Annotated in this window: 42 protein-coding genes and 2 other RNA genes (1 of these 44 only partly in view); 25 read left to right on the plus strand and 19 right to left on the minus strand. The window is 61.8% G+C overall.

The window, feature by feature from the left end; all coding sequences use genetic code 11:
• The 6 genes from ASC85_RS29420 to ASC85_RS29445 all read left to right on the plus strand — a co-directional run.
• A protein-coding gene (locus tag ASC85_RS29420) for a heavy metal translocating P-type ATPase (protein ID WP_057452419.1) crosses the window boundary here: on the plus strand, positions 1-1,103 show its 3' portion. 1,348 nt of this gene lie to the left of the window's left edge; the window shows 1,103 of its 2,451 coding nt (coding positions 1,349-2,451); its start codon lies beyond the left edge, outside the window; it ends in the stop codon at positions 1,101-1,103.
• Between the two features lie 24 nt (positions 1,104-1,127).
• The gene (gene ccoS / locus ASC85_RS29425; protein WP_003183505.1) at positions 1,128-1,346 is read left to right on the plus strand and encodes a cbb3-type cytochrome oxidase assembly protein CcoS; all 219 of its coding nucleotides are present in this window, start codon (positions 1,128-1,130) and stop codon (positions 1,344-1,346) included.
• Positions 1,339-2,022 carry a sulfite exporter TauE/SafE family protein gene (locus ASC85_RS29430; protein ID WP_018608618.1) on the plus strand — a complete coding sequence of 228 codons (684 nt, stop codon included), beginning with the start codon at positions 1,339-1,341 and terminating at the stop codon, positions 2,020-2,022. The genes ccoS and ASC85_RS29430 overlap by 8 nt, the downstream gene beginning before the upstream one ends.
• A 301-nt stretch (positions 2,023-2,323) precedes the next feature.
• Entirely contained in the window at positions 2,324-3,706 is a 1,383-nt protein-coding gene (hemN, locus tag ASC85_RS29435) for an oxygen-independent coproporphyrinogen III oxidase (RefSeq protein ID WP_057452420.1), read from the plus strand.
• 94 nt (positions 3,707-3,800) lie between these two features.
• Positions 3,801-4,535 carry a fumarate/nitrate reduction transcriptional regulator Fnr gene (gene fnr, locus ASC85_RS29440; RefSeq protein ID WP_003199588.1) on the plus strand — a complete coding sequence of 245 codons (735 nt, stop codon included), beginning with the start codon at positions 3,801-3,803 and terminating at the stop codon, positions 4,533-4,535.
• A 76-nt stretch (positions 4,536-4,611) separates the two neighbouring features.
• Positions 4,612-5,160, plus strand: a complete 549-nt coding sequence (locus ASC85_RS29445) for an adenine phosphoribosyltransferase (protein ID WP_057452421.1) — start codon at positions 4,612-4,614, stop codon at positions 5,158-5,160.
• Between the two features lie 42 nt (positions 5,161-5,202).
• On the opposite strand, the gene recR is transcribed toward ASC85_RS29445, so the two are convergent.
• From recR to dnaX, 4 genes are all read right to left on the minus strand, one after another.
• Positions 5,203-5,805: a recombination mediator RecR gene (gene recR, locus ASC85_RS29450; RefSeq protein ID WP_003199585.1), complete on the minus strand. Its 603-nt coding sequence runs from the start codon at positions 5,803-5,805 to the stop codon at positions 5,203-5,205.
• Between the two features lie 66 nt (positions 5,806-5,871).
• Positions 5,872-6,906 carry an NADP-dependent oxidoreductase gene (locus tag ASC85_RS29455; protein ID WP_057452422.1) on the minus strand — a complete coding sequence of 345 codons (1,035 nt, stop codon included), beginning with the start codon at positions 6,904-6,906 and terminating at the stop codon, positions 5,872-5,874.
• A 283-nt stretch (positions 6,907-7,189) separates the two neighbouring features.
• Positions 7,190-7,528, minus strand: coding sequence for a YbaB/EbfC family nucleoid-associated protein (locus ASC85_RS29460; RefSeq protein ID WP_003183512.1), 339 nt, complete (start codon positions 7,526-7,528; stop codon positions 7,190-7,192).
• 64 nt (positions 7,529-7,592) lie between these two features.
• On the minus strand, positions 7,593-9,668 hold the full coding sequence (gene dnaX / locus ASC85_RS29465) for a DNA polymerase III subunit gamma/tau (RefSeq protein ID WP_057452423.1): 2,076 nt from the start codon (positions 9,666-9,668) through the stop codon (positions 7,593-7,595).
• Between the two features lie 142 nt (positions 9,669-9,810).
• On the opposite strand from dnaX, the gene ASC85_RS29470 reads away from it, so the two are divergent.
• Positions 9,811-10,581 (plus strand): substrate-binding periplasmic protein, encoded by a 771-nt coding sequence (locus ASC85_RS29470; protein WP_057452424.1) that lies wholly within the window; start codon positions 9,811-9,813, stop codon positions 10,579-10,581.
• Here the strand turns inward: ASC85_RS29470 and ASC85_RS29475 are convergent.
• Positions 10,527-12,275, minus strand: coding sequence for a putative bifunctional diguanylate cyclase/phosphodiesterase (locus ASC85_RS29475; RefSeq protein ID WP_057452425.1), 1,749 nt, complete (start codon positions 12,273-12,275; stop codon positions 10,527-10,529). The genes ASC85_RS29470 and ASC85_RS29475 overlap by 55 nt on opposite strands.
• Positions 12,276-12,614: 339 nt before the next feature.
• On the opposite strand from ASC85_RS29475, the gene ASC85_RS29480 reads away from it, so the two are divergent.
• Complete coding sequence (locus ASC85_RS29480) at positions 12,615-12,929, plus strand: helix-turn-helix domain-containing protein (RefSeq protein ID WP_003199578.1); 315 nt, start codon at positions 12,615-12,617, stop codon at positions 12,927-12,929.
• Between the two features lie 80 nt (positions 12,930-13,009).
• Here the strand turns inward: ASC85_RS29480 and ASC85_RS29485 are convergent, their stop codons facing one another.
• The 3 genes from ASC85_RS29485 to ASC85_RS34030 form a co-directional block, all read right to left on the minus strand.
• Positions 13,010-13,663, minus strand: coding sequence for a Pr6Pr family membrane protein (locus ASC85_RS29485; RefSeq protein WP_057452426.1), 654 nt, complete (start codon positions 13,661-13,663; stop codon positions 13,010-13,012).
• Between the two features lie 329 nt (positions 13,664-13,992).
• Positions 13,993-14,089, minus strand: an RNA gene (ffs, locus tag ASC85_RS31940) — signal recognition particle sRNA small type.
• Positions 14,090-14,173: 84 nt separating this feature from the next.
• Positions 14,174-14,413: an IS66 family transposase gene (locus tag ASC85_RS34030; RefSeq protein ID WP_442966232.1), complete on the minus strand. Its 240-nt coding sequence runs from the start codon at positions 14,411-14,413 to the stop codon at positions 14,174-14,176.
• Between the two features lie 180 nt (positions 14,414-14,593).
• Between ASC85_RS34030 and ASC85_RS32450 the strand changes: the two genes are divergently transcribed.
• Positions 14,594-15,442 (plus strand): hypothetical protein, encoded by an 849-nt coding sequence (locus tag ASC85_RS32450; protein ID WP_156395732.1) that lies wholly within the window; start codon positions 14,594-14,596, stop codon positions 15,440-15,442.
• A gap of 145 nt (positions 15,443-15,587) precedes the next feature.
• Here ASC85_RS32450 and ffs (ASC85_RS31945) read toward each other — a convergent pair.
• The 6 genes from ffs (ASC85_RS31945) to ASC85_RS29510 all read right to left on the minus strand — a co-directional run bounded on the left by ffs (ASC85_RS31945) (position 15,588) and on the right by ASC85_RS29510 (position 24,961).
• Positions 15,588-15,684: signal recognition particle sRNA small type (gene ffs, locus ASC85_RS31945), an RNA gene on the minus strand.
• Positions 15,685-15,864: 180 nt separating this feature from the next.
• Entirely contained in the window at positions 15,865-17,025 is a 1,161-nt protein-coding gene (locus tag ASC85_RS29490) for a zinc-binding metallopeptidase family protein (protein ID WP_057452427.1), read from the minus strand.
• 128 nt (positions 17,026-17,153) lie between these two features.
• Positions 17,154-19,511 (minus strand): NAD-dependent DNA ligase LigA, encoded by a 2,358-nt coding sequence (gene ligA, locus ASC85_RS29495; protein ID WP_057452428.1) that lies wholly within the window; start codon positions 19,509-19,511, stop codon positions 17,154-17,156.
• A 195-nt stretch (positions 19,512-19,706) separates the two neighbouring features.
• Positions 19,707-20,552 carry a cell division protein ZipA gene (gene zipA / locus ASC85_RS29500; protein ID WP_003199570.1) on the minus strand — a complete coding sequence of 282 codons (846 nt, stop codon included), beginning with the start codon at positions 20,550-20,552 and terminating at the stop codon, positions 19,707-19,709.
• A 258-nt stretch (positions 20,553-20,810) separates the two neighbouring features.
• Positions 20,811-24,299: a chromosome segregation protein SMC gene (smc, locus tag ASC85_RS29505; protein WP_057452429.1), complete on the minus strand. Its 3,489-nt coding sequence runs from the start codon at positions 24,297-24,299 to the stop codon at positions 20,811-20,813.
• A gap of 2 nt (positions 24,300-24,301) precedes the next feature.
• Positions 24,302-24,961 (minus strand): GntR family transcriptional regulator, encoded by a 660-nt coding sequence (locus ASC85_RS29510; RefSeq protein WP_053186814.1) that lies wholly within the window; start codon positions 24,959-24,961, stop codon positions 24,302-24,304.
• Between the two features lie 382 nt (positions 24,962-25,343).
• Between ASC85_RS29510 and xdhA the strand changes: the two genes are divergently transcribed.
• The 4 genes from xdhA (at position 25,344) to guaD (ending at position 31,481) form a co-directional block, all read left to right on the plus strand.
• The gene (gene xdhA, locus ASC85_RS29515) at positions 25,344-26,798 is read left to right on the plus strand and encodes a xanthine dehydrogenase small subunit (RefSeq protein ID WP_057452430.1); all 1,455 of its coding nucleotides are present in this window, start codon (positions 25,344-25,346) and stop codon (positions 26,796-26,798) included.
• The gene (gene xdhB, locus ASC85_RS29520; RefSeq protein WP_057452431.1) at positions 26,791-29,190 is read left to right on the plus strand and encodes a xanthine dehydrogenase molybdopterin binding subunit; all 2,400 of its coding nucleotides are present in this window, start codon (positions 26,791-26,793) and stop codon (positions 29,188-29,190) included. Before xdhA ends, xdhB begins: the two co-directional genes overlap by 8 nt.
• 124 nt (positions 29,191-29,314) lie before the next feature.
• Positions 29,315-30,157 (plus strand): xanthine dehydrogenase accessory protein XdhC, encoded by an 843-nt coding sequence (gene xdhC / locus ASC85_RS29525; protein ID WP_057452432.1) that lies wholly within the window; start codon positions 29,315-29,317, stop codon positions 30,155-30,157.
• A gap of 19 nt (positions 30,158-30,176) precedes the next feature.
• Entirely contained in the window at positions 30,177-31,481 is a 1,305-nt protein-coding gene (gene guaD / locus ASC85_RS29530) for a guanine deaminase (RefSeq protein WP_057452433.1), read from the plus strand.
• A gap of 125 nt (positions 31,482-31,606) precedes the next feature.
• On the opposite strand, the gene ASC85_RS29535 is transcribed toward guaD, so the two are convergent.
• A complete protein-coding gene (locus ASC85_RS29535) occupies positions 31,607-32,371 on the minus strand; it encodes a GntR family transcriptional regulator (protein WP_003183531.1) in 765 nt (254 codons plus the stop codon).
• Positions 32,372-32,615: 244 nt separating this feature from the next.
• Between ASC85_RS29535 and ASC85_RS29540 the strand changes: the two genes are divergently transcribed.
• The gene (locus ASC85_RS29540; protein WP_057452434.1) at positions 32,616-33,806 is read left to right on the plus strand and encodes a benzoate/H(+) symporter BenE family transporter; all 1,191 of its coding nucleotides are present in this window, start codon (positions 32,616-32,618) and stop codon (positions 33,804-33,806) included.
• 88 nt (positions 33,807-33,894) lie between these two features.
• Here ASC85_RS29540 and ASC85_RS29545 read toward each other — a convergent pair whose 3' ends face one another.
• On the minus strand, positions 33,895-34,236 hold the full coding sequence (locus tag ASC85_RS29545) for a YggL family protein (RefSeq protein ID WP_057452435.1): 342 nt from the start codon (positions 34,234-34,236) through the stop codon (positions 33,895-33,897).
• Between the two features lie 231 nt (positions 34,237-34,467).
• On the opposite strand from ASC85_RS29545, the gene dacB reads away from it, so the two are divergent.
• On the plus strand, positions 34,468-35,934 hold the full coding sequence (gene dacB / locus ASC85_RS29550) for a D-alanyl-D-alanine carboxypeptidase/D-alanyl-D-alanine endopeptidase (RefSeq protein WP_057452436.1): 1,467 nt from the start codon (positions 34,468-34,470) through the stop codon (positions 35,932-35,934).
• 94 nt (positions 35,935-36,028) lie between these two features.
• Here dacB and ASC85_RS29555 read toward each other — a convergent pair whose 3' ends face one another.
• Both ASC85_RS29555 and rlmKL read right to left on the minus strand, forming a co-directional pair.
• Positions 36,029-38,413 carry a sensor domain-containing diguanylate cyclase gene (locus tag ASC85_RS29555; RefSeq protein WP_057452437.1) on the minus strand — a complete coding sequence of 795 codons (2,385 nt, stop codon included), beginning with the start codon at positions 38,411-38,413 and terminating at the stop codon, positions 36,029-36,031.
• Between the two features lie 143 nt (positions 38,414-38,556).
• Positions 38,557-40,827 carry a bifunctional 23S rRNA (guanine(2069)-N(7))-methyltransferase RlmK/23S rRNA (guanine(2445)-N(2))-methyltransferase RlmL gene (gene rlmKL, locus ASC85_RS29560; RefSeq protein WP_057452438.1) on the minus strand — a complete coding sequence of 757 codons (2,271 nt, stop codon included), beginning with the start codon at positions 40,825-40,827 and terminating at the stop codon, positions 38,557-38,559.
• Positions 40,828-41,358: 531 nt separating this feature from the next.
• Between rlmKL and rmf the strand changes: the two genes are divergently transcribed.
• Positions 41,359-41,574: a ribosome modulation factor gene (gene rmf / locus ASC85_RS31950; protein WP_003223300.1), complete on the plus strand. Its 216-nt coding sequence runs from the start codon at positions 41,359-41,361 to the stop codon at positions 41,572-41,574.
• 256 nt (positions 41,575-41,830) lie between these two features.
• Here rmf and ASC85_RS29565 read toward each other — a convergent pair whose 3' ends face one another.
• Entirely contained in the window at positions 41,831-42,850 is a 1,020-nt protein-coding gene (locus ASC85_RS29565) for a quinone-dependent dihydroorotate dehydrogenase (protein WP_003199543.1), read from the minus strand.
• Between the two features lie 232 nt (positions 42,851-43,082).
• Between ASC85_RS29565 and ASC85_RS29570 the strand changes: the two genes are divergently transcribed.
• The 9 genes from ASC85_RS29570 to ASC85_RS29610 all read left to right on the plus strand — a co-directional run.
• Positions 43,083-44,294 (plus strand): CmpA/NrtA family ABC transporter substrate-binding protein, encoded by a 1,212-nt coding sequence (locus ASC85_RS29570; protein WP_057452439.1) that lies wholly within the window; start codon positions 43,083-43,085, stop codon positions 44,292-44,294.
• A gap of 14 nt (positions 44,295-44,308) precedes the next feature.
• A complete protein-coding gene (locus tag ASC85_RS29575; protein WP_003199539.1) occupies positions 44,309-44,884 on the plus strand; it encodes an ANTAR domain-containing response regulator in 576 nt (191 codons plus the stop codon).
• Positions 44,885-45,251: 367 nt separating this feature from the next.
• The gene (locus ASC85_RS29580; RefSeq protein WP_039589025.1) at positions 45,252-46,463 is read left to right on the plus strand and encodes a nitrate/nitrite transporter; all 1,212 of its coding nucleotides are present in this window, start codon (positions 45,252-45,254) and stop codon (positions 46,461-46,463) included.
• Between the two features lie 9 nt (positions 46,464-46,472).
• The gene (locus tag ASC85_RS29585; protein ID WP_057452440.1) at positions 46,473-48,143 is read left to right on the plus strand and encodes a bifunctional protein-serine/threonine kinase/phosphatase; all 1,671 of its coding nucleotides are present in this window, start codon (positions 46,473-46,475) and stop codon (positions 48,141-48,143) included.
• A 432-nt stretch (positions 48,144-48,575) separates the two neighbouring features.
• Entirely contained in the window at positions 48,576-51,029 is a 2,454-nt protein-coding gene (nirB, locus tag ASC85_RS29590; protein ID WP_057452441.1) for a nitrite reductase large subunit NirB, read from the plus strand.
• The gene (gene nirD, locus ASC85_RS29595; RefSeq protein ID WP_003199531.1) at positions 51,026-51,343 is read left to right on the plus strand and encodes a nitrite reductase small subunit NirD; all 318 of its coding nucleotides are present in this window, start codon (positions 51,026-51,028) and stop codon (positions 51,341-51,343) included. The genes nirB and nirD overlap by 4 nt, the downstream gene beginning before the upstream one ends.
• A complete protein-coding gene (locus ASC85_RS29600) occupies positions 51,343-54,060 on the plus strand; it encodes a nitrate reductase (protein ID WP_057452442.1) in 2,718 nt (905 codons plus the stop codon). The genes nirD and ASC85_RS29600 overlap by 1 nt, the downstream gene beginning before the upstream one ends.
• Before the next feature lie 10 nt (positions 54,061-54,070).
• Positions 54,071-54,826: a uroporphyrinogen-III C-methyltransferase gene (gene cobA / locus ASC85_RS29605; protein WP_057452443.1), complete on the plus strand. Its 756-nt coding sequence runs from the start codon at positions 54,071-54,073 to the stop codon at positions 54,824-54,826.
• Positions 54,827-55,470: 644 nt separating this feature from the next.
• On the plus strand, positions 55,471-56,879 hold a 1,409-nt coding region (locus ASC85_RS29610), incomplete at its 3' end, for an IS1182 family transposase (protein WP_082534538.1).

The following is a 56,879-nucleotide window of genomic DNA, read 5'->3' on the forward strand; positions in this document are numbered from 1 at the left end:
ACGCTTCGCGCGCGTTCTGGATCGTCCTGGCGATGCTCGTCGCCACCTGCCCTTGCGCGTTGTCTCTGGCCACGCCTACCGCCCTCACCGCCGCTACCGGCACCTTGCACAAGCTCGGCTTGCTGCTGACGCGCGGACATGTGCTGGAAGGCCTGAACCAGATCGACACGGTGATTTTCGACAAGACCGGTACCCTCACCGAAGGCCGCCTGGCGTTGCGCGCCATTCGGCCATTGGCGGCCCTCGACAGTGATCAATGCCTGGGCTTGGCCGCTGCCCTGGAAAACCGCTCGGAACACCCCATCGCCCGCGCCTTCGGCCGCGCGCCATTGGCCGCCGAGCAGGTACAAAGCACCCCGGGGCTGGGGCTGGAAGGCCTCGTGGCGGAACAGCGCCTGCGCATCGGTCAGCCGGGTTTTGTCTGCGAACTGAGTGGCGCCGTCGTACCGCAAATGCCGGACGAACCCGGGCAATGGCTGTTGCTGGGCGATGAGATCGGGCCCCTGGCCTGGTTCGTCCTCGATGACCGCTTGCGCGTCGATGCCCCGGCGCTGCTGGCGGCCTGCAAGGCACGGGGCTGGCGGACGCTGCTGTTGTCGGGTGACAGTTCACCCATGGTTGCCAGCGTCGCCGCCGAACTGGGCATCGATGAAGCCCGCGGCGGCCTGCGCCCGGACGACAAACTGGCCGTGTTGCAGCAGTTGCACCAACAGGGCCGCAAGGTGCTGATGCTCGGCGATGGGGTGAACGACGTGCCCGTGCTGGCGGCAGCGGACATCAGTGTCGCCATGGGCTCGGCCACCGACCTGGCCAAGACCAGCGCCGACGCGGTGCTGCTGTCCAACCGCCTCGACGCCCTGATCCACGCCTTCAGCCTGGCCCGACGCACCCGCCGGGTGATCATTGAGAACCTGGTGTGGGCAGGGTTGTACAATGGCCTCATGTTGCCGTTCGCCGCCCTCGGCTGGATTACCCCGGTGTGGGCAGCGGTCGGCATGTCCATCAGTTCGTTGACCGTGGTGTTGAATGCGCTGAGGCTGACGCGTCAGCCCAAGACGCAGGTTTTCGACGCCACGCCCGATACCCGCCCGCTGCCGGCCTGAGCCGCGCGGGCATGGAGTTCCGACATGCCAGCTCTCTACGTGATGATCCCGGCCGCGCTGCTGATCGTGGCCATCGCCGTGTACATTTTCTTCTGGGCCGTGGACAGCGGCCAGTACGACGACCTCGACGGTCCGGCCCACAGCATTCTGTTCGACGATCAGGACCCGAACCACAAGGCGGCGGTGGACGAAGCCAGTGGCGAGGCCCGCAAACCGGACGACAAGGCCCCGCCCCATGCTTGACCTGGCGCCACTGCTGGTTTCGGCGGTCATCCTTGGCCTGCTCGGCGGCGGCCACTGCCTGGGCATGTGCGGCGGCCTGATGGGCGCCCTGACCCTGGCGATCCCCAAGGAACAACGCAGCCGCCGCTTCCGGTTGCTGCTGGCATACAACCTGGGACGGATCCTGAGCTACGCCACCGCCGGGTTGCTGATCGGCCTGGCCGGTTGGGCCGTGTCCAACAGTCCGGCAGCGATGATCATGCGGGTGCTGGCCGGCTTGCTGTTGATTGCCATGGGCCTGTACCTGGCAGGCTGGTGGAGCGGCCTGACCCGTATCGAAAGCGTGGGGCGTGGCTTGTGGCGACACATCCAACCCGTCGCCAACCGTTTGCTGCCGGTGTCGAGCCTGCCCCGGGCCTTGCTGCTCGGCGCGCTGTGGGGCTGGCTGCCGTGCGGCCTGGTCTACAGCACCCTGCTCTGGTCCGCCAGCCAGGGCAATGCGCTGGACAGCGCGCTGCTGATGCTCGCCTTCGGCCTGGGCACCTGGCCGGTGCTGCTCGCCACGGGCCTGGCCGCCGAACGCGTCACCGCCCTGCTGCGCAAACGCAGCGTGCGTATGGCCGGTGGCTTGTTGGTGATTATTTTCGGGGTATGGACACTGCCGGGGCCGCATCAACATTGGCTCATGGGACATTGACCGAGTTGCCCCCATCGCGAGCAGGCTCGCTCCCACAGAAGACTTGTGGTGAACACCACATTTGTGAGCGCCCTAGATCAAGTGTGGGAGCCAAGCTTGCTCGCGATAGCGGTGGTTCAGCTGACATCCCTGTTGAATGTGCCGCCGTCATCGCGAGCAAGCTCGGCTCCCACAGGTCATGCGTCGTCCTCAAAAACCATGCACACCCTCCTTCGCAGCGAGCCCGTTGACGCAAATCAAAACGGCCACGCCCACGCGCCCCTAGACTCGCCCCATGCCAGTCTATCCGGGGAATGCCCGCATGCTCGACACCATTTGTTGGGACTCAAATCTTATCCGCCGTTACGACCTGGCGGGACCACGCTACACCTCGTACCCCACTGCGGCGCAGTTCGCCAGCCAGGTGGGCACCTTCGACCTGCTCCATGCCCTGCGCGACAGCCGCAAGGCCCTGCGGCCGCTGTCGCTGTACGTGCACATACCGTTCTGCGCGAACATTTGCTACTACTGCGCCTGCAACAAGGTCATCACCAAGGACCGCGGCCGCGCCCACGCCTACCTGCAACGCCTGGAACAGGAAATCCAACTGATCGGCTGCCACCTGGACCCCACCCAGCGCGTAGAACAGTTGCACTTTGGCGGCGGTACCCCGACATTCCTCAGCCACGATGAACTGCGCCAACTGATGGCCAAGCTGCGCCAGCACCTGAACCTGCTGGACGACGATTCCGGCGACTACGGCATCGAAATCGACCCCAGGGAAGCCGACTGGTCGACCATGGGCCTGTTGCGCGAACTGGGTTTCAACCGGGTCAGTATCGGCCTGCAAGACCTTGATCCAGCGGTGCAGCGGGCCGTCAATCGCCTGCAAAGCCTCGAGGAAACCCGCGCAGTGGTCGAAGCCGCCCGGACCTTGCAATTCCGTTCGATCAACATTGACCTGATCTACGGCCTGCCCAAGCAGACCCCGGAAAACTTCGCCCGCACCGTCCAGGAAGTCATCCAACTGCAACCGGACCGGCTCTCGGTGTTCAACTACGCCCACCTGCCGGAACGCTTCATGCCCCAGCGGCGCATCAACAGCCAGGACTTGCCGACCCCGGAGCAGAAACTGGCGATGCTGCAAGGCACCATCGAACAACTGACCACCGCCGGCTACCGCTACGTCGGCATGGACCACTTCGCCCTGCCCGACGACGAACTGGCGATCGCCCAGGAAGAGGCCACGTTGCAGCGCAATTTCCAGGGCTACACCACCCATGGCCATTGCGACCTGATCGGCCTTGGCGTGTCAGCCATCAGCCAGATCGGCGATTTGTACTGCCAGAACAGCAGTGACCTGAACCATTACCAGAACACCCTCGCCGACGGGCAACTGGCGACCAGTCGCGGGCTGATCTGCAATGCCGACGACCGGTTGCGGCGCGCGGTGATCCAGCAGTTGATCTGTCATTTCCACCTGCCCTTCGCCGAGATCGAGCAAACCTTCAACATCGATTTTCGTGGTTACTTCGCGCCGCAATGGCCGCAATTGCAGGCCATGGCCGCGGATGGGCTGATCGAGCTGGATGACACCCATATCCGGATATTGCCCGCCGGGCGCCTACTGGTGAGATCGGTGTGCATGGTGTTCGATGCCTACTTGGACCAGCACAACCGACAGCGCTTCTCCCGAGTCATTTGAGCGCGACAATTTGACGACGACACCGCACTGGCCGGAGTGCCATCTCTGGGGTACCCTTACGTCCTATGCGTGATTTCCCACAAGGATTTAAGAAATGTCCGAGCCAGTCAAACTGCGCGCCCACAACCAGGCCCATTGCAAGGATTGCAGCCTGGCCCCCCTCTGCCTGCCACTTTCGCTGAACCTGGAGGATATGGACGCGCTGGACGACATCGTTAAACGGGGTCGCCCGTTGAAAAAAGGTGAATTCCTGTTTCGCCAGGGCGATACCTTCGATTCGGTCTATGCGGTGCGCTCGGGCGCCTTGAAGACCTTCAACCTTAGCGATGGCGGCGAAGAACAGCTCACCGGCTTCCACCTGCCCAGCGAACTGGTGGGCCTGTCCGGCATGGACACCGAGTCCCATCCGGTCTCGGCCCAGGCGCTGGAAACCACCTCGGTGTGCGAAATTCCCTTCGATCGCCTGGACGAGCTGGCCATACAACTGCCGCAACTGCGCCGCCAGTTGATGCGGGTCATGAGCCGGGAAATCCGTGACGATCAGCAAATGATGCTGCTGCTTTCGAAAAAAACCGCCGACGAGCGTATCGCCACGTTCCTGGTCAACCTCTCGGCACGCTTCCGCGCCCGCGGGTTCTCGGCCAACCAGTTCCGCTTGAGCATGTCGCGCAACGAAATCGGCAACTACCTGGGCCTGGCGGTGGAAACCGTGTCCAGGGTCTTCACCCGCTTCCAGCAGAACGAGTTGATTGCCGCCGAAGGCAAGGAAATTCACATTCTCGACCCGATCCAGCTCTGCGCCCTGGCCGGCGGCTCGATCGAAGGCTGATGGCCGCGCGCGGCTGAGGGATGTTCCCAGCCGCGCTATACTGCCGCGTTTGCAGCCCAGCCAGGACACCTCCACGATGGTCTTCGACTCCTTCGACATCAAATCCCTGATCCGCCCCGTGATCGATTTCCCCAAGCCCGGCGTGATCTTTCGCGACATTACCCCTCTGTTCCAATCCCCAACCGCCCTGCGACTGGTCATGGACAGTTTCGCCCACCGGTATGTCGAGGCCGAGTTCACTCACATCGGCGCGATGGATGCGCGGGGTTTCCTGATTGGCTCGATCCTGGCCTACCAGCTGAACAAGCCGCTGATCTTGTTCCGCAAGCAAGGCAAGCTGCCGGCCGATGTGCTGGCCGAGGGGTACCAGACCGAATACGGCGAAGCCTTCCTTGAAGTGCACGCCGATAGCTTGTGCGAGGGTGATTCGGTGATGATGTTCGATGACCTGATCGCCACTGGCGGCACGCTGATCGCCGCCGCCAACCTGATCCGCCGCATGGGTGCCAAGGTCCACGAAGCCGCGGCGATCATCGACCTGCCGGAGCTGCTCGGCTCCCAGCGCCTGGAAGACATGGGGATTCCCACGTTCTGCCTGACGCAGTTCTCGCTCAGCGAAAAATAATCTCGCCAACGAAACACAACCCCTGTGGGGGTTGTGTTGCTGTTACAACGCGATCGGCTTGCGCCCCGCAAACGAATGCGCCAGTGTCCCGCCATCCACCAACTCAAGCTCCCCACCCAGCGGCACGCCGTGGGCGATGCGCGAGGCGATCAGGCCTTTGTTGTTGAGCAGTTGGGCGATGTAATGGGCGGTGGCTTCGCCTTCGACCGTCGGGTTGGTAGCAAGGATGACTTCCGTGAACGTACCCGCTTCTTCGATCCGCGCGATCAATTGAGGAATGCCGATGGCTTCAGGCCCCAAGCCGTCGAGCGGTGACAAATGGCCCTTGAGCACGAAATAACGGCCACGAAAACCGGTCTGCTCTACCGCATACACATCCATCGGCCCTTCCACCACGCAGAGCAGGCTGTCGTCCCGACGCGGATCTGCACATTGCGGACAGAGGTCATCTTCGGTGAGGGTGCGGCATAAACGGCAATGCCCGACGCCTTCCATGGCCTGGCTCAGGGCCTGGGCCAGGCGCGAACCGCCGCTGCGATCACGCTCGAGCAATTGCAACGCCATGCGCTGGGCAGTTTTCTGACCTACACCCGGCAACGTTCGCAGGGCATCGATCAGTTGGCGAATCAAAGGGCTGAAGCTCATGGAGGAAATGTCCGACATAACAACGAGACGCGGTTTATACCCGCGCCTCCGATTAGCGTCAAATACTCAATCCTGCGCGACCCGCACCACCAACTTGCCGAAGTTGCGCCCTTCCAACAACCCGATAAACGCCTGTGGCGCATTCTCAAGGCCATCGACCACATCCTCACGGAACTTGACCTTGCCATCGCGCACCCAAGGGGCCATGGCGCTGATGAACTCCGGCTGACGGTCACCGTAGTCATCAAACACGATAAACCCCTGGATCCGCACACGCTTGTTGAGCAACGTGCGCTGCAACTGCGGCAAGCGATCCGGGCCGCTCGGCGCTTGATGATCGTTGTAGGAAGCGATCAGGCCACAGAGCGGGATTCGCGCCTTGGCGTTGAGCAGCGGCACGACGGCATCGAAGACCTTGCCACCGACGTTTTCGTAATAGATGTCGATGCCCTTGTCGCAAGCCTGCGCCAGCTCCTCGGCAAAACGTGCGCTCTTGTGATCGACACAGGCGTCAAACCCCAGCTCGTCGACCACGTACTTGCATTTCTCGCTGCCACCCGCGACGCCGACGACACGCAGGCCCTTGATCTTCGCCACCTGGCCGACCACCGAGCCCACCGCACCCGAGGCCGCCGCGACCACCAGGGTTTCCCCGGCCTTGGGCTGGCCAATGTCCATCAGCCCCATGTAAGCGGTCATGCCCGGCATGCCCAGCACACCCAGGGCCATCGACGGGCTCGGCAGCCCCGAGGGGATGGGCATCACGTTGCGCCCGTCGCTGATGCTGTGGCTCTGCCAACCGGTGGCCCCCACCACCAGATCACCCTCTTGGAATTTCGGGTGCATCGAGCGCTCCACGCGGCTGACGGCGCCGCCGGTCATCACCTCGTCGATTTTTACCGGAGCAGCGTAGGAAGGCGCGTCACTCATTCGCCCGCGCATGTAGGGGTCCAGGGACAGGAACAGTGTCTTGAGCAGAATTTGCCCCTGCGCCAGGTCCGGCAGCGTCACGTGCTCCAGGCGGAAGTTTTCCGGGGTCGGGGCGCCTTGGGGGCGGGAGGCAAGGACGATGCGCTGGTTGGAGGTCGATACTTGTGACATGGAAGCGTCTCCTTGATCGTTGAGTGGCACGTATAGGGAGCAGACCATTGCCGAGGGGGCGGCGTTCGATGTTTGTTCAGCGGGTACTTGTGGGAGCAAGGCTTGCCCGCGATGAACGATGGCGCGCAGTTCCGACAAACCGAGGCGCCTGCATCGCGGGCAAGCCTTGCTCCCACAGAGCCTTGCTCCCACAGGCAAGGTTTCGCTCGCCCCTAGACAGAAACAAAAATGCCAGGCGCGATGCCTGGCATTGTGTGTAGCCCATCCCGACCGGGATGGCGAATCAGAACGGCAGTTTCATGCCCGGCGGCAGTTGCATGCCGGCCGTCATGCCAGACATCTTGTCCTGGCTGTTGGCTTCGATCTTGCGCACCGCGTCATTGACGGCGGCGGCGAACAGGGCTTCGAGCATTTCCTTGTCGTCTTCACTCAGGCCTTCGACCACGCTTGGGTCGATGCTGACGCGCTTGATGTCGTGGCGACCGGTCATGACCACGGTCACCATGTCGCCGCCGGACTTGCCGGTGACTTCGGCGTTGGCCAGTTCTTCCTGCATCTTGGCCATTTTTTCCTGCATCTGCTGCGCCTGCTTCATCAGGCCGGCCATGCCACCTTTCATCATGGGAATCACCTCGAAAGTACTTGGATAAACAACGCGCCCGGCCCGTTCGGCCCGGCGCCTTCAGTTATGAGCCCTGGGTGACCGGGGCCTCGACAGGTTCGATAGTATCGTGACGGACCACGGCGCCGAACTGTTGCATCATCTGCTGGATGAATGGATCACCGTGGATCGACTCCTCGGCTTCGCGCTGACGGTCTGCACGGCGCCGGGACGCGGCCTGGGCCGGGGTCTCCTGCTCGGGCTTGATCAGCTCGATGGTCAGCGTCAGGGTGCGCTGGTGATACTGGTTCAGCGCATCGTTGAGGCGTCGTTGCTGGGTCGCGTTGAACAGTGCGCTGTGGGCCGGGTCCAGGTGCAGCAGCCAGTGATCGCCTTCCACGGCCATCAGCGTGCAGTTGGCAGCAATGCTGCCGGTCATGCCGCTGATCGGCAGTTTAGGAAACAGTTCCAGCCATTGCAGGGCCAGCCCGGTGGCCGGCATCGCCGCGGGTTCCGGTTCGGGCTCCGGGGCCGGCTCAGCGGCGTGCTCGCTGGCCAGGTCGTCCAGGTAGCTGTAGGCCGAATCCAGGTCCGGCTCGATGTAATCCTCGTCCAGCGGCGGTTCGTCGTCCTGGTCGAGGCCCGGCGTGGCGACATCGACGTCGGCCACTGTCGGTTCGGGCACCGGCGCGGCGACCCACTCCGGCGCATCGGGCACCACGCTGTCGGGCGTCGGCAAAGGCATCGGCGGCAACTCGGGCTGCTCGGCGATGGTCTCCAGGACCGGCTCCACGGCAGGTTGCTGGACAACCTCGGGCTCGATCGGATCGTTCCAGGGCAGATCGACAACGGCTTCGGCGACCGGCTCGGGCAGCGCCTCGACGACCGGTTCAGGTTCTGGCTCAGGGGCCGCGACAACGGGTGTCGGAGCCGGTGGTGCCACGGGTGCCGGCGCTACCGGAGCCGAAGCCACTGCCGGCGCAACGACGGGCGCGGCAGCCACTGGCTTGGCGGAATCAGCTGTGGCCTGGCTGATCCCCACTGGCTTTAGCGCTTGCCTCGGGGCGTCCGCCGTGTCGGCTGGCCGGAACGCCAGCATTCGCAGCAGGACCATTTCGAAGCCGCCGCGCGGATCCGGTGCCAGGGGCAGGTCGCGACGGCCGATCAGGCCCATCTGGTAATAGAACTGCACGTCTTCGGCCGGCAATGCCTGGGCCAGGGCCAGTACGCGATCACGGTCGCCGTGGCCGTTGTCGACGCCCTCAGGCAAGGCCTGGGCGATGGCGACCCGGTGCAGCACGTTGAGGATTTCCGAGAGCACGCCATTCCAGTCCGGGCCCTGCTCGGCCAGGTGACGCACCGCTTCGAGCAACGCCTTCGCGTCGCCTTCGATCAGCGCATGCAAAACGTCATAGACCTGGCCGTGATCGAGGGTGCCGAGCATGGCCCGGACATCCGCGGCCATGACCTTGCCTTCACCGAAAGCGATGGCCTGGTCGGTCAGGCTCATGGCGTCGCGCATCGAACCATCGGCGGCGCGGCCCAGCAGCCACAGCGCATCGTCCTCGAAGGGCACGTTCTCGACGCCCAGTACATGCGTGAGGTGCTCGACGACCCGTTCCGGCGTCATGTTCTTGAGGGAGAACTGCAGGCACCGCGACAAAATCGTTGCAGGAAGTTTCTGCGGGTCGGTGGTCGCCAGGATGAACTTGACGTAGGGCGGCGGCTCCTCAAGGGTCTTGAGCAGCGCATTGAAGGAATGGCTGGAGAGCATGTGCACTTCGTCGATCAGGTAGACCTTGAAGCGCCCACGGCTCGGCGCGTACTGCACGTTGTCGAGCAGCTCGCGGGTGTCTTCGACCTTGGTACGGCTGGCGGCGTCGATCTCGATCAAGTCGACGAAACGGCCCTCGTCGATTTCCCGGCAGACCGAGCACTCGCCGCAAGGCGTGGAGGTGATGCCGGTTTCACAATTCAGGCACTTGGCAATGATCCGCGCGATGGTGGTCTTGCCCACGCCGCGGGTGCCAGTGAACAGATAGGCATGGTGCAGCCGCTGACTGTCCAAGGCATTGATCAGGGCCTTGAGCACATGGGTCTGGCCGACCATTTCGCGGAACGAGCGCGGACGCCATTTACGTGCAAGAACCTGATAACTCATCGAAAACCGTCGCATCGAAGGAACATAAGCGGCTAATGCTAGCGGAGCAGGGGCGAAATTGCATCCGGTGTGCTCGTCTAATCTGACTAAGATGGATCAGGGACTCGGTTGTCGACGCGGTTTTGCACAGTCAGGAGAGTTTATGCGCTCAGCCATGGGGGCTTTGCTGTTGTTGGGTACAGGTTGTTTCGCTGATGAAGTACCTTTGCGTTTTGCCGTTACCGACGGCTGGGCGATGCCCATGGTGCAGATCGAACGGGGTCGCCCGACCCAGGGCATCCTTCCCGACATAATGACCAGCCTGGCGACCCGGATGGGACTGCCGGCGCAATTCCATGTACTGTCCCGCGCCCGGCTGGACGGCGCCATGAAACACGGCGAGATCGACATGCGTTGCTACGTCAGCCCCGACTGGGTAAAGGACAGTGGCGATTACCTCTGGAGCATCCCGTTGTTTTTCCAGCGCGACCTGCTCGTCGCCACGGCAAGCGCCCCTGCGGCGATCACAATAGCCACGTTGCCGGAACAGCCCATCGGCACGGTACTCGGCTATAGCTACCCGACCTTGCAACCCTTGTTCGACCGCAGCCAACTGCACCGCGACGATGCTCGCAGCCAGGAGCAAGTGCTGGCGAAACTGCTGGCAGGCCGCTATAGCTATGCGGTCAGCAACCAATGGGCACTGGACTGGTTCAATCAACGCCACACTGCGGATCGACAACTCCATGCAGTGGCTGTGCTTCAGGAACAGCAGTTGAGCTGTTACGTGCGCAACGATCCGAACATTCCAGTGCAACGCATCCTGAGAACCTTGCTGAACATGAAGACGTCCGGGGAAATCGACGCGATCGTCCAGCTTTACACTGGCCGCAGTGACGCATCGCAGGCCAGGAGCGAGGCACCCTCCCCCTGATCGCCTGGCCGCTGCTGCCATTGCGACGGCGGGATGAACCGCTGCACCCAACCGGGTATCTGTTCGGGCGGCATGGGCCGGGCGATGAAATAACCTTGTGCAACCTCACAACCCAGCTTCAGCAACAGTTGGCCATGCTCAAGGCTGTCCAGCCCTTCGGCGACCACCTCACGGCCAAACGCCCGTGCCAGGCCGATCACCGCTTCGGTCAGTGCCAGGTCGTCGCGGTCATGGAGAATGTCGCGGACAAAGGTCTTGTCGATCTTGATGGTTTGCGTGCGCAAGTGCTTGAGATCGTTGAGCGAGCAGTAGCCCGTGCCGAAACCACCCAGCGAAAACCCCACGCCCAAGGCATGGCAGGCCTGGAGGCAGGCGCTGACGTGGGCGAGGTTTTCCACCGCGACCGATTCGACAATCTGCAGATCCAACAGGCGCGGCGGTACCGCCGGATGCCGTTCCAACACCTGTCTCAGCCGCTCGACAAAATCCGCCCGCTGGAAATGCCGCGCCGAGATATTGATGCTCACCGGCCAGCCCTGTCCCGCTTGCAGCCATTGCTGCAACTGGGTCAGTACCTGCTCCATGACCCACTCGCCGATCTCGACGATCAGGTCGGTCTCTTCCACCAGTGGCAGGAACTCCCGAGGCGGCACCAGGCCACGTTGCGGATGCTTCCAGCGCAGCAGCGCCTCCAGGCCGACCACGGTGCCATGACGCATGTTGACCTTGGGCTGGAAATGCAGCCGCAACTCGTTACCGGCCAGTGCCTGGCGGACCCGCTCGACGGTCTGGTAAGTGGCTCGCACTTCCTTGTCCCGGGACACATCGAACAAGTGGAAACGATTGCGACCGCTTTGCTTGGCCACGTACATCGCCTGGTCGGCGTGGCGTAACAAGGTCTCGGCGTCTTCGTTATCCCACGGGAACAATGTGACGCCAATGCTGGCGAAGACCTTGATGTCCTTACCGTCAATGCCATACGGCATGGAAACGGCGATCAACACCCGGTTCAACGCCGCATGCAATTCATCCATCCCACGCACATGGCGCAGCACCAGTACGAACTCGTCCCCACCCAGCCGCGCCACCACGTCCTCGCCACGCACGATACTGCGCAGGCGCCTGGCGACCTCCACCAGCAGCCGATCACCACTGGCGTGACCATAACCGTCATTGACCGCCTTGAAGCCATCGAGGTCGAGCATGCACACCGCCAGGGGCAAGTTTTCCGCACGGGAAAACGCCAGGGCCTGGTCCAGCAGATCGGACAGATAAGTGCGGTTGGGCAACCCGGTCAACACATCGTGACCGACCCGCCATTGCAGGGAATGCAGCAGGCGACGCTTTTCGCTGACATCGAAGCGAATTGCCAGGTAGCGTTCGATTTGTCCTGTATCGTCATCGATTACTGGCACCAGGGTCGTGTCGACCCAGTGCAGCGTACCGTCCTTGGCCCGGTTGCAGATTTCCCCTTTCCAGACCTGGCCCAGGGCAATGGTGCGCCACATGGCGCCGAAGAACTCCTCAGGGTGCTCGCCGGAATTGAGCAGGCGATGGTTCACACCCAACAACTCATCGCGCCGGTAACCAAAAAGGCTGCAAAATTGATCGTTGACGTAGGTGATGCGCCCGCTCAGATCGGTTTCGGAAAAAATCGCGGCGGCGTCAACGGCTCTGCGGTACTTCTTATCCATCGAAGCAGTCATCCATGAGTCAGGCTCATTTTGTCGCGCGCGGTTGCACCGCCTTCAAGACAGGCGAAAATCAACTAGGCTCAAACACTTTGAGGGAAGCTGGAGCGCGGGCCCTGGCGGTGCTAAGGGAGAGCTTCAGCCCTTGCCATGTATCGCAGCAAGAAACGCAAGGCCCGGTCTCTGCACACTCCCCGGCTTCTGAAGCAAGTCACCAAATACCCGTGCCAAAGGCCGATTCTACGAAACACATCACACTTTGCAAAGCAAGGTGATGGATCACGCGGTTGCCTAATGCGAAAATCTATCGTTAAGTTCTTGATTCTAAATGGGAATTAAGCGATGCAAATTTCAAGTTTGGGTCCAGCCATCAGACGCTACCGCAAAGTAGCGGGGCTTACTCAGGCTGAACTTGGCGAAAAAACCGGTTTTGACCCCAAAACCATCAGCCGCTTCGAAACCGGCACCTACACCCCCAGCGTCGAAGCCTTGTTCCTGCTTGCCAATGTGCTGGATGTACAACTCAAAGCCTTTTTTGCCGACATGGGCGATGAGGACGAACAGCGGGCGTATCTGTTCGGTGTCATACACAAAGCCACCTCCAAGGACCTGGGCAAGCTGATCGCGGCGGTCGACCAGGCCTTGTCCAAGCCTTGATGCAATATGAAAAGAGGCGTTCCGACCTGTCGATGCCTGACAGATCGGAGCGCCTGATGCTCGACTGGCAATCCAACCGGTTAACCCTTGCCTTTCGCCCGATCCACAGCCACTACCACCAGTGACACCACCATGAACCCCAGCAGCACCATCAACGCATTGCCAAGCGTCTGCGGGTAACCCAACCGATCAGCCTCGAGGAATGGGTAAGGATAGGAGCCGACCCATCGGCCGCGTATCAGGACATAAATGAAGTAGACCAGTGGATAGATCATCCACGGCCATACATTGCTCCAGTGCAAAGTCCCCTTGGGCACGCAGAACCACCAATAAATCACAAACACGACCGGCATCACGTCATGCAACAACTCATCGGCCACCCACTGCAGGCCCTGGGGATTCCACGTGTGACGCAACAGCAGGTTGTACGCCAGACCGACCAATACAATGGCAGCGGCCACACCCCCCTGTACGGACGGTCGGAGGAAAAAGCGCCGCAACGGCCAATCCCCTGTCGATGCCGCGTAGGTCAGCACCACCGCCACCAGGATATTGGTCAGCACCGTGAAATAACTGAAAAAGATATCTACCCCACCTATCAGGCTCTTCCCGCTCTGCCAGCGCGAAATCAGGATCAGATAAAGCTGGAGGAACAATGCCAACCAAGCCAGCATTGCCGCCAGCTTCACCACGGTGCCGCTTGCGCCTTGCGTTAATACCCTGTCGTCGCTCATGAGTGTGCTCCTGGCTGAGCGCCCCTGCGACTGCGAAGCCCCATAATTGGGACTCATGAAGCAGGTTGCCTGTCAGACAAGACCGTAGAAGAGCACAGCATTAGACTCTACTGTCAGATTTGACAGTCCTGATCAACGGTAGGGATTACCCCAGACGAGTGGACTAAAAAAGGCTTGGCCTCACTGTTCGGGAGCACGCCTTTAATTCAATCGCTCTGCTTGAGCCGAAATCCAGGCAACAGGAAACATCGACCGAACCAGGCCTAAAAGAAAAAATCTTGGGAATTTGGCAAACCTTGCGAACGAAGGCTTGGAGGTTATGGAGGCAACCCCACCAGCCACACCCCGGCACACAATGTTCCCGCTGTGGCTGCTTCCTTCCGGACCTGATCAGGTTCACGGGTAATCGTTGGAGGGGAACCGATGGGGTCATACACAAAGCCATTTCGGCACGTCCCGCCCTACCTTTAGGCTGAACCCTTTGCGCTTCGACAAGCGCGTCGGCATCTGCTACGTACGACTGATGAAGTAGCCGAAAAGGACCACCGGCTTATTGGGCAGACTGCCGGTCTGCCCCCATACCCGAGAGCGGCTGTTCGCCCCCAACCAGATCCTTTTTTCCCCCTGCACACAGATTTCATCGCAGTGAACGGCGCGGCTTCCCAACAGCTGGTCGCGTAGCAGATTCAATAGTGGCTGAAAAAGCGTATGGCGTATGGCGTATGGCGTATGGCTATAGAGACAGCAAATTCCATCTCAAATAAAGAACGACTCTCCCGGCACGCCATGAAACACCTAACTACCACTCATCCGAACTGTCAGAACTGACAGTAGATAAAAAAATACGCAAACAAAAAAATCACATAGCAAGAAACCGCTATTTGCTTGCAGCACCGTACCAACTCAAGCCAAATTTTCAGGATATCCAAGATGAAAACCAAATCAGTAACCATATCAAATAAGATGCCAATGACAATCATAGCCTCAAAGGCGCTTTTATTATCTAAGAGCCTGTATACCCGGACCAGCCTTACAGATCCAGAATGGAGACTAGTTGAAACATGGCAAGTTGAGCCAATCCGCTTCCCGACAACAACGGACATACGCCCCAACCATTACGGATTAGTAGTCGCTTACATCCCAAACTCAATCACTTTAAAAATGAGCGACCCCGAAACAGAGGCCATATTCAAAATAGAAAAAACTGGTAACGAAGTTACGTACACGTCAATGAATTCACAGGGATCGGTCGCTGCTTCCTATGCCTGGGGCATCACCACATCCGCAGTCCTTACCATCGATGGGCAAAGCCATTCATCTCACGGCAAGAAAAAAAAGTTTCATGAAGAAAATGGCATCCAGCACCTTATAGCAATTGGCGAAGAACAAGCCCGCCCTCTCAGCAATGGAAAAGAATCCGTTGTACTTCCAGACACGACATATTTTTCTTTTACAACAAATACCAGCTTGTACTTCTCAGCAGGAGAAAACCAACCCAGCTCCATCCATCAAATGATAAGTGAAAAACTAGTAAAAGTAGAGAGTCGTATCCTCCAAGGCTATGCTTCTTCGGGAGGAAGATATGCCCTGACCGGAAACAAGGACAAGCTTTACCCTGACGGCATATCAATCTTGAATATAGATGATGGATTTTCGGAGAGTGTTGCTACAATCGAATTCAACCATAACGCCACAGATAGAACCGTTAAAATATCGGTTCTATCGAGTACAGTTAGAGTTTGCGAACTAATAGATTCAATGATTATCTTTGCACTATAACTTCGCGAATGGAACGCTTCGCCAAAGCACGGAGTGTTTCGCCAGCAATAAGCTGCGCTATTGAAAAAGGATCATTCCGCTTCAGACTGACCTAAAGGCACCTCATAAACCTTACGAACGAAGGCTTGGAGCGTTATGGAGGCAACCCCACCAGCCACACCCCGGCACACAATGTTCCCGCTGTGGCTGCTTCCTTCCGGATCTGACCAGGTTCACGGGTAATCGTTGCGGGGGGACCGATGGGGTCACCATAACGACGCCCGCCTGACGGCGAGCCGCGCCATTGTACCTATCTGGCAAGAAGTTACAACCGTTCGTGCCGGATTAAAAAACTGAAGATGTTCAAGCACTTGCTGTGGGAGCAAAGCTTGCTCGCGATGATGTCGGCACATCAGGCATGGATGCAGGCTGCTCTCACAGAACTACAACAACACCTCATCCGCCCGACCACCCTCTTCCTGGATCACCAGGTGGATGAAATGCAGCTTGGTGATGACGGCGGCCGGTACGACGAACGGGTAGAAATCCGGCTGGCCCATGCTGCGGGACAACTCATTGAGCATGCCGGCCAGTTCGATCCAGGCGTTGACGAACGAAAGAAAAGCCGCGCCGCCTGCATGTTCGGCGTCGTATAAGGTCTCGGGCGGGAACGGCTGGTAGTCGAAATCCATTTCCCGAGCGCTCATGCCGAAACCCAGGGCGGTGTCCACCGCGTCCATCATGTGCAGGTAATGGGCCCAAGTTTCCGCCCAGTCCTCCCACGGGTGCATGGTGGCATAGGCGCTGACGTAGCGGGTTTGCCAGTCCAGCGGCGCGCCTTGCTGGTAGTGCTGCTCCAGGGCGTCGGCGTAGCTGGCGCGCTCATCGCCGAACAGCTCGCGAAAAGCCTCGAGCCAATGACTGTTGGCGACCAGTCGGTCCCAGTAGTAGTGCCCCACCTCATGCCGAAAATGCCCGAGCAAGGTGCGATACGGCTCGCGCATCTGCTGGCGCACGTATTCGCGATGGACATCGTCAGCTTCCTTGATGTCGAGGGTGACCAATCCACTGGCGTGACCGGTGGTGGGTGGCGTGCCATCGGGATCGACACCGATGAAATCAAAAGCCAAGCCGATATTTTCGTCGACGGTTTTCGGGATGACCGGCAAGCCGAAAGTAATCAACTGCGCGACCAGACGACGCTTGGCGGTCTCGACCTTGCGCCAGCGTTCGGGGTTTTCCGGGATCGACAGGTCGGGAATGGTGCGGTTCAGGCTACAGGCGATGCACAGGGTATCGCGCCCATTGTCCGGCAGCAGCCAATTGCAGGCCGCCGCGGTGTCAAGGTTGGCGCAACGGCGGAACAGCCCGGCTTGGGGATCGGCGTCCAGCGTCCAGGTCCCGGCTTGCTCGCCGGGCTGCAAGGACGTCAGGCGACTCTGCTCAGGTTGATAACCCAGCGCCGCCAGACAGGCCAGGCATTGGCTATTGCGAAAAAACAACGACTGGCCACAGCGGCACGGCCAGACTTTGCTGCTGCGTGACCGTTCGCCCAGGAACGGCGCGGCGATGCGTGAGCTCAGTTGTTCGAAGAAGCGGTACATGGCGATCTCTCCCTGGAGCCTGCAAGACTAGATCATCGCCAAGTGCCGATCGTTCCCACGCCCTGCGCCATAGTGCCCGATAAACCGTGGCGAGGGAGCAAGCTCTCTCGCCACAAGAGCCAACCCGGCTAAACCGTGATGCCATGCTGACTCAGAAAGACGACAAACGCCTCTTCATCCAGCACCTTGAGCCCCAGTTCATTGGCCTTGGTCAATTTCGAACCGGCGCCCGGCCCCGCCACCACGCAGTGGGTTTTCGCCGACACGGAACCGGCGACCTTGGCCCCCAGGCTCTCCAGCTTGTCCTTGGCGACGTCGCGACTCATCAACTCCAGCGAACCGGTCAGCACCCAGGTGTGACCTGCCTCGGGCAAGCCTTCGACGACCTTTTTCTCGCTCTGCCAATGCATGCCAAAGTCGCTCAGCTGTTGCTCCGCTGCTTCGGCCAGCTGACGGTTGGCGGCAACGGCGAAGAACTCGCGCACGGCGTTGGCCTGTTTTTCCGGCAACGCCTGGCGCATGTCCAGCCAGTCAGCGTTCATCACTGCCTCGAGTGAACCGAACTTGTCTGCCAGTTTCTGCGCCCCGCCCGGCCCAACCGAGGGGATATTCAGCTTGTCGAGAAAACCACCCAGGGTCGTGCTGGCGGAGAACTCGGCGCCCAACTCGCCTTGGTCCTGGATCTCGAGACCGTGGCGCAGCAGGTCCTTGATCACCTGGCGGTTGTGTGGGTCTTCGAAGAAGCTGTGGATCTCGTGGGCCACTTCCAGGCCGACATCGGGCAGGTAGGTGAGCACCTGGGGCAAAGCCGCTTGTACACGCTCCAGCGAACCAAGAGAGCGAGCCAGGACCTTGGCGGTCTCCTCGCCCACATCCGGGATACCGAGGGCGTAGATGAAACGCGCCAGGCTCGGCGTCTTGCTGTCGACGATGGCCGCCAGCAAGTTCTTGCTCGACAGTTCGGCGAAGCCTTCCAGGTCGACCACCTGCTCGAAGGTCAGGGCATACAGATCGGCGGGCGAACCCACCAGCCCCTCATCCACCAGTTGCTCGACGCTCTTCTCGCCCAGGCCCTCGATGTCCATGGCCCGACGCGAGACGAAGTGAATGATCGCCTGCTTGAGTTGCGCGCCACAGGCCAGGCGACCGACGCAACGGTACACCGCGCCTTCGCTGATGGTTTCACGGCCCTTGCTGCGTTTGATCAGTTGCGTGCGCTCGACATGGGAACCACACACCGGGCACTGCTGGGGGATCTCCACGGGGCGGGCATCATCCGGGCGGCGCTCGGTGATAACTTGCACCACTTGCGGGATCACGTCGCCGGCACGGCGGATAATCACGGTGTCGCCGATCATCAGGCCCAGGCGCGCCACTTCGTCCATGTTGTGCAAGGTGGCGTTGGCCACGGTCACGCCAGCGACCTTGACCGGTTTGAGACGCGCCACGGGCGTGACAGCGCCGGTGCGGCCGACCTGGAACTCGACGTCCAGCAACTCGGTGAGTTCTTCAGAGGCCGGGAATTTATGCGCGATGGCCCAGCGTGGTTCCCGAGCGCGGAAACCCAGCTCGCGCTGAGAAGCGATGCTGTTGACCTTGAACACCACACCATCGATTTCATAAGGCAACGCGTTGCGCCGCTCGCCGATGTCACGGTAGTAATCCAGGCACTCGTCAATACCGTGGGCCAGCTTCAATTCACGGCTGATGGGCAGGCCCCAGGCCTTGAGCTGCTTGAGATTGCCGATGTGGGTATCGGCAATGTCCGCGGTCACCTGACCGATACCGTAGCAGCAGAATTCCAACGGGCGGTTGGCGGTGATCTTGGAGTCCAGCTGGCGCAGGCTCCCCGCCGCCGCGTTGCGCGGGTTGGCGAAGGTCTTGCCACCCGCCTCCAGCTGCGTAGCGTTGAGGCGCTCGAAGCCGGCCTTGGACATGTACACCTCGCCGCGCACTTCCAGCAATGGCGGCCAGCCGCTGCCCTGCAACTTGAGGGGGATATTGCGCACGGTACGCACGTTGACGCTGATGTCCTCGCCCGTGGTGCCATCACCGCGCGTGGCTCCGCGCACCAGCATGCCGTCCTGATACAACAGGCTGACCGCCAGGCCGTCGAGCTTCGGCTCGCAGCTGTATTCAACCGCCGCGCCAGCGCCCAGCAAATCGCCCATGGGCAGATCGAGGCCTTCGGTCACCCGCCGGTCGAATTCGCGCATGGTGGTTTCGTCGAAGGCGTTGCCCAGGCTGAGCATCGGGATCTCGTGACGCACCTGGCTGAACGCCGACAGCGCCACGCTGCCGACCCGCTGGGTCGGGGAATCACTGGTCACCAGCTCTGGGTGTTGCTCTTCCAGGGCCTTGAGCTCGTGGAACAAGCGATCGTACTCGGCGTCCGGGATGCTCGGTTCGTCGAGGACGTGGTAGCGGTAGTTGTGCTGATCCAGCTCGGTGCGCAGCTGTTGGATGCGGGTTTCAACGGCGTTCATGGGTGTTCTCTCATAAAGCAAAAGAGCAGCCTAGGCTGCTCATTCTCAATACTTCGATCGCGTGCAGGAGCTGTAGGAGCTGACGAGTGCAACGAGGCTGCGATCTTTCCACTGACGATTGGGTCGTGAGCGAAAGATCAAAAGATCGCAGCCTCGTTGCACTCGTCAGCTCCTACAGGCCAGCGATCTTTGGCCTCAGCGCTTCTGGGTCAATGCCCGGCGCTCGAATTCGACGATGCGCTGGCGGTAGTGCTCGATGGTCTGGGCGGTCAGCACGCTGCGCTGGTCATCCTTGAGTTCGCCATTGAGCTCCTGGGACAGCTTGCGAGCCGCGGCCACCATCACGTCGAAGGCCTGCTTGGGATGACGCGGGCCCGGCAGGCCGAGAAAGAAACTCACCGCCGGCGTGCTGAAATGATCGATGTCGTCCAGGTCGAACACGCCAGGCTTGACGGCGTTGGCCATGGAGAACAGCACCTCGCCGTTGCCGGCCATGCTCTCGTGACGGTGGAAAATGTCCATCTCGCCGAAACGCAGGCCGCTTTCCAGGATGTTCTGCAGCAGCGCCGGGCCCTTGAAGCCGGCCGGGTCGCGGCAGATCACGCTGATCACCAGCACTTCTTCAGCCTGGGCCTGGTCTTTGTCGGCGCTCGAGGTTTTGTTCTCGTCCGGGAAATCGCTGTCGCGACTGCTGAAGCTCGGGCCACCATCCAGGTCGAGGTTCAGGTTCAAATCACCCTGGGACGGCTCGCTGTTGCGTTTGCCGCGCTTGGAACTCGACTCCCGTGGCTCACGGGCAGGCGCGCTCATCGACGGCAAGTCGTGTTCGTCCAGCTGCGGCTCCTTGTGGGTGTCCAGCACCCGGGGCGGGCCCAGCAATTCGGCGCTGTCATCCTCATCGGGCAGGTTCGACAGACTGCGGTCCAGGCGAAACTTCAGTTTCCCCTTGCCGCCGCGCATGCGGCGCCAGCCGTCGAAAAGAATACCGGCAATGACTATGATGCCGATGACGATCAGCCACTCGCGCAGACCGATTTCCATGTAATCCCGTGCCTCTATAAAAATGCTGAAAAATAAGGGGCTTAGCTATTTGCAAACCGCTTTAAAACGTGGCGCCAACTCTATGTTCTGAATGGCATTTTGCCCACGCATACGAAAAATTGACATTAAACTAGCACGACCAAAGATAACTTTACACCGTCTGTCGCACAGGCTTGTGCCCAATCTGTGATTTGAACAACAGGCCCTAGGGTAAAAAATACCTACAGCGTTCCAAGTAGAAGCCCTACAAACCGTTCTTCAGGCATCCACCATTGCCATGGCCTCCTCCACATCCACCGCCACCAGCCGCGAACAGCCCGGCTCATGCATGGTCACCCCCATCAACTGATCGGCCATTTCCATGGCGATCTTGTTGTGGGTGATGTAGATGAACTGCACCGTTTCAGACATCTCCTTCACCAGCCGTGCGTAACGGCCTACGTTGGCGTCGTCCAATGGTGCGTCGACTTCGTCGAGCATGCAGAACGGCGCCGGGTTCAATTTGAAGATGGCAAAGACCAGGGCCAGCGCGGTCAGCGCTTTTTCGCCACCGGAGAGTAAATGGATGGTGCTGTTCTTCTTGCCAGGAGGACGCGCCATGATTGTCACCCCTGTATCGAGTAAATCTTCGCCCGTCAGTTCCAAGTAAGCGCTGCCGCCACCGAAAACTTTTGGGAAAAGTGCCTGCAAACCGCCGTTGATCTGATCAAAGGTATCCTTGAAGCGGTTGCGGGTTTCCTTGTCGATCTTGCGGATGACGTTTTCCAGGGTCTCCAGCGCTTCCACCAGATCGTCGTTCTGGGCGTCCAGGTAACGCTTGCGCTCGGACTGCTGCTGGTACTCGTCGATGGCCGCCAGGTTGATTGCCCCCAGGCGCTGGATGCGCTGGGCAATGCGTTCCAATTCCTCCTCGGCTTCCTTCTCGTTCGCCCCGGCCACCAGGGTGGCGAGCACGCCGTCGAGGTCGTAGCCGTCTTCCAGCAATTGGTCCTGCAAGGCTTTGCGCCGCACCGTCAGGGCCTGCCACTCCATGCGCTGCTGTTCCATCTGGCCGCGGATCAGTTGCGATTGCTGCTCGGCCTGGCTGCGGCGCTTCTCGGCGTCGCGCAGTTCACGGTCGGCGTCCTCCAGGGCGATCTGCGCCGTCTTGAGCTCTTCGTCGACGCTCATGCGCTTGTCGAGCAACTCTTCGAGCTTGAGGCGCAGCTCTTCCAGCGGCGCTTCGCCCTCCTCCAGATTGAGGCTCAACTGCTCGCGTTTTTCGGTCAGGCGCTCGGACTGCATTTCCAGCCGTTCCAAGGCCTGACGCGTGGAATCGTGCTGGGCCTTGAGCGAGCCCAGGCGAACCGCCAACTGATGGGCATGGTCCTTGTGCTGGCGTGCTTCCTGGCGCACCCGGTCCAGGCGCTCGCGCAGACTGTCACGCTGGGCCAGCAGCAGTTCGCGCTGCTCGGTGTCCAGCGCCATGGCGTCGAGGGCTTCTTGCAGTTGCAAGCGCGCTTCGCCGATCTGTTCGTGCTCCAGCGCCCGCTGCTCGCCCAGTTCGGCGATTTCTTCTTCGAGGCGGGTACGGCGCAGCGCCAGCTGTTCGACCTTGGCCTTGCCGGCCGACAACTGCGCCTTGAGTTCGCCTTGCTGGCGCGCCTCATCCTGCAACAGCCGCCGCAGGTGTTCGCGGCCATTTTCCTGTTGACGCTGCTGCGCCCGCAGGTTCTGCAATTCGGTTTCCAGGGCTTCGACGCTGGCCTCGCGCTCTTCGCGCTCGGCGCCCAGGCGCTGGATTTCCTGACCACGGGCGAGCATACCGCTCTCGGCTTCGCTGGCCCGGCGCACTCGCAGAAAATGCCGGCCGACCCAATACCCGTCACGGCTGATCAGGCTTTCGCCGGCCGCCAATTGCCCACGCAGGGCCAAGGCCTGCTCAAGACTGTCCACCGGCTTGACCTGCCCCAGCCAGGGCGACAGGTCGACCTGGGCCTCGACCTTGTCCAGCAAGCTGCCTGGGATTCGTACCCCGTCGCCAGCCGGGCTGAGCAGGCGCAGATCGCCCTGGGTGAAACCCGAGAGGTCGAAGCCGCCAAAGTCATCCACCAGCACCGCCTGCAGATCGGCACCCAGCACGGTTTCCACCGCCAGCTCCCAACCGGCATCGACCTTCAGGCCCTCGGCCAGTCGCGGACGCTCGGCCAGATGCTGGTCGCGCAGCCATTCGGCGGTGCCGGTGCCTGGGTCCAGCGCGGCTTGCTGCAAGGCTTCCAGCGAAGCCAAACGCCCATTGAGCCGCTGCAATTCGCCCTGGGCCTGTTGCTGGTTCTGCAAGGCCAGTTGCAAGGCCTGGCGCAGTTGCTCGAGCCGTTCGACCTGGGCGTCTTCGCTGGCCTGCAAGTCTTCGAGCGTAGCTTCGCTGGTCGCCAGTTGCTCGCTCAGGTCCAGAATCGCCGCGTCTTCCGGATCCGCCGCGAGCAAGGCGCCCTCTTCGGACAGACGGCGCTGACGTTCGGCCAGGCGCTCCATGCTGGTTTCCAACTGTTGGATGCGCGACTGTTGGACTTCAGCCTGGCGCCGCGGCTCGGCCGAGGTCAGGTTGAAACTGTCCCACTGCTCTTGCCAGCCATGCATGGTCAGCTCGGCTTCTTCCAGGGCTGCGGCGGCCTCTTCGGCGGCGGCGCTGGTGATTTCCTGCTCTGGCGTGAGCCGGTCCAGTTCTTCGCCAAGGGTCAGCAGCAGGGTGCGGTCGTGACCCAGGTGCGATTCGGTTTCCAGGCGCGCCCGCTCGGCTTCCTTCAAGTCATCCTGCAACTGCCGCAGCCGTTGCTGACCGTGCTGGATGCTCTGCTCGACCCGGGCGATGTCGCCCCCCACGGAATAGAAACGCCCCTGCACCAGATTGAAGCGCTCGGACAGGTCGTGGTGCCCGTCACGCAGGCGCTCGATGGCGGCGTCGGCGTTGCGTTGCTCGGCCACCAGGGCTTCGAAGCTGACTTCCTGGTTGCCGATGACGGCCTCGCGTTGGCCGACCTGCTCGTTCAACGCTTGCCAGCGCAGGGCCGACAGCTGGGCCTTGAGCTGGCGCTCCTCGCCCTTGTATTCCTGGTACTTCTTCGCGGCCTCGGCCTGACGGTGCAAACGCTCGAGTTGGCGTTCGAGCTCTTCGCGCAGGTCGGTCAGGCGCGCGAGGTTCTCGTGGGTTCGACGAATGCGGTTTTCGGTTTCGCGCCGCCGCTCTTTGTATTTGGAAATACCGGCGGCTTCTTCGATGAAGTTGCGCAGGTCTTCGGGCTTGGCCTCGATCAGCTTGGAGATCATGCCCTGCTCGATGATCGAGTAGCTACGCGGGCCCAGGCCGGTGCCGAGGAAAATATCGGTGATGTCGCGACGCCGGCACTTGGCGCCGTTGAGGAAATAGCTGTTCTGGCTGTCGCGGGTCACTTTGCGACGAATGGAGATTTCCGCATACGCCGCGTACTCGCCGACCAGGGTGCCATCGGAGTTATCGAACACCAGCTCGATGCTGGCCTGGCTCACCGGCTTGCGGCTGGTGGAGCCGTTGAAGATGACGTCGGTCATCGACTCGCCGCGCAGGTTCTTGGCCGAGCTCTCGCCCATCACCCAACGTACGGCATCGATGATGTTCGACTTGCCGCAACCATTGGGCCCGACCACCGCCGCCATGTTACTGGGGAAGTTCACCGTGGTCGGGTCGACGAAGGATTTGAACCCCGCCAGCTTGATGCACTTGAGCCGCACGTTCAGGCCTTCGTCAGGGCAGAGACCACCAGGTCGCAACTGCGCTGGGCGTAGGCCGTGAGCACGATGCGGATCTGCGGTAAATCACGGGCCAGCACGGCGGCGAGCAGGCGCTGGAACAGGTCGAGGAACTCGCTCATTTCCGCCTTGCGCTGGTCCAGGGCCAGGAAATAGGCACGGCTCATGGCCGGTTGCAGGTTCTCGACGGTTTCCTGCAAATACGGGTTGTTGGCAAAGGGATAGGCGGCGCGCATCACGCTGAAGCTTTCATCGACGAAGGTACGGATATCCTGGCGCGCGTAGGCGTCGTTGAGACGCTGCTGGATCGCCACGAACGGCGCCATGTCGGCCTGCTCTTTCCAACCATGGGCCACGGCGTTGCCCAGCAGGATGTACAGCTCGCTCATCAGCGTGCAGAGGCTGCGCACCTTGTGCTCGGTAAGTTCGGTGACGTGGGCGCCGCGGCGCGGCAGGATCGCGATCAAGTGGCGTCGCTCCAGGATCAGCAAGGCCTCGCGGACCGAGCCGCGGCTGACGTTGAGCGCCAGCGTGACCTTCTGCTCCTGGATGCGCTCTCCCGGTTTCATTTCGCCGCGAATGATGCGTTCGGCGAGGTGATGGGCGATTTGCTCGGCGAGGCTGTCCGGGGCCTTGAACGTCATGGTTGTCCTTCAAACTCTTCGATCTGCACAAGCGGCGCAGTGTAGCGCACTCGATACGTCATGGCGCAGGGCCTGTACTGGGTTTTTGGCACGATTCAAGCAAAAAAAGTTTGAGCTTTCCTGCTGAAACAGAACCTGTGGAAGAACCTGTGGGAGCGAGCTTGCTCGCGATAGCGGTCTGTCATCTTGCATCCATACTGAATGTACCGCCGTCATCGCGAGCAAGCCCGGCTCCCACAGGGTTCTACAGTGTCCATAGATCGTTGTTCATCGACCAAGTGGCATTTCTTGACCTTTAAGTCAGAAAATCATTGACCGAAAAGTCAGAACTGATAAATTCAGCTCACGTCGATACAACAATAATGAGTCTGCGAGGCCTTCCGTGATCCAGTTTTTACTCAACCAGGAACTCCGTAGCGAGCACGCCCTGGACCCGAACCTGACCGTGCTCAACTATTTGCGCGAACACGTTGGCAAACCAGGCACCAAAGAAGGCTGCGCCAGTGGCGACTGTGGCGCGTGTACCGTGGTGGCAGGCGAATTGGAAACGGACGCCAATGGCCGCGAACGCATTCGCTATCGCAGCCTCAATGCATGCCTGACCTTCGTCTCGTCCCTGCACGGCAAGCAACTGATCAGCGTCGAAGACCTCAAGCACCAGGGCCAACTGCACAGCGTCCAGCAGGCGATGGTCGATTGCCACGGCTCGCAATGCGGCTTCTGCACACCGGGCTTCGTCATGTCGCTGTTCGCCCTGCAAAAGAACAGCGAACAACCCGACGCCCATAAAGCCCACGAAGCCCTGGCCGGCAACCTCTGCCGTTGCACCGGCTACCGGCCGATCCTGGCCGCCGCCGAGCAGGCCTGCTGTGGCAAGCAGGCGGACCAGTTCGATGCCCGTGAGGCCGAGACCATCGCCCGTCTCAAAGCCATCGCCCCGACCGAGACCGGTGAGCTCAACAGCGGCGACAAACGCTGCCTGGTGCCGCTGACCGTCGCCGACCTGGCCGATCTCTACGACGCCTATCCCCAGGCGCGCCTGCTGGCCGGCGGCACGGACCTGGCCCTGGAAGTCACGCAATTTCACCGCACCCTTCCGGTGATGATCTACGTGGGCAACGTCGCCGAACTCAAGCGCATCGAACGTTTCGACGAGCGCCTGGAGATCGGCGCAGCTGCCGCACTCTCCGATTGCTACGAGGCCTTGAAAGCCGAATACCCGGACTTTGGCGAACTGCTGCAGCGCTTCGCTTCACTGCAGATCCGCAACCAGGGCACCCTGGGCGGCAACATCGGCAACGCCTCACCGATTGGCGACTCGCCACCGCTGCTGATCGCCCTCGGCGCGCAGATCGTGCTGTGCAAGGGCCAGACCCGCCGCACCCTGGCCCTGGAAGACTATTTCATCGACTACCGGGTCACCGCCCGCCAGGAAAGCGAATTCATCGAAAAGATCATCGTGCCGCGAGCCAGCGCCGAACAGGCGTTCCGCGCCTACAAGGTCTCCAAGCGCCTGGACGACGACATTTCCGCCGTATGCGCGGCGTTCAACCTGCGCATCGACAACGACGTGGTCCGCGACGCCCGCGTGGCCTTCGGCGGCATGGCCGCGACCCCAAAACGCGCCAAGCATTGCGAAGCGGTATTGATCGGTGCGCCGTGGACCGACAGCACCATTGAACGCGCCTGCGCAGCCCTGGCCGAGGATTTCACGCCGCTGTCGGACTTCCGCGCCAGCAAGGAATACCGCCTGCTCAGCGCCCGCAACTTGCTGCGCAAATACTTCATCGAACTGCAAACGCCGCACATCGAGACTCGGGTGACCGCTTATGTCTAACCATCACACCGTCGAGAAGACCCAAGCCGAACTCGCCGAGCTGTTCGCCCGCGACCTGACCACCGGCGTGGGCCGCAGCGTCAAGCACGACAGCGCCGCCAAGCACGTGTCCGGCGAGGCCCAGTACATCGATGACCGCCTGGAATTTCCGAACCAGTTGCACGTCTATGCCCGGCTGTCGGACCGCGCCCACGCCCGGATCCTGCGCATCGATACCACGCCCTGCTACGCCTTCGAAGGCGTGCGCATCGCCATCACCCACCAAGACATCCCCGGCCTGAAGGACATCGGCCCGCTGCTGCCCGGCGATCCGTTGCTGGCCATCGATGACGTGCAGTTCGTCGGCCAACCGGTGCTGGCCGTCGCCGCCAAAGACCTGGACACCGCGCGCAAGGCGGCGATGGCGGCCATCGTCGAATACGAAGACCTGGAACCGGTGCTGGACGTGGTCGAGGCCCTGCGCAGGCGGCACTTCGTGCTCGACAGCCACACCCACCAGCGCGGCGATTCGGCCACGGCACTGGCGAGCGCCGAACATCGCATCCAGGGCTCGCTGCACATCGGCGGCCAGGAACACTTTTACCTGGAAACCCAGATTTCCTCGGTGATGCCCACCGAAGACGGCGGCATGCTCGTCTACTGCTCGACCCAGAACCCCACTGAAGTGCAAAAACTGGTGGCCGAGGTGCTGGGCGTGTCGATGAACAAAGTCGTGGTGGACATGCGGCGCATGGGCGGCGGCTTTGGCGGCAAGGAAACCCAGGCCGCCAGCCCGGCGTGCCTGTGCGCCGTCATCGCGCACCTCACCGGCCAGCCAACCAAGATGCGCCTGCCCCGTGTCGAAGACATGCTGATGACCGGCAAGCGTCATCCCTTCTACATCGAATACGACGTCGGCTTCGACAGCACCGGGCGCCTGCACGGCATCGCCCTGGAACTGGCCGGCAACTGCGGTTGCTCGCCGGACCTGTCGGCCTCGATCGTCGACCGGGCAATGTTCCATGCCGACAACGCCTACTACCTGGGCGATGCGACCATCAACGGCCACCGCTGCAAGACCAACACCGCGTCGAACACCGCTTACCGCGGTTTCGGCGGGCCCCAAGGCATGGTCGCCATCGAAGAGGTGATGGACGCCATCGCCCGACACCTGGGGCTCGATCCGCTGGCGGTGCGCAAGGCCAACTATTACGGCAAGACCGAACGCAACGTCACCCATTACTACCAGACCGTCGAGCACAACATGCTCGAGGAAATGACCGCCGAACTTGAAGAAAGCAGCCAGTACGCCGAGCGCCGCGAAGCGATCCGTCGCTACAACGCCAATAGCCCGATCCTGAAAAAGGGCCTGGCGCTGACCCCGGTCAAGTTCGGCATTTCCTTTACCGCCAGTTTCCTCAACCAGGCCGGCGCCTTGATCCACGTCTACACCGACGGCAGCATCCACCTCAACCATGGCGGCACCGAAATGGGCCAGGGCCTGAACACCAAGGTCGCGCAAGTGGTGGCCGAGGTGTTCCAGGTGGAAATGGACCGCGTGCAAATCACCGCGACCAACACCGACAAGGTGCCGAACACTTCGCCCACCGCCGCCTCCAGCGGTGCCGACCTGAACGGCAAGGCCGCGCAGAACGCCGCCGAAACCATCAAGCGGCGCCTGGTGGAATTCGCCGCGCGACAGTACAAGGTCAGCGAAGAAGATGTGGAATTCCACAACGGCCATGTGCGGGTGCGCGATCACATCCTGACCTTCGAGGCGCTGGTGCAGCAGGCGTATTTCGCCCAGGTCTCGCTGTCGAGCACCGGCTTCTACAAGACCCCGAAAATCTACTACGACCGCAGCCAGGCCCGCGGCCGACCGTTCTACTACTACGCCTATGGCGCGGCCTGTGCCGAGGTGATCGTCGACACCCTCACCGGCGAGTACAAGATGCTGCGCACTGACATCCTCCACGACGTCGGCGCCTCGCTGAACCCGGCCATCGACATCGGCCAGGTCGAGGGTGGTTTCATCCAGGGCATGGGCTGGCTGACCATGGAAGAGCTGGTGTGGAACGACAAGGGCAAGCTAGAGACCTGCGGCCCGGCCAGCTACAAGATCCCCGCCGTGGCCGACATGCCGCTGGACCTGCGGGTCAAGCTGGTGGAAAACCGCAAGAACCCCGAAGACACGGTGTTCCACTCCAAGGCCGTGGGCGAGCCGCCGTTCATGCTCGGCATCGCCGCGTGGTGCGCGATCAAGGACGCCGTGGCGAGCCTGGGGGATTACCAGCACCAACCGAACATCGACGCCCCGGCAACGCCGGAGCGGGTGTTGTGGGGGTGTGAGCAGATGCGCGAGTTGAGGGCGGTGGAGGTTGGGGAAGCTGAAACCGAGTTGGCTTCGCTTTAGACCGCGGCGCGGCCAATCGCGAGCAAGCTCGCTCCCACATTGGGTCGGTGTTCACAAATCCCCTGTGGGAGCGAGCTTGCTCGCGATGAGGCCGGAACAGACAACAAAGATGTCGAGGTGAAATATGTACAACTGGATCAGCGCCCTCGCCGACCTGCAAACCCGCGGTGAACCGTGCGTGCTGGTGACAATCATCGAAGAGCTCGGCTCCACCCCACGCAACGCCGGTTCGAAGATGGTCATCAGCGCCAGCCAGACGTTCGACACCATCGGTGGCGGACACCTGGAATTCAAGGCCATGGAAATCGCCCGGCACATGCTCGCCAGCGGCCAGCAGAACACCCATCTGGAGCGCTTCAGTCTCGGTGCGAGCCTGGGCCAGTGCTGCGGCGGCGTCACCGTGCTGCTGTTCGAACCCATGGGCCAGGTCCAGGCGCAGATCGCCGTGTTCGGCGCCGGCCACGTCGGCCGCGCCCTGGTGCCGCTGCTGGCGAGCCTGCCCTGCAAGGTGCGCTGGATCGACTCACGGGAGGCGGAATTCCCCGAACAGCTGCCCCATGGCGTGCGCAAGATCGTCACCGAGGAGCCACTGGATGAAGTCGACGAATTACCCGTCGGCAGCTACTGCATCGTCATGACCCACAACCATCAGCTCGACCTGGAACTGAGCGCTGCGATCCTCAAGCGCAACGACTTTGCCTACTTCGGCCTGATCGGCTCGAAGACCAAACGGGTCAAGTTCGAGCATCGCCTGCGTGGACGTGGTTTTGACAGCAGCACCTTGCAGCGCATGCGTTGCCCGATGGGCATCGGCGAAGTCAAAGGCAAATTGCCTGTGGAAATCGCCATCTCCATCGCCGGCGAAATCATCGCCACCTATAACGCCGATTTCGGCCAGCACACCGCCCGCGCCGAACCGATTGCCAAGCTGCTGCCGGCCTCGCGCCGTAGCCAGGCAAACCGTTGAACACTCGTTGAGAATTCCCATGCCCCTGACACGCAAAGCCTACCGCGCCGCCCTGCTCCAAAGCCTCGCCGACCCGGCCGAAGTCGGTATCGAGGCGTCCTATGAATATTTCGCAGACGGTTTGCTGGTGGTGGAAAACGGCCAGATCAGTGCCATCGGCCACGCCCATGACCTGCTGCCGACCCTGGCAGCGGACATCGAAGTCACTCATTACCCGGACGCGCTGATCACGCCAGGTTTGATCGACACCCACATCCACCTGCCACAAACCGGCATGGTCGGTGCTTATGGCGAGCAATTGCTGGACTGGCTCAACACCTACACTTTCCCCTGCGAAAGCCAGTTCGCCGACAAGACCCACGCCGATGCCGTGGCCGATATTTTCGTCAAGGAATTGCTGCGCAACGGCACCACCACCGCGCTGGTGTTCGGCAGCGTGCACCCGCAATCGGTGAATTCGTTTTTTGAAGTGGCCCAGAAGCTTGATCTGCGGATGATCGCCGGCAAAGTGATGATGGACCGCAACGCCCCGGACTACCTGGTCGACACCGCCGAATCCAGCTACACCGAGAGCAAGGCGCTGATCGAGCGCTGGCACGGCAAGGGCCGCCTGCACTACGCGGTGACCCCGCGCTTCGCCCCCACCAGCACCCCGGAACAACTGGCCCTGGCCGGTCAGTTGCTGGGGCAATACCCAGACTTGTACATGCAGACTCACATCAGCGAGAACCTGCAGGAGGTGCAGTGGGTCAAGGAGCTGTTCCCCGAGCGCAAGGGTTATCTGGACGTCTACGATCACTACCAGTTGCTCGGCGAGCGCTCAGTGTTCGCCCATGGCGTGCACTTATGTGACGACGAATGCGCTCGCCTGGCCGAGACCGGTTCGGCCATCGCCTTCTGCCCGACCTCGAACTTTTTCCTCGGCAGCGGCCTGTTCAACCTGCCGATGGCCGAGAAACACAAAGTGAACGTGGGATTGGGTACCGACGTGGGTGGCGGCACCAGTTTTTCGCTGCTGCAAACCCTGAACGAAGCCTACAAGGTGATGCAGTTGCAGGGCGCGCGGCTGAGCCCGTTCAAGTCGCTGTACCTGGCCACCCTCGGCGGCGCCCGGGCCCTGCGCCTGGAGGACAAGATCGGGACGTTGCAGCCGGGTACCGACGCGGATTTCCTGGTACTGGACTACAACGCCACACCGCTGCTGGGCTACCGCCTCAAGCAGGCCAAGGACATTGCCGAGCGGTTGTTCGTGTTGATGACGCTGGGGGATGACCGGACGGTGGCGCAGACGTATGCGGCCGGCAAGTTGGTGCATCAGCGGTAGGTTTTTGATCGTTCCCACGCTCTGCGTGGGAATGCCTCAACGGACGCTCTGCGTTCGGCTTTTGGGACGCGGAGCGTCCCGGGCTGCGTTCCCACGCGGAGCGTGGGAACGATCAGGGTCGGGGGTTAGAGCTTAGCGGTCGACCGCCCGGGCTTCTTGCTCTGCAGCAGGTGCGAGAACACCGCATGCAAGTCATCCGACGCGCTTTCCTCGTCGAGGTTGAGCTTGCTGTCGATGTGGTCCATGTGATGCATCATCAGGTCCACTGCCAGCGTCGCATCGCGAGCCTCGATGGCGTCGATCAACTGGGTGTGTTCGTCATAGGAACAGTGGGAACGGTTGCCGCTTTCGTACTGGGCGATGATCAGCGACGTCTGGGACACCAGGCTGCGCTGGAAGCTGATCAGCGGGGCGTTCTTCGCCGCTTCGGCCAGCTTGAGGTGGAACTCGCCCGACAAGCGGATGCCGGCGCCGCGGTCGCCACGGGAGAAACTGTCGCGCTCGTCGCTGACCATCTGCCGCAGCTCAGCCAATTGTTCGGCCGTGGCATGCTGCACCGCCAGTTCGGTGATCGCCCTTTCCACCAGGCGCCGGGCCATGAATACCTGGCGAGCCTCTTCGACACTCGGGCTCGCCACCACGGCACCGCGGTTGGGCCGCAGCAACACCACGCCTTCGTGGGCCAGGCGTGACAGCGCCCGACGAATGATCGTGCGGCTGACCCCGAAAATCTCCCCCAGTGCCTCTTCGCTCAACTTTGTACCGGGCGCCAGGCGTTGTTCGAGGATGGCCTCGAAGATATGCGCATAGACAATATCGTCCTGGGTTCCGCTGCGCCCGGCTTTACCGGCTCGCGGTTGTTTCTTGAGGGGTTGCAACTGTTCGTTCATGGGCACTCGAGTCGGGAGAACTGCGGCGAATTGACCGTGACTGTAATACGGCACAGCGGGTCGCTGGCAAGTATCGCGTAAAAAACAGCTCGATTGTACACAACCTCTGATGGCAACACGACTGTACGGCTGTTTGCGGGCATGGCTGTATTGCAATCGGCTACTGCGTTGAGTTTAGGCTTCAAACCCAAAACCTGCGGCGCGATCAAGCCCAGTCAATCTACAACAAGGACCACCGCCCACCATGACCGAAGTCACGACCACACCACTTCGTCCATTGGCCGATACCTCACCTTCAGCCATCGTCGCCGGGTTCATTGCGATGATGACCGGCTACACCAGTTCCCTGGTGCTGATGTTCCAGGCCGGGCAAGCGGCAGGGCTGACCAGCGGGCAGATTTCCTCGTGGATCTGGGCGATTTCCATCGGCATGGCGGTGTGTTCCATCGGGTTGTCGCTGCGCTATCGCACACCGATCACCATCGCCTGGTCGACACCCGGCGCGGCGCTGCTGATCACCAGCCTGGGCGGCGTGAGTTATGGCGAGGCCATCGGCGCCTATATCACCTGTGCAGTATTGGTGACGATCTGTGGCCTGACCGGCAGTTTCGAGCGCCTGGTCAAACGTATTCCGGCCTCGCTGGCGGCGGCGTTGCTGGCGGGAATCCTGTTCAAGATCGGCAGCGAGATTTTTATCGCCACCCAGCATCGAACCGGCCTGGTGCTGGGGATGTTTTTCACCTACCTGATCGTCAAGCGCCTGTCGCCACGTTACGCGGTGCTGGCGGCACTGTTGATCGGTACGGCGCTGTCGGGCCTGATGGGGCTGTTGGACTTCAGCGGCTTTGCCCTGGAAGTCGCGACACCGGTCTGGACCACGCCGCACTTTTCCCTGGCGGCCACCATCAGCATCGGCATTCCGTTGTTCGTGGTGGCGATGACCTCGCAGAACATGCCCGGCATCGCCGTGCTACGGGCCGACGGTTATAACGTGCCGGCCTCGCCGCTGATCACCAGCACCGGCATCGCTTCGCTGCTGCTGGCACCGTTCGGTTCCCATGGGATCAACCTGGCGGCCATCAGCGCGGCGATCTGCACCGGCCCCCACGCCCACGAAGATCGCAACAAGCGCTACACGGCGGCGGTCTGGTGCGGGATCTTCTACGGGATTGCCGGAGTGTTCGGCGCTACCCTGGCGGCGTTGTTCGCGGCGCTGCCCAAGGAACTGGTGCTGTCCATCGCGGCCTTGGCGCTGTTCGGGTCGATCATCAACGGTTTGAGCATCGCCATGAGCGAAGTGAAGGAGCGGGAAGCGGCACTGATCACCTTCATGGTCACGGCGTCGGGGCTGACGCTGTTCTCCATCGGTTCGGCGTTCTGGGGGATTGTGGCGGGGGTGTTGACCTTGCTGATCCTGAACTGGCGTAGCGCTTGAAGCTTGAAGCTTCAAGCTTCAAGCTTCAAGCTTCAAGCTTCAAGCTTCAAGCACTTAGACTTGCAGCTTGAAGCTCACCGCTTGCAGCTTATTTCTGATTGATCGGCTTTTCCGGGTACCAAACGTCCATCAGCGGGCTGACTTCAACGCTGGTCAGCTCAGGACGCGCCTTGAGCCAGGCTTCAACGGCAGCGCGCTGCTCTTCGGAAACCGAGCCACGCTTCTGCAGGCAAACCAGACCGTAGTCGTCGCCGCCGACGTAGCCCAGGCCGTTGGCTTCCATGGCTTCTTTCAGGAAAGCGTCGAGGAAAGCGTCAATAGCCTCATCGGCCAGATCTTCTTTGAAATCCAGGTTCAGTTCGAAACCCAGCTCTTGAAATTCATCCACGCACAGTTTTTTGCGCAGACGCTGGGAACGGTTAGTCGCCATTGGAACAATCCTCATAAGTAATAACGGCCGGCACTTTACCAGTTTGGTGCGTCGATTGCCCGACTGATCGGGCGTATCGACCTACCGTCGGTAAAAAATAGCAGCCGAAGGGCTCAGGCACGGCCCCAGCCGTTGCGGCTTGGGGCATAATGCCGACACTTTCATGACCGTTGAGGACGTTCATTTTCATGTCCTCGTTATTTCCCCCTCGCCCGTAGGGTTTTATTTCAAATGATCAAATCTTTGCGTCCACTGCTTCTGGCCAGCCTTCTTCTTCCCCTGGCCCTCCCTGTCACCGCCCACGCCGCCACGATCAACACTGCCCTGTCGCCCAATGTGCAAAAGGCCCTCAAGAACAGCAAGCTGCAGAACGACGCGCTGTCCCTGGTGATGGTGCCACTCAACGGCCCCGGCACTCCGACCCTGTACAACGCCGACGTCTCGGTGAACCCGGCGTCCACCATGAAGCTGGTGACCACCTACGCGGCCCTGGAAATGCTCGGCCCCAATCACCAGTGGAAAACCGAGTTCTACACCGACGGCACTCTCAACGGCGGGATCCTCAACGGCAACCTGTACCTCAAGGGCGGCGGCGACCCCAAGCTGAACATGGAAAAACTCTGGCTGCTGATGCGCGACCTGCGAGCCAACGGCGTGCAGCAGGTTACCGGCGACCTGGTACTGGACCGTGGTTTCTTCATCCAGCCGCAACTGCCCGAATTCAACGACGACGGCAACGACGAAAATAAACCGTTCCTGGTCAAGCCGGACTCGTTGCTGGTCAACCTCAAGGCCCTGCGCTTCGTCGCCCGTAACGACGGCGGCCGGGTGCTGGTGTCGGTGGAGCCGCCGATTGCGAGCATTCGCATCGACAACCAGGTCAAGGCCGTCAACTCCAAGCAATGCGCCGGCGGTGTGCGCTACAACCCGGTGGCCCAGACGGACGGCAGCGTGACGGTGACCGTCGGCGGCCAGCTCGGTGACGGTTGCAGCTCCCAGACCTACCTGTCGCTGCTGGACCATGCTACCTACACCGCAGGCGCGGTGCGGGCGATCTGGAAAGAGCTGGGCGGCAGCATCCAGGGCAAGGACCGCCTGGCCGCGACCCCGAGCAGCGCCAAGGTGCTGGCCCGGGCATTCTCCCCGGACCTGGCGGAGATCATCCGCGACATCAACAAATACAGTAACAACACCATGGCCCAGCAGTTGTTCCTGAGCCTCGGCGCGCAGTTCCGTAACGAAGCCGACGGTGATGACGCCAAGGCCGCGCAACGGGTGGTGCGCCAGTGGTTGGCCAAGAAAGGCATCACCGCGCCGCACCTGGTGATGGAGAATGGTTCCGGCCTGTCCCGTGCCGAACGAGTCAGCGCCCGGGAAATGGCGGCCATGCTGCAAGCCGCCTGGCGCAGCCCGTACTCGGCGGAATTCATCAGTTCGATGCCGATTGCCGGCACCGACGGCACCATGCGCAAACGCCTGAAGACCACCGCCATGGCCGGCGAAGCCCACGTCAAGACCGGCACCCTGAACACCGTCCGCGCCATCGCCGGCTACAGCCGTGACATCAATGGCAACACCTGGGCGGTGGTGGCGATTCTCAACGATCCAAAGCCCTGGGGCGCTTCATCGGTGCTGGACCAGGTGCTGCTGGACCTGTATCGCCAGCCGAAACTGCCGCAGACGGCTTCGGCGCTCTAATCCAGCACAAACCCAATGTGGGAGCGAGTCTGCGCGCGATTCGGTAGGTCAGCCTATTCATCAACTGAACCATCGATATCGCGATGATATGTGGCTAGCCCAACTGCACCTCAACCCGATCCCGCCCGGCCTGCTTGGCCGCATACACGCCCGAGTCAGCCCTTAGCAGCAACGCATCGGCACCCTCCCCGGCACGCCAGGTGGCGATACCGAAGCTGGCGGTGACAAACCCCACACCCTCGATGGGCGCCGCCCGCAAGCCTTCCCACAGCTCCAATGCCAAGCTGTAGGCGCTGTCGCTGTCGGTGTCCGGGCACAGCACCACGAACTCTTCTCCACCCAGCCGGCAGAACACATCGGTGCGCCGCAACCGTTGGGCGACGCGCTGACAGACGGCCTGCAACACCCGGTCGCCCACTGCGTGGCCATGCTGGTCGTTGATGCGCTTGAAGTGGTCGATGTCGAGCATGATGACCGCCAGCCCTCCGGAACCGCGCTCGACCCGAGCCATCTCCGAAGTCAGGCGGTCCTGGAAATAGCGACGGTTGCGAATACCGGTCAGGGCGTCGGTCACGGACAAGGCCCGCAGTTCTTCTTCCACGCGCTTGAGGTCGGAAATATCCGAGATATAGCCGTGCCACAACACCCCGCCGCCGGGCAGCTCCTCGGGCGTGGCCTCGCCGCGTACCCAGCGCAGGCCGCGCAAAGGCAGTTGCACCCGGTACTCTTCCCGCCACGGGCTCAAGGTGTGGGCCGAAGCGCGAATCGAAGCGCGGACGCGCGTGCTGTCCAACGGGTGAATGCGCGAGAAAATCGCCTCGGCGTTCTGCACCAGTACATCGGGTTCCAATTCATAGATGTCGCGAATGCCGTCGCTGGCATAGATCACGCTGAAGCGACCGTTGAAATCCATTCTGAACTGGTAGATGCCACCGGGCACATGGGCGCTGAGCTTTTTCAGCAACAGGTCACGGGCGGCCAATGCTTCGTGGACGCGCTTGCGTTCGGTGATGTCGATGCAGATCGCCAGGTGCCCGACCCACAACCCCTGGTCATCGAGCATCGGTGTGGCAAGCATGTTCACGGTCAAGTGACTGCCATCGCGGCGCACCAGGGTCCACTCCCGCGCCTGTTGCCCGCCCTGCTCGCCGCCCTCGAGCAGCATCGCGTGGCAGGTGGGAATCGGCTTGCCAAAGCGCGCACCGAGCTGGGCGGCGCGGGCCTGGAGTTCGCGCGGCACATGCAGGCTCTCCAGGGTCATGCTCTGCAGGACCTCGCAGCTCGGGTAACCGAGCATCTGTTCGGCCCCGGCATTGAAGGTGGTAATGACGCCACGCAGGTCAGTGGCGATGATCGCGACCTGGGTCGCGGCATCCAGCACACCGCGCAACTGGCCATGAGTACCGCGCAGCTCCTGCTCCCGGGCGCGCAGTTCACGGGTACGCTGCTCCACCAGTTTCAAGGCCCGCTGCCGCTGGCTGACCAGCACATAGAGCAACGCACTGAGCAGCAGGCTGAGCAAACCGCCGAATATCACCATGCTGGTGACCGAAGAATGATTGGTAGCCAGGAACACCCGGCTGGGTCGCAGCTCCACCCGGTAGTCGCGATCGGCCAGGCGCAACAGGCGGGTCGCCGCCAAATCGCTCTGGCCCGGCGGGTTGCGGGACTCGAACAGCGCCTCCTCGCCGTCTTGGGTAGACGAATCCATGATACGCATCGACAGATTGTCGTGGCCGGACGCCGGCAGTCCATCGCCCACCAGTTGCCGCATGCTGATGGCCGCCACCACGTAGCCGAACGGTTCGCTGGCCGATTCCCGGATGACCGGCGCAACCAGCAGGACCCCACGGGTAAATACCGGGTCGGCGCCCATCAGGTCCAATGGCTGCGAGACCACCGGCCCGCCTCGCTGGCGGGCCCGCTCAACGGCGGCCCGGCGCAAGGGTTCGGAAAGCAGGTCCAGGCCCAGCGGCGTGCCATAGGACGCCTGGCTCTGGATGTAGAGCAGCGGTGCGTATTCGTCCCGCTCGGCAGCCCGTCGCAGGCCACCGCTACCGTCCACCTCGCGGATCGTGAATTGAGTGGCCCCTTCAGCCTGCGCCTGCTGTTCGAATGCGGGCCGTTCGTCTGGCCGCACCCTCGGTGCCCAGGCGAAGGCCCGGGTGCGACGCAACAGTGCGTCGGCGTAACCACGGAATTCGTTGTTGGAGACCCCTTCGGAGTTGGCAAAGAAACGCCTGAGGCTGTCGAGGCGTTGCTCCTGATCCTGGAATCGTTCTTCGATGCGACTGAAACGCTCCTCGGCTTGCAGCTCGAAGCGCTGACGCAATTGCTGATTGAACAGGTTCATCATCGCCCAGGTCAGCAACCCGGTCAGGAACATACCGGCCAGCAGGACCAGCGAAGCGACCAGCCAGGCCGACACGTCTTCGCTGATAAAGCCCAGGATCCTGGGACGTACCTGATGCAATGCCATAAATACAACTCAGAAAGGAACCAGGCATAGGCACAGCCCTGGACACAGCCTAAGTTATAGCTATTCGCCATCACTTTGACCAGTCCCCAAACGAGGCTAGAAGCCTTGAATTACAAGGCTTCGTGGATCCAATCAGCCCCGACTCAACGCGCCATGATCTTCCAGGCACGGTGGATCTTGCCGTTGCGGGCGAAATCCGGATCGATCGTCTTGGCGGTGATTTCTTCCACCGCATAACGCTCGCCGAGGTTGTCCTCGAGCTGGAACTTGCGGAAGTTGTTGGAAAAATACAGCACACCGCCCGGCGCCAGGCGCGCCATGGCCAGGTCCAGCAACTGCACATGGTCGCGCTGCACGTCGAACACGCCTTCCATGCGCTTGGAGTTGGAGAAAGTCGGCGGGTCGATGAAGATCAGGTCGTACTCGTCACGGCTGGCTTCCAGCCAGGCCATCACATCGCCCTGCTCCAGGCGGTTCTTGTCGGAAAAACCATTGAGCGACAGGTTACGCCGTGCCCAATCCAGATAGGTTTTCGACAGGTCGACGCTGGTGGTGCTCCGAGCACCACCCTTGGCAGCGTGGACGCTGGCGGTCGCGGTGTAGCAGAACAGGTTGAGGAAACGCTTGCCGGCCGCCTCTTTCTGGATTCGCAGGCGCATCGGCCGATGGTCGAGAAACAGCCCGGTGTCCAGGTAGTCAGTGAGGTTGACCAGCAGCTTCACGCCACCTTCGTTGACCTCGGTGAACTTGCCCTGGGCGCTCTGGCGCTCGTACTGCTTGGTGCCGCTCTGGCGCTCGCGACGCTTGATCACCACGCGGCTCTTGTCCACGTTCAGCGCCTGGGGAATCGCCGCCAGGGCGTCGAACAGCCGGGCCGAGGCTTTTTCCGGATCGATGGACTTCGGCGCGACGTATTCCTGGACGTGCACCCAGTCGTGGTACAGGTCGATGGCCATGGAATATTCCGGCATGTCGGCATCGTAGACCCGATAGCAGTCGACGCCTTCACGCTTGGCCCACTTACTCAGCAACTTGAGGTTTTTTTGCAGGCGATTGGCGAACATCTGCCCGCCTTCGCTCAACCGCGCCTGCTCGACCACCGGGGCCGGCACCGGTGCTGGCTTGATCGGGTTGCCGTTCTTGTTGTACTGGCGCTCTTGCGGTACTTCGGGGGCCTGATCGTAGGCGGCCTGTTCACGCTCGGCCTGACGCTGTTCCGGGGTGCGACGCTCACCCGTGACGAACTGGTCCGGCAACACCTTGATCAGCAGCAACTTGCACGGCAAGGCACCGTTCCAGAACGAATACTGCTTGTGGCTGCGAATGCCCATGCGCTTGCCCAGGTCCGGCGCGCCGGTGAACACCGCCGCTTCCCAGTTCAAGCAGGCCTGGCGCAGACGCTCGCCGAGGTTCTGGTAGAGGTAAAGCAGGCTGGCCTCATCGCCCAGGCGCTCGCCGTACGGCGGGTTGCAGATCACCAGGCCCTTCTGGTTCTGGTCTGGACGCGGCTCGAAGGTGGCGACTTCGCCTTGATAGATCTTGATCCACTCGCTCAGGCCGGCACGTTCGACGTTGTTGCGGCCCGGCTGGATCAGCCGTGGGTCGGCTTCGTAGCCGCGAATCCACAGCGGCGGCTTGGCCAGCCCGGCGGCGGCACGGTCGGTGGCCTCTTCGTGGAGTTTCTTCCACAACGCCGGCACATGGCCGAGCCAGGCGGTGAAGCCCCACTGCTGGCGGCGCAGGTTCGGCGCCATGTCGGCGGCGATCATCCCGGCTTCCACCAGGAACGTGCCCACGCCGCACATCGGGTCGGCCAGCGCCCCGCCTTCAGCGGCAATGCGCGGCCAACCGGCGCGGATCAGGATCGCGGCGGCGAGGTTTTCCTTCAGCGGCGCTGCGCCCTGCTGCAGGCGATAACCGCGCTGGTGCAGGCTGTGGCCGGAGAGGTCGAGGGAGAGGATCGCTTCGCCGCGGTCCAGGCGCAGGTGGATGCGCAGGTCCGGGTTGAGCTTGTCGATGGACGGCCGCTCGCCCGACGGCGTGCGCAGCTTGTCGACGATGGCGTCCTTGACCTTCAAGGCGCCGAAATGGGTGTTGTCGATGCCCGAGCCGTGGCCGCTGAACTCCACCGCCAGGGTGCCATCGGCCAGCATGTGGTCTTGCCAGTCGACATCCAGCACACCGTGGTACAGGTCTTCGGCGTCCTTCATCGGGAAGCGCTTGAGTACCAGCAACACGCGGTTGGCCAGGCGCGACCACAGGCACAGGCGATACGCCGTTTCCATGTCGGCCATGCCGCGCACGGCCGAGGTGTGCTCGCGCGCCTCTTCAAGGCCAAGCCCGACGGCTTCCTCGATGAGCAGGCCTTCGAGGCCCTTGGGGCAGGTGAGGAAGAGTTCGAAACGATCGGACATGGGATTTCCAGAGCCTTTGGCTAAGTGGACCGGGCAACGCATTGCCGGGCCGGGTTCAATCAGGTGCTTTTCTCAAGAGCACCCGCGTGGCACGAAAGTGTGCCGTGCCACCCTCGCCGCTCAGGTTAAAAGAGCTTAGATGCGAAGGCAGAAAAAAAATTCTGTGCAACAAATTGTGAAAACTCGACCCTTTCGTCGAATAGTACCCGAGTGCAACGGGAGGACATTCTCATCCGAGCCAGACCTACCCCTTTCGGCGCAGGGCCGATCATACAGGGGTCTTGCTCAAAAGCGGTCAACGAACATCAAGTTACTTATCGCCCTAACATCTTTATTGTTACGTGCTTATGACAAAACGATCATTCCATCCATGTGACGCTTTGGTTAGAACTCATCACAGGTTGACGTCGCAACGGCGTCAACACCTCGGCTCGTCACGCCGGCAACGAGCCACCAACGGCAGAATGATTCTGCCCCGGCCTCGATAGAGGTCGACGCTAAGTAACAGTCAACAAGTGAGGGCAACACCCTATGAGAAGACTTAAGCGTGATCCGTTGGAAAGAGCATTTTTACGTGGTTACCAATATGGCGTTGGTGGTAAATCCCGTGAGCTTTGCCCCTTTACTCTACCGTCGGTACGTCAAGCCTGGATCAATGGCTGGCGAGAAGGACGCGGCGACAACTGGGACGGTATGACCGGCACTGCGGGTATCCATAGACTCAACGAACTTCACGCCGTCGGCTGACACAGGGCTTAATACTCAAGAACTCGACAATTTGACACCCATATCGATTTAACCACGCACGTCCCATCCGGACGGCGGGCTACGGCCCAGGGGGCTCCTTCGAGGAGCCCTTTTTAATGCCTGGGTTTCATGAACTTGGGCTGCAAACACTGTTGTGGCGACACGCTGTGGGAGCAAGGCTTGCCCGCGATGAAGGCAACGCGGTCTGTCTGGAACCGAGGCGCCCGCATCGCGAGCAAGCTTTGCTCCCACAGAATCAACCCAACGCCGCAATGGCATCCACCGATTCACGAATCAACGCCGGCCCCTTGTAGATAAAGCCCGAATAAATCTGCACCAGGCTCGCCCCGGCGGTGATCTTCTCGGCGGCGTGGCGGCCTTCGGTAATTCCGCCCGCGGCGATGATCGGCAAGCGCCCCGCCAATTCAGCGGCCAGCACCTTCACGGTGTGGGTGCTCTTGTCACGCACTGGAGCGCCAGACAAGCCACCCGCCTCGTCACCGTGTTCCAGCCCTTCGACACCTTCGCGACCCAAGGTCGTGTTGGTGGCGATTACTGCGTCCATGCCCGTCTCGATCAGGGCCTGGGCCACCTGGGTGGTCTCTTCGTCGGTCATGTCCGGGGCGATCTTGATCGCCAGCGGCACGTGCCTGCCGTGAATCAACGCCAGCTCTGCACGACGCCGGGCCAGGTCGGCCAGCAGTTGCTTGAGCGAATCACCGAACTGCAGGCTGCGCAGCCCCGGGGTGTTGGGGGAGCTGACGTTGACGGTCACGTAGCTGGCGTGGGCGTAGACCTTGTCCAGGCAAATCAGGTAGTCGTCGACGGCGCGCTCCACCGGCGTGTCGAAATTCTTGCCGATGTTGATGCCCAGCACGCCCTTGTACTTGGCCGCGGCCACACGGGCCAGCAGATGATCGACGCCCAGGTTGTTGAACCCCATGCGGTTGATGATCGCCTCGGCTTGCGGCAGGCGGAAAAGCCGTGGCTTGGGGTTGCCCGGCTGCGGTCGGGGGGTGACGGTGCCGATTTCCACGAAACCGAAACCCAACTGGGCGAACCCGTCGATGGCCGCGCCATTCTTGTCCAGGCCCGCCGCCAACCCGACCGGGTTGGGGAATTCCAGGCCCATGACCGTCACCGGCAATTTTGCCGGGGCCTTGCACAACAAACCGTTTAGGCCGAGGCGTCCGCCCGCGCCGATCAAGTCCAGGGACAGGTCGTGGGAAGTTTCCGGGGAGAGTTTGAACAGCAGTTCACGGGCCAGGGTGTACATGGGCGGCTTTGACTCGGGCGACGAAATGAGGCGGCGATTATAGCCGGGCAACGGCGGCTCAAGCGAGGCGCCCGCACAAAACGATAGCGCTGGCATATGCCTTGCACCCTTTTGGTCATCAGCGCCCATGCCAACGACGGAATGAGTGCCACACTGTTTTAAGGGACAACGGCGTCGTCGTCCGGTCTCCTGGGCCCGGACACGGCGCTTTTTTATGCGGAAGGTGATACCGATGAATGAAGTACCAGCCAACCCCCTGGCCTGGGTCAACGGCAGCGATGCCCCGGAAAAGAGCGCGGTCAACCTCGGTTTCATGGCCTTGAGCGACTGCGCCCCGGTCGTCGTGGCCGCCACCCAGGGCTTCGCCCAACCCTACGGCCTGACCCTGAACCTCAAGCGCCAGGCCTCCTGGGCCAACCTGCGCGACAAGCTGGTCAGCGGTGAAATCGATGCCGCCCACAGCCTGTATGGGCTGATCTACGCGGTACACCTGGGCATCGGCGGGGTCGCGGCAAGCGACATGGCCGTGCTGATGGGGCTGAACCAGAACGGCCAGAGCATCAACCTGTCCCATGGCTTGCAGGCCCAGGGCGTGACCAGTCCTGAAGCACTGGAACGGCACGTGCACCAAACTCGCCCGAAACTGACCTTTGCCCAGACCTTCCCCACCGGCACCCACGCCATGTGGCTCTATTACTGGCTCGCCGCCCAGGGCATCCACCCGTTGTCGGATGTCGACAGCGTGGTCGTACCTCCGCCGCAAATGATCGCGCACCTGCAAGCCGGGCGTATCGACGGGTTTTGCGTCGGCGAGCCCTGGTGCGCCAGCGCGGTGAAGCAGAACCTCGGTTTTACCCTGGCGACCACCCAGACCATCTGGCCCGATCACCCGGAAAAAGTCCTGGGTTGCACCCGCGCATTCGTCGAGCAATACCCCAATACCGCCCGGGCCCTGGTGATGGCGATCCTCGAAGCCAGCCGCTTCATTGAACAAAGCAACGAAAACCGTCGCAGCACCGCGCAACTGTTGACTGCGCCTGAATACCTCGACGCCCCGCTGGACTGCATCGAGCCGCGCCTGCTGGGGATTTATGCCGACGGCTTGGGCAACAGCTGGCAGGATCCCCACGCCATGCGCTTTCATGGCAACGGCGAGGTGAACCTGCCGTACCTGTCGGACGGCATGTGGTTCATGACCCAGTTCCGCCGCTGGGGCCTGCTGCGCGAAGACCCGGATTACCTGACCGTGGCCCAGGACGTCCAGCAACTCAAGCTATACCGAGAAGCCTGCGCGGCATTGGACATCGCCTCCCCGCGCCAGGACATGCGCAGCAGCCAACTGATCGACGGCATCACCTGGGATGGCTCGGATCCGGCCGGGTACGCCCGCAGCTTCAAACTGCACGCCTTGAGCGATGCGGCTCCCCTTCTCGCCAGCCGCTGACAGGAGCCACGACCATGCTGCGTATCCTGCTGATCAACGACACCGCGAAAAAGGTCGGTCGCCTGAAGGCTGCCCTGATTGAGGCCGGGTTCGAAGTCATCGACGAGTCCGGCCTGACCATCGACCTGCCGGCGCGCGTCGAAACGGTGCGTCCGGACGTGATCCTGATCGATACCGAGTCACCCGGGCGCGATGTGATGGAGCAAGTGGTGCTGGTCAGTCGCGACCAGCCACGACCGATCGTCATGTTTACCGACGAGCACGACCCCAATGTGATGCGCCAGGCGATCAAGTCGGGCGTCAGCGCCTACATCGTCGAAGGCATCCACGCCGCGCGCCTGCAACCGATCCTCGACGTGGCCATGGCCCGCTTCGAAAGCGACCAGGCCCTGCGCGCCCAACTCCTGGCCCGCGACCAGCAACTGGCCGAACGCAAGCGCATCGAACTGGCCAAGGGCATGCTGATGAAGATGAAGGAATGCAACGAGGAACAGGCCTACACCCTGATGCGCCGCCAGGCCATGAGCCGCCAGCAGAAGCTGATCCAGGTGGCGGAGCAGATCATTGCCATGAATGAGCTGCTGGGCTGAAAGCCTTGTAGCGCCTGCCTTGCCCCCTACTAATGATCGTTCCCACGCTCTGCGTGGGAATGCCGCCAGGGACGCTCCGCGTTCCGCTTCACAAGGTGACGCAGAGCGTCACGGGATGCATTCCCACGCAGAGCGTAGGAACGATCATGACAGACCTGGCACAGATCTCGCTTAAGCAAACCCACAGGTAACCAACGGCGGTTGCCCCACCTACGACAAAGACGTCGCACACCCTTCTTGCCTCTCTGGCGATCCGGGTTGCGGCGTTTTTTTGTTTTGGCCCTTCGGGACCGGTGGTGCGACCACAGACGGCGCACTGCTCAAAGCACTGACTCATTTCTCGAGACTTTTACAGCTGAGGTGCGCGATGAATTCAAGCTTCTGGAAATCCGGCCATACCCCGACACTGTTCGCGGCCTTCCTCTACTTCGACCTGAGCTTCATGGTCTGGTACCTGCTCGGTCCACTGGCGGTACAGATCTCTGCCGACCTGCACCTGACCACCCAGCAACGCGGCCTGATGGTGGCGACGCCGATCCTGGCTGGCGCCGTGCTGCGTTTGTTCATGGGCCTGCTGGCCGACCGGATCTCGCCAAAAACCGCCGGCATGGTGGGCCAGGTGATCGTGATCGGTGCGCTGTTCTGCGCCTGGAAACTGGGCATCCACAGCTACGAACAAGCCCTGCTGCTCGGCCTGTTCCTGGGCGTGGCCGGTGCTTCGTTCGCCGTAGCCCTGCCGCTGGCCTCCCAGTGGTATCCGCCACAGCATCAAGGCAAGGCCATGGGCATTGCCGGCGCCGGTAACTCGGGCACCGTGCTCGCTGCACTGATCGCACCGGTCATGGCCGTGGCCTTCGGCTGGAGCAACGTGTTCGGCTTCGCGCTGATCCCCCTGGTACTGACCCTGGTGCTCTTCGCCTGGCTGGCCAAGAACGCCCCCGAGCGGCCAAAAGCCAAATCCATGGCCGACTACCTCAAGGCTTTGGGCGACCGTGACAGCTGGTGGTTCATGTTCTTCTACAGCGTGACCTTCGGCGGCTTCATCGGCCTGGCCAGCGCCCTGCCCGGCTACTTCAACGACCAATATGGCCTGAGCCCGGTCACCGCCGGCTACTACACCGCCGCCTGCGTCTTCGGTGGCAGCCTGATGCGTCCATTGGGCGGCGCCCTGGCGGACCGTTTTGGCGGCATCCGCACCTTGCTGGGCATGTACACCGTGGCGGCCGTCTGCATCGCCGCAGTGGGCTTCAACCTGCCAAGCTCCTACGCGGCCCTGGCCCTGTTCGTCTGCACCATGCTCGGTTTGGGTGCGGGCAACGGCGCGGTGTTCCAACTGGTGCCACAACGCTTCCGTCGCGAGATCGGCGTGATGACCGGACTGATCGGCATGGCCGGCGGCATCGGCGGATTCGCCTTGGCGGCAGGCATGGGCGCGATCAAGCAGAGCACCGGCAGCTATCAACTGGCGCTGTGGTTGTTCGCCAGCCTCGGCGTCCTGGCCTGGTTCGGCCTGCACGGCGTCAAGCGTCGCTGGAGAACCACTTGGGGTTCGGCAGCTGTCACCGCCGCTCGGGTATAACCTGCAACCATGAGCCTGCAACTGAGTTTCGCCGAAGCCAGTGCCATCGGCCCGCGGGAGGAAAACCAGGACGCCCTGCGCCTGGTCACCCCCGCCCCGGCCCTGGCCGCCAGCAAAGGTTACCTGTTCGCCATCGCCGACGGCGTGAGCCAATGCGCCGACGGCGGGCTGGCCGCCCGTTCGACCTTGCAGGCGCTGGCCCTGGACTACTATTCCACGCCGCAAACCTGGGGCGTGGCCCAGGCGCTGGACCGGCTGTTGCTGGCCCAGAATCGCTGGCTGCAAGCCAACGGTGGCGGGCAACCGCTGCTCACTACCGTCAGCGCCCTGGTCCTGCGGGGCCGGCGCTTCACCCTCGCGCATGTCGGCGATTGCCGGGTCTACCGCTGGCACGCCGATCACCTGCAACGGGTCAGTGAAGATCACGTCTGGGCACAGCAAGGCATGCAGCATGTGCTCAAGCGCGCCCTGGGCCTGGATCAACACCTGATCCTCGACTTTCTCGACGGCGAGTTGCGCACCGACGAAACCTTCGTACTGCTCAGCGACGGCGTCTGGGCGGTCCTGGGGGATACGGCCATCGCCGGCATCCTGCGCGACCAGCCGGACCTGGACCTTGCGGCCCAGACGCTGGTCAACGCCGCGCACCTGGCCGGCAGCCAGGACAACGCCAGTGCCTTGCTGGTGCGGGTCGATGCAGTGGGCGAAGCCAGCATCGGCGATGCCCTGATCCAGTTGCAGCAATGGCCCCTGCCGCCTGCGCTGAAACCGGGCCAGGTGTTCGAGGGCTGGCAGATCGAAAGCCTGCTCGGCCAGAGCCAGCAATCATTGCTCTACCGGGTACGCGACGGCCAGGGCCAACCCTGGTTGCTGAAAACCCTGCCCGTGCAGCTACGGGACGATAGCCGGGCCGGGCAGGCCTTGCTCTCGGAAGAATGGTTTCTCAAGCGCGTCGCCGGGCGGCAGTTTCCCGAGGTCCATGGTGTTCCCCAGCGTCAGCATTTGTACTACGTGATGCGGGAATATCCGGGGGCGACCCTGGCCGAGCTGTTCAACCAGGGCGGGCCGCTACCTCTGGCCCAGTGGTTGGACTTGGCGCAACGGCTGGTACGGGCGGTGGGCCTGTTGCATCGAAGGCAGATCTACCACCGCGACATCAAGCCGGAAAACCTGCACCTGGGCGACGACGGGGAACTGCGCCTGCTGGATTTCGGCCTGGCCTACTGCCCGGGCCTGTCCGAGGACCAGGCCAACGTCTTGCCCGGCACCCCCAGCTACATCGCTCCAGAAGCTTTCGGCGGCACCGCGCCCACGGCGCAGCAGGATTTGTATGCCGTCGGCGTGACCTTGTATTTCCTGCTGACCGGGCACTATCCCTACGGCGAAATCGAAGCCTTCCAGCGCCCGCGCTTTGGCGTGTCGGTCAGTGCCAGCCGCTATCGGCCGGACCTGCCCGAATGGCTCGGGCAAAGCCTGGAACGCGCCGTCGCGGCGGATCCGGAGCAGCGTTTTGAAACCGCCGAGGAATGGTTGTTGCTGCTGGAACAGGGCGAACGCCGCAGCTTGAGCGTCAGGCCCAGGCCGCTGCTGGAAAGGGAGCCGCTGAAGGTCTGGCGGACCTTGGCGCTGGTGTCGCTGGTGGTGAATCTGGTGCTGCTGTTTCTAGTGTTTCATGGCTGAGATCCAGTCGCGCCCATCGCGAGCAAGCTTTGCTCCCACAGGGAATTTGCTGCCACAGGGGATCTGCTGTGGGAGCAAAGCTTGCTCGCGATGGCGGCCTGCCTGCCACTACCAAGCTGCCGGCTGCCACGCTCCATTACCGGGCAACACGCTTTGATTCGGTGCAATAAATCCCTCCCCAATCCGCTCAACCAGCCCGCTGCTCAATAAATCCGTGCCTTCGCGCCAGTTGGCACAACCACTGCATAATCCCTTTCAACAGACATAAGGCAACGCCTCCAACGATGAAGGCGGTGCTTCCCGAGAGAACGGGACCAGGACAAAGGCGTCCTCGCTAGCTTGCTAGCGGGACGCCTTTTTTTGTTTTCGTAAAAATGACCGAGCCAGTCCGATCGCCGTGATAAAGCGGACCTGAGCTTGCGGAGAACCCTGATGAAAAAACTCAAACTGGTGATGATCGGCAACGGCATGGCCGGGGTTCGAACCCTCGAGGAACTGCTCAAGCTGAGCAACGAGCTGTACGACATCACGGTGTTCGGCGCCGAGCCCCACACCAACTACAACCGCATCCTGCTCTCGCCGGTGCTGGCCGGCGAGCAGACGTTCGAAGAGATCGTGCTCAACGACCTGAGCTGGTACCTGGACAACAACATCAAGCTGCTGCTCAACCGTAAAGTGGTGGAAATCGACCGGGTCAAACGCCGGGTCATCGCCGAAGACGGCAGCGAAGCCGAATACGACCGCCTGCTGATCGCCACCGGCTCCACACCCTTTATCCTGCCGATTCCTGGCAACACCCTGGAAGGCGTGATCGGTTACCGCGACATCGCCGACACCCAGGCGATGATCAACACCGCCAAGACCCACAAGCACGCCGTGGTCATCGGTGGCGGCCTGCTCGGCCTGGAAGCCGCCAATGGCTTGAAGCTGCGGGGCATGGACGTGACCGTGGTGCACCTGGGCGAATGGCTGCTGGAACGGCAACTGGACAAGACCAGCGGCCAACTGCTGCAGACCGCCCTGGAAAACCGTGGCCTGAAATTCCGCCTCAGCGAACAGACCCAGGCCTTGCACGATGCCGGCAATGGCCGGGTCGGCTCGGTCCAGTTCAAGAACGGCGACATTATCCCCGCCGACCTGGTGGTGATGGCCGCCGGCATCCGTCCCAATACCGAACTGGCGGAAAAATCCGGCATCCCGTGCAACCGCGGGATCCTGGTCAACGACACGATGCAAACCTACGACCCGCGCATCTACGCCATTGGTGAATGCGCCAGCCACCGTGGCACCGCCTACGGCCTGGTGGCGCCGTTGTTCGAACAGGCCAAGGTCTGCGCCAACCACCTCGCACAACTGGGCTTCGCCACCTACAAGGGTTCGGTCACCTCGACCAAGTTGAAGGTCACCGGCATCGACCTGTTCTCCGCCGGCGACTTCATGGGCGGCGAAGGCACCGAGACCATCACCCTTTCCGACCCCATCGGCGGCGTCTACAAAAAGCTGGTCATCAAGGATGACGTGCTGGTCGGCGCCTGCCTGTACGGCGATACGGCGGATGGCGGCTGGTATTTCCGCCAGATCCGTGAGAACCACGGCATCAGCGAGATCCGCGATCACTTGATGTTCGGTGAAAACGCTTTGGGCGACGTAGGCCACCAGGGCCAGGACAAAGCCATGAGCATGGCCGACAGCGCCGAAGTCTGCGGCTGCAACGGCGTGTGCAAGGGCACCATCGTCAAGGCGATCCAGGAACACGGGCTGTTCAGCGTCGATGACGTGAAAAAACACACCAAGGCCGCCAGTTCCTGCGGTTCCTGCGCCGGCCTGGTGGAGCAGATCCTGATCAACACCGTCGGCGGTGCGGCGGACGTCAAGCCGAAAAGCGAAAAAGCCATCTGCGGTTGCAGCGACCTCAACCATGGCCAGATTCGCCAGGCGATCCGCGACCAGCATTTGCTGACCATCGCCGGGGCCATGAGCTACCTGAACTGGCGCACCCCCAACGGCTGCGCCACCTGCCGCCCGGCGTTGAACTACTACCTGATTTCCACTTGGCCCGGCGAAGCCCAGGACGACCCACAGTCGCGCCTGATCAACGAACGCGCCCACGCCAACATCCAGAAAGACGGCACCTATTCCGTGGTCCCGCGGATGTGGGGTGGCGTGACCAACCCTTCGGAACTGCGGCGCATCGCTGACGTGGCCGACAAATACAACGTGCCCATGGTCAAGGTCACCGGCGGCCAGCGCATCGATTTGCTGGGGATCAAGAAGCAGGACCTGCCCGGCGTGTGGAAAGACCTCGACATGCCGTCCGGCCATGCCTACGGCAAGTCCATCCGCACCGTGAAGACCTGCGTGGGCAGCGAGTTCTGCCGCTTCGGCACGCAGAATTCCACCCAACTGGGTATCGAGCTGGAGCACGACCTGTTCAACATGTGGTCGCCGCACAAAGTGAAACTGGCCGTCTCCGGTTGCCCACGCAACTGTTCGGAAGCCGGCATCAAGGACGTCGGCATTATCGGCGTCGACTCCGGCTGGGAGATGTACATCGGCGGCAACGGCGGGATCAAGACCGAAGTCGCGGAGTTTTTCGTCAAGCTCAAGACCGCCGAAGAAGTGCGTGAATACAACGGCGCCTTCCTGCAGTTGTACCGCGAGGAAGCCTTCTACCTCGAACGCACCGTGCACTACATGCAGCGGGTCGGCATGGAGCACATCAAGAAAGCCGTGCTTGAAGACCCGGAACGGCGCAAAGCGCTCCATGAACGCCTGAAGTTTTCCCTGTCGCTGGAGCAAGACCCGTGGAAACAACGCCTGGAACAACCTCAGTTGAAGAAAGAGTTTGAGGTCATCCCCGTGAAAAACCTGGAGGTGCCGGCATGAACTGGCTGGATATCTGCGCACTGGAAGACATCAATATCCTCGGTTCGCGCATCATCAACGGCCCGAAAGGCGATATCGCGATTTTTCGTACCAGCGACGATGAAGTGTTCGCCCTCGATGACCGTTGCCCGCACAAGGGTGGCCCGTTGTCCCAAGGGTTGGTCTACGGCAAGCGCGTAGCCTGCCCACTGCACAACTGGCAAATCGACCTGGAAAGCGGCCAGGCCCAGGCCCCGGACGTGGGCTGCGCCCATCATCATTCGGCCCGGGTCGAAAACGGCCGGGTGCAGTTGGCCCTGCGGGACGCAAGCTGATGAACCGCCAGATCACTGCCTCGACCTGCTGTTATTGCGGGGTCGGTTGCGGCGTCCTGATCGAGCATGACGGCGAGCGCATCCTCGGCGTCAGCGGCGATCCTGCCCATCCGGCCAACTTTGGCAAACTGTGCAGCAAAGGCTCGACACTGCACCTGACCGGCGACCTCGCCGCACGCGCGCTCTACCCCGAACTGCGCCTGGGCAAAGGCCTGGCCCGGGCCCGCACCGACTGGGACAGCGCCCTGGATCACGCCGCCAGCGTCTTCGCCGAGACCATCGCCGAGCACGGCCCGGACAGCGTGGCGTTCTATATCTCCGGCCAATTGCTGACCGAGGATTACTACGCCTTCAACAAGCTCGCCCGGGCATTGGTGGGTACCAACAACATCGACAGCAATTCGCGGCTGTGCATGTCCTCCGCCGTGGTGGGCTACAAGCGCAGCCTCGGCGCCGACGCCCCACCCTGCAGCTATGAAGACCTGGAACTGAGCGACTGCGTGATGATCGTCGGCAGTAACATGGCCTACGCCCATCCCATCCTCTTTCGCCGTCTCGAAGAGGCGAAATCCCGCCGGCCACAGATGAAAATCATCGTCATCGACCCCCGGCGCACCGACACTTGCGATCTGGCAGACCTGCACCTGGCGATCCTGCCGGGCACCGATGTCGCCTTGTTCCATGGGATTTTGCACCTGCTGCTGTGGGAAGACTGGATCGACCGCGACTTCATCAAGGCCCACACCGAAGGCTTGGCGGAGCTGAAGAACCTGGTGCGCGACTACACCCCGAGCATGGTCGCGCAGTTGTGCGGCATCAGTGTCGAACAACTGCAGCAGTGCGCCGAATGGGTCGGCACCTCGCCAAGCTTCCTGTCGTTGTGGTGCATGGGTTTGAACCAGTCCACCGCCGGTAGCGCGAAAAACAGCGCCCTGATCAACCTGCACCTGGCCACCGGGCAGATCGGCCGTCCAGGTGCGGGGCCGTTCTCGCTGACCGGTCAACCCAACGCCATGGGCGGACGGGAAACCGGTAGCCTATCGAACCTGCTGCCGGGCCATCGCGAAGCCGCCAACCCGGAACATCGTGCCGAAGTCGCCCACTACTGGGGCGTCGAGCAACTGCCCGCCACCACTGGCTTGAGCGCCATCGAGTTGTTCGAGCAGGTTCGCAGCGGCAAGATCAAGGCCTTGTGGATCGCCTGTACCAACCCGGCCCAATCGATGCCGGACCAGACCGCGGTACGTGAAGCCCTGCAAGCCTGCCCGTTCGTGGTGTTGCAGGAAGCGTTCCGGACCACCGAAACCGCCGCGTTTGCCGACCTGCTGCTGCCAGCGGCCAGTTGGGGCGAGAAAGAAGGTTCGGTGACCAACTCCGAACGGCGCATTTCCCACGTCCGCCGGGCCATCGGCGCACCGGGTGAAGCACGGCCGGACTGGGCAATCACCGTGGATTTCGCACAACGCCTGGAGAAACGTCTGCGCCCGAGCTTGCCGAGCCTGTTCGCCTTTGAAAGCCCGGCCCAACTCTTCGATGAATACAAACAGCTGACCCGTGGCCGCGACTTGGACTTGTCCGGCATCAGCCATGCCCTGATCGACCAACTCGGCCCTCAGCAATGGCCCCTCCCCGAAGGCGCCACGGTCGGGACGGCGCGCCTGTACGTGGACGGGATTTTTCCTACCGACAGCGGCCGCGCGCGGTTTGTGGCCGACCCCTATCGCGCCGCCAAGGAACTGCGTGACGCCCGCTACCCGTTGACCCTGAACACCGGCCGCTTGCGGGACCAGTGGCACGGCATGAGCCGTACCGGTACCGCGGCGCAGTTGTTTGGTCATGTGAACGAAGCGGTCCTCAGCCTGCACCCCGACGAACTGCTCCGGCATCGCCTGCAAGCGGGCGACCTGGTCAGCCTCAAGAGCCGTCGCGGCAGCGTGATCGTGGCCGTGGACAGCGACGACAGCGTGCGTCCCGGCCAGGCGTTCCTGCCCATGCACTGGGGCGACCGGTTCCTCAAGGGCGGCGTGAATACCCTGACGCAACCGGCCTTCGATCCCTTGTCGAAACAACCGGAACTCAAGCACAGCGGCGTGCGCCTGGAACCGGTAAACCTGCCTTGGCAGCTTTTCGCCTTGATCGAAGGCGATGTTCAACAGCATCTGGAGGCCCTACGCCCCCTGTGCGAGGCGTTTTCCTACGTCAGCCTGAGCCTGACTGGCCGTGAGCGTCCCGCGCTGCTGATTCGCGCTGCCAGCGCTGTCGCCCCCGAACCGCAACTGCTCCAGGCCATTGATGAACAATTGGGCCTGATCGATGGGCCGGTGCTGGCCTACGACGATCCGCGTCGCTCCATCGGCAAGCGGGTGCGCATCGAAAATGGCCGCATCACCGCCATTCGCCTGGCCGGCGAAACCCTGGCCCGGCACTGGTTGCAGAACCTGTGGCTGGAAGGCCGTGCCGATGAACAGCTACGGCGCTGGCTGCTGGCGCCTTTGAGCGCGCCGCCGGGCAATGTCGGCGCCGCAACGGGTGGCAGTAAAACGCTGTGCAACTGCATGAACGTCAGCCAGCGTGCGATCTGCGCAGGCATTGAACGCGGCCTGGACTTGCAGGGGCTCAAACAGGAGCTGGGCTGTGGCACGCAATGCGGCTCCTGCGTACCGGAAATCAAGCGCCTGCTGGTTGCCACTGCGCAACCGCTGGCGGCTATCTCGTGAGGAAAACACTATGAACGCAAAAGTCTGGCTGGTGGGTGCAGGTCCTGGTGACCCTGAATTGCTGACCCTCAAAGCCGTGCGCGCCTTGGGCGAAGCCGACGTGGTGCTGATCGACGATCTGGTCAACGCCGCGGTGCTGGAACATTGCCCCGACGCGCGCATCATTGCCGTGGGCAAGCGCGGCGGCTGCCGCTCCACACCCCAGGCCTTTATCCATCGCCTGATGCTGCGTTATGCCCGCCAGGGCAAATGCGTGGTGCGTCTCAAGGGCGGCGACCCATGCATCTTCGGCCGCGGCGGTGAAGAGGCGCAGTGGCTGCGCGAGCAGGGTGTCGAAGTGGAGATGGTCAATGGCATCACCGCCGGCCTCGCGGGGGCTACCCAGTGCGATATTCCACTGACCCTGCGCGGGATTGCCCGGGGCGTGACGCTGGTGACGGCCCACACCCAGGATGGCAGCAGCCTGAACTGGCAAGCCTTGGCGCAAAGCGGCACGACGCTGGTGGTGTACATGGGTGTAGCGAAACTGAGCGAAATCCGTGAGCAACTGCTGGCCGGTGGCTTGGCGGCGAACACACCCGTGGCCATGATCGAAAACGCGTCCCTGCCCCATCAGCGTGACTGCCGCAGCGACCTGGCCTCGATGGAGGCCGATGCAAGCGCCTTTCAACTCAAGAGCCCGGCGATCCTGGTGATTGGCGCAGTAGCGGGAGCGGCTGAACTGGCCGCCTCCCCGCCGGCCTGGGCTCAGGCCTCAGCCCTCTGACATACAACCCCTACCAATGTGCTGCGAGCTTGCTCGCGATTGCAATGTATCAGCAGCCTGGATGGTGACTGACACACCGCAATCGCGAGCAAGCTCCCACAATGGGATCGGAGTACGACCGGGAGAGCCAGGTCGGCTGTTAGGCCGCCTCGCGAGCAAGCTTTGCTCCCACAGATCGGATGGGCGTACGACCGGGAGAACCAGGCCGGCTGTTAGGCCGCCTCGCGAGCAAGCTTTGCTCCCACAGAMCGGATGGGCGTACGACCGGGAGAACCAGGCCGGCTGTTAGGCCGCCTCGCGAGCAAGCTTTGCTCCCACAGAACGGATGGGCGTACGACCGGGAGAGCCAGGTCGGCTGTTAGGCCGCCTCGCTTTTGATCTTGATCTGGGGGCGCCCCGTTAACCACGCTGGCTGAACGCAGGTATTGCGCAGTGGGCAACCCGGCATGGATGCCGGGTTAGCCGCGCTGGGCCCAGAGTGTGTAAAAACACCGAAGCCAACCCTTGCTATGATTCCCCCAGGATTTCATCGCAAGGGCTGCCCATGAAACGCTTCATCCAAGGTGAACNGGCCCAGAGTGTGTAAAAACACCGAAGCCAACCCTTGCTATGATTCCCCCAGGATTTCATCGCAAGGGCTGCCCATGAAACGCTTCATCCAAGGTGAACACCGAGGTCAAACTACCTTGCTCCCCGAGAGCTTGGACGATTACGTCAGCGACACCAATCCGGTGCGCGTTGTCGATGTCTTCGTGGATGARCTCGACCTGATCASCTTGGGTTTTGAARGCGCTGTCCCYGCTGAAACGGGCCGACCGGCTTACCACCCTGCAGTCATGCTGAAGATCTACATCTACGGCTATCTCAACCGTATCCATTCAAGCCGGCGCCTTGAGCGCGAGGCGCAGCGCAACGTCGAGCTAATGTGGCTGACCGGTCGCCTGATGCCGGATTTCAAGACCATCGCCAACTTCCGCAAAGACAACGGAAAGGCCATTCGAGGAGTCTGTCGGCAGTTCGTCGTGCTGTGTCAACAACTGGGGCTTTTCTCGGAACATTTGGTTGCCATCGATGGCAGTAAATTCAAGGCGGTGAACCACCGCGACCGCAATTTYACCAGCGCCAAGCTGAAGCGCCGGATGGMAGACATCGARTCAAGCATTGCCCGTTATCTGAAGGCGCTGGATGAGGCTGATCGGGAAGAGCCCAAGTCTTCAGGGCCCAAAGGCGGYCTGGAAGAGAAAATCGCSAAATTGAAGGAGCAGATGAAGGCACTCCAAGCGATTGAAATACAGCTTGAAGCATCGCCGGACAAACAGATCTCGCTGACCGACCCGGACGCGCGCTCGATGATGATGACGAGCGGTCATGGCATCGTGGGCTACAACGTGCAGACAGCAGTCGATACCAAACACCATTTGATCGTTGCGCACGAGGTGACCAATGTCGGTCACGACCGTGATCAGCTTAGCTCGATGGCCCAGCAGGCCCGTGAGGCGATGCAAATCGAATCGTTGTCGGTGGTGGCGGACCGAGGGTATTACAAAAGCGGAGAAATCCTGGCCTGTCACGAGGCAGGRATCACMGCTTATGTGCCGAAAACGCYGAGTTCGCGGGCCAAATCTGATGGCCGCTTCGGTAATGACGAGTTTATTTACGACGCGGACAAAAATGTGTACGTCTGCCCCGCCAAGCAAGTGCTGATCTGGCGCAACTCTTAYGTCGACAAGGGYAAGAAGCTGGACGTTTACTGGCACTCCAACTGCCGAGCCTGTTCGATAAAGGCGCAATGTACACCGGCCAGAGAGCGAAAGATTCGGCGCTGGGAACATGAGGCGRTACTGGAGGAAATGCAGGCCCGCCTGAACAATGAGCCGCAGATGATGATCATCCGCAAGCGAACGGTCGAGCACCCCTTTGGGACGCTGAAGCAATGGATGGGTRCGACGCATTTTCTGACGCGGCGGCTGGCTGGGGTGAGCACCGAAATGAGCTTGAATGTGCTCGCTTACAATTTGAAAAGGGTGATGAAAATCCTTGGTGCGCAGGGTCT

It is taken from the genome of Pseudomonas sp. Root401, from assembly GCF_001425105.1.
Lineage (GTDB): Bacteria > Pseudomonadota > Gammaproteobacteria > Pseudomonadales > Pseudomonadaceae > Aquipseudomonas > Aquipseudomonas brassicacearum.

What these genes read in the sequence shown, in the direction of transcription:
- ccoS (WP_003183505.1), top strand. Translation starts at nt 1,128, where the DNA reads ATGCCAGCTCTCTACGTGATGATCCCGGCCGCGCTGCTGATCGTGGCC.
- ASC85_RS29430 (WP_018608618.1), top strand. Translation starts at nt 1,339, where the DNA reads ATGCTTGACCTGGCGCCACTGCTGGTTTCGGCGGTCATCCTTGGCCTG.
- hemN (WP_057452420.1), top strand. Translation starts at nt 2,324, where the DNA reads ATGCTCGACACCATTTGTTGGGACTCAAATCTTATCCGCCGTTACGAC.
- fnr (WP_003199588.1), top strand. Translation starts at nt 3,801, where the DNA reads ATGTCCGAGCCAGTCAAACTGCGCGCCCACAACCAGGCCCATTGCAAG.
- ASC85_RS29445 (WP_057452421.1), top strand. Translation starts at nt 4,612, where the DNA reads ATGGTCTTCGACTCCTTCGACATCAAATCCCTGATCCGCCCCGTGATC.
- recR (WP_003199585.1), bottom strand. Translation starts at nt 5,805, where the DNA reads ATGAGCTTCAGCCCTTTGATTCGCCAACTGATCGATGCCCTGCGAACG.
- ASC85_RS29455 (WP_057452422.1), bottom strand. Translation starts at nt 6,906, where the DNA reads ATGTCACAAGTATCGACCTCCAACCAGCGCATCGTCCTTGCCTCCCGC.
- ASC85_RS29460 (WP_003183512.1), bottom strand. Translation starts at nt 7,528, where the DNA reads ATGATGAAAGGTGGCATGGCCGGCCTGATGAAGCAGGCGCAGCAGATG.
- dnaX (WP_057452423.1), bottom strand. Translation starts at nt 9,668, where the DNA reads ATGAGTTATCAGGTTCTTGCACGTAAATGGCGTCCGCGCTCGTTCCGC.
- ASC85_RS29470 (WP_057452424.1), top strand. Translation starts at nt 9,811, where the DNA reads ATGCGCTCAGCCATGGGGGCTTTGCTGTTGTTGGGTACAGGTTGTTTC.
- ASC85_RS29475 (WP_057452425.1), bottom strand. Translation starts at nt 12,275, where the DNA reads ATGGATAAGAAGTACCGCAGAGCCGTTGACGCCGCCGCGATTTTTTCC.
- ASC85_RS29480 (WP_003199578.1), top strand. Translation starts at nt 12,615, where the DNA reads ATGCAAATTTCAAGTTTGGGTCCAGCCATCAGACGCTACCGCAAAGTA.
- ASC85_RS29485 (WP_057452426.1), bottom strand. Translation starts at nt 13,663, where the DNA reads ATGAGCGACGACAGGGTATTAACGCAAGGCGCAAGCGGCACCGTGGTG.
- ASC85_RS32450 (WP_156395732.1), top strand. Translation starts at nt 14,594, where the DNA reads ATGAAAACCAAATCAGTAACCATATCAAATAAGATGCCAATGACAATC.
- ASC85_RS29490 (WP_057452427.1), bottom strand. Translation starts at nt 17,025, where the DNA reads ATGTACCGCTTCTTCGAACAACTGAGCTCACGCATCGCCGCGCCGTTC.
- ligA (WP_057452428.1), bottom strand. Translation starts at nt 19,511, where the DNA reads ATGAACGCCGTTGAAACCCGCATCCAACAGCTGCGCACCGAGCTGGAT.
- zipA (WP_003199570.1), bottom strand. Translation starts at nt 20,552, where the DNA reads ATGGAAATCGGTCTGCGCGAGTGGCTGATCGTCATCGGCATCATAGTC.
- ASC85_RS29510 (WP_053186814.1), bottom strand. Translation starts at nt 24,961, where the DNA reads ATGACGTTCAAGGCCCCGGACAGCCTCGCCGAGCAAATCGCCCATCAC.
- xdhB (WP_057452431.1), top strand. Translation starts at nt 26,791, where the DNA reads ATGTCTAACCATCACACCGTCGAGAAGACCCAAGCCGAACTCGCCGAG.
- xdhC (WP_057452432.1), top strand. Translation starts at nt 29,315, where the DNA reads ATGTACAACTGGATCAGCGCCCTCGCCGACCTGCAAACCCGCGGTGAA.
- guaD (WP_057452433.1), top strand. Translation starts at nt 30,177, where the DNA reads ATGCCCCTGACACGCAAAGCCTACCGCGCCGCCCTGCTCCAAAGCCTC.
- ASC85_RS29535 (WP_003183531.1), bottom strand. Translation starts at nt 32,371, where the DNA reads ATGAACGAACAGTTGCAACCCCTCAAGAAACAACCGCGAGCCGGTAAA.
- ASC85_RS29540 (WP_057452434.1), top strand. Translation starts at nt 32,616, where the DNA reads ATGACCGAAGTCACGACCACACCACTTCGTCCATTGGCCGATACCTCA.
- ASC85_RS29545 (WP_057452435.1), bottom strand. Translation starts at nt 34,236, where the DNA reads ATGGCGACTAACCGTTCCCAGCGTCTGCGCAAAAAACTGTGCGTGGAT.
- dacB (WP_057452436.1), top strand. Translation starts at nt 34,468, where the DNA reads ATGATCAAATCTTTGCGTCCACTGCTTCTGGCCAGCCTTCTTCTTCCC.
- ASC85_RS29555 (WP_057452437.1), bottom strand. Translation starts at nt 38,413, where the DNA reads ATGGCATTGCATCAGGTACGTCCCAGGATCCTGGGCTTTATCAGCGAA.
- rlmKL (WP_057452438.1), bottom strand. Translation starts at nt 40,827, where the DNA reads ATGTCCGATCGTTTCGAACTCTTCCTCACCTGCCCCAAGGGCCTCGAA.
- rmf (WP_003223300.1), top strand. Translation starts at nt 41,359, where the DNA reads ATGAGAAGACTTAAGCGTGATCCGTTGGAAAGAGCATTTTTACGTGGT.
- ASC85_RS29565 (WP_003199543.1), bottom strand. Translation starts at nt 42,850, where the DNA reads ATGTACACCCTGGCCCGTGAACTGCTGTTCAAACTCTCCCCGGAAACT.
- ASC85_RS29570 (WP_057452439.1), top strand. Translation starts at nt 43,083, where the DNA reads ATGAATGAAGTACCAGCCAACCCCCTGGCCTGGGTCAACGGCAGCGAT.
- ASC85_RS29575 (WP_003199539.1), top strand. Translation starts at nt 44,309, where the DNA reads ATGCTGCGTATCCTGCTGATCAACGACACCGCGAAAAAGGTCGGTCGC.
- ASC85_RS29580 (WP_039589025.1), top strand. Translation starts at nt 45,252, where the DNA reads ATGAATTCAAGCTTCTGGAAATCCGGCCATACCCCGACACTGTTCGCG.
- ASC85_RS29585 (WP_057452440.1), top strand. Translation starts at nt 46,473, where the DNA reads ATGAGCCTGCAACTGAGTTTCGCCGAAGCCAGTGCCATCGGCCCGCGG.
- nirB (WP_057452441.1), top strand. Translation starts at nt 48,576, where the DNA reads ATGAAAAAACTCAAACTGGTGATGATCGGCAACGGCATGGCCGGGGTT.
- nirD (WP_003199531.1), top strand. Translation starts at nt 51,026, where the DNA reads ATGAACTGGCTGGATATCTGCGCACTGGAAGACATCAATATCCTCGGT.
- ASC85_RS29600 (WP_057452442.1), top strand. Translation starts at nt 51,343, where the DNA reads ATGAACCGCCAGATCACTGCCTCGACCTGCTGTTATTGCGGGGTCGGT.
- cobA (WP_057452443.1), top strand. Translation starts at nt 54,071, where the DNA reads ATGAACGCAAAAGTCTGGCTGGTGGGTGCAGGTCCTGGTGACCCTGAA.